This window comes from Rhodobacter sp. 4.3.4 (genome assembly GCF_058724655.1).
Window position 1 is genome coordinate 2,136,254 of the sequence record NZ_CM178967.1, and the last position, 55,687, is coordinate 2,191,940.

50 protein-coding genes, 5 pseudogenes and 2 riboswitches (1 of these 57 only partly in view) are annotated in these 55,687 nt (G+C 65.6%); of the genes and pseudogenes, 28 read left to right on the top strand and 27 right to left on the bottom strand.

All coding sequences use genetic code 11. The features are described from left to right. Positions 1-43: the 3' end of a hypothetical protein gene (locus AC4PTB_RS10350; protein WP_492189886.1), read on the top strand. Its footprint begins 107 nt before the window's first position; 43 of the gene's 150 nt are visible here — the last part of the coding sequence; its start codon lies off the left edge, out of view; its stop codon occupies positions 41-43. A gap of 359 nt (positions 44-402) precedes the next feature. On the opposite strand, the pseudogene AC4PTB_RS10355 reads toward AC4PTB_RS10350, so the two are convergent. Beyond that, positions 403-1,051: pseudogene (locus AC4PTB_RS10355) on the bottom strand (phage tail tube protein); the annotation flags it as partial. Here AC4PTB_RS10355 and AC4PTB_RS10360 point away from each other — a divergent pair. Continuing rightward, positions 1,034-1,339 (top strand): annotated as a pseudogene (locus AC4PTB_RS10360) (DNA methylase); the annotation flags it as partial. The pseudogenes AC4PTB_RS10355 and AC4PTB_RS10360 sit on opposite strands and share 18 nt — an antisense overlap. Positions 1,340-1,671: 332 nt before the next feature. Here the strand turns inward: AC4PTB_RS10360 and AC4PTB_RS10365 are convergent. Both AC4PTB_RS10365 and AC4PTB_RS10370 read right to left on the bottom strand, forming a co-directional pair. Next, positions 1,672-2,961, bottom strand: a complete 1,290-nt coding sequence (locus tag AC4PTB_RS10365) for a serine hydrolase domain-containing protein (protein ID WP_492189887.1) — start codon at positions 2,959-2,961, stop codon at positions 1,672-1,674. Positions 2,962-2,992: 31 nt separating this feature from the next. Next, the gene (locus tag AC4PTB_RS10370) at positions 2,993-4,420 is read right to left on the bottom strand and encodes an alginate export family protein (protein WP_492189888.1); all 1,428 of its coding nucleotides are present in this window, start codon (positions 4,418-4,420) and stop codon (positions 2,993-2,995) included. Positions 4,421-4,913: 493 nt separating this feature from the next. Here AC4PTB_RS10370 and AC4PTB_RS10375 point away from each other — a divergent pair, with 493 nt between their 5' ends. Both AC4PTB_RS10375 and AC4PTB_RS10380 read left to right on the top strand, forming a co-directional pair. Continuing rightward, entirely contained in the window at positions 4,914-5,087 is a 174-nt protein-coding gene (locus AC4PTB_RS10375) for a hypothetical protein (protein ID WP_492189889.1), read from the top strand. Beyond that, on the top strand, positions 5,088-5,627 hold the full coding sequence (locus AC4PTB_RS10380; RefSeq protein WP_492189890.1) for a hypothetical protein: 540 nt from the start codon (positions 5,088-5,090) through the stop codon (positions 5,625-5,627). 16 nt (positions 5,628-5,643) lie between these two features. Here AC4PTB_RS10380 and AC4PTB_RS10385 read toward each other — a convergent pair whose 3' ends face one another. From AC4PTB_RS10385 to AC4PTB_RS10415, 7 genes are read right to left on the bottom strand one after another with little or no spacing between them, the layout of a single operon-like run. Then, on the bottom strand, positions 5,644-6,843 hold the full coding sequence (locus AC4PTB_RS10385; RefSeq protein WP_492189891.1) for a GIY-YIG nuclease family protein: 1,200 nt from the start codon (positions 6,841-6,843) through the stop codon (positions 5,644-5,646). Beyond that, positions 6,836-8,884: a pseudomurein-binding repeat-containing protein gene (locus AC4PTB_RS10390; RefSeq protein ID WP_492189892.1), complete on the bottom strand. Its 2,049-nt coding sequence runs from the start codon at positions 8,882-8,884 to the stop codon at positions 6,836-6,838. The genes AC4PTB_RS10385 and AC4PTB_RS10390 overlap by 8 nt, the downstream gene beginning before the upstream one ends. Beyond that, positions 8,881-9,417: a hypothetical protein gene (locus AC4PTB_RS10395; protein WP_492189893.1), complete on the bottom strand. Its 537-nt coding sequence runs from the start codon at positions 9,415-9,417 to the stop codon at positions 8,881-8,883. The genes AC4PTB_RS10390 and AC4PTB_RS10395 overlap by 4 nt, the downstream gene beginning before the upstream one ends. Further along, positions 9,414-12,185: a class I SAM-dependent DNA methyltransferase gene (locus AC4PTB_RS10400; protein ID WP_492189894.1), complete on the bottom strand. Its 2,772-nt coding sequence runs from the start codon at positions 12,183-12,185 to the stop codon at positions 9,414-9,416. Before AC4PTB_RS10400 ends, AC4PTB_RS10395 begins: the two co-directional genes overlap by 4 nt. Further along, the gene (locus AC4PTB_RS10405; RefSeq protein ID WP_492189895.1) at positions 12,182-12,604 is read right to left on the bottom strand and encodes a type II toxin-antitoxin system VapC family toxin; all 423 of its coding nucleotides are present in this window, start codon (positions 12,602-12,604) and stop codon (positions 12,182-12,184) included. Before AC4PTB_RS10405 ends, AC4PTB_RS10400 begins: the two co-directional genes overlap by 4 nt. A 3-nt stretch (positions 12,605-12,607) precedes the next feature. Beyond that, positions 12,608-12,850, bottom strand: coding sequence for a FitA-like ribbon-helix-helix domain-containing protein (locus AC4PTB_RS10410; RefSeq protein ID WP_492189896.1), 243 nt, complete (start codon positions 12,848-12,850; stop codon positions 12,608-12,610). 60 nt (positions 12,851-12,910) lie between these two features. After that, a complete protein-coding gene (locus AC4PTB_RS10415; protein WP_492189897.1) occupies positions 12,911-14,770 on the bottom strand; it encodes a plasmid recombination protein in 1,860 nt (619 codons plus the stop codon). A 257-nt stretch (positions 14,771-15,027) separates the two neighbouring features. Between AC4PTB_RS10415 and AC4PTB_RS10420 the strand changes: the two genes are divergently transcribed. Continuing rightward, positions 15,028-16,656 (top strand): DUF6880 family protein, encoded by a 1,629-nt coding sequence (locus AC4PTB_RS10420; protein ID WP_492189898.1) that lies wholly within the window; start codon positions 15,028-15,030, stop codon positions 16,654-16,656. Between the two features lie 279 nt (positions 16,657-16,935). Here AC4PTB_RS10420 and AC4PTB_RS10425 read toward each other — a convergent pair whose 3' ends face one another. From AC4PTB_RS10425 to AC4PTB_RS10445, 5 genes are read right to left on the bottom strand one after another with little or no spacing between them, the layout of a single operon-like run. After that, the gene (locus tag AC4PTB_RS10425) at positions 16,936-18,717 is read right to left on the bottom strand and encodes an ABC transporter ATP-binding protein (RefSeq protein WP_492189899.1); all 1,782 of its coding nucleotides are present in this window, start codon (positions 18,715-18,717) and stop codon (positions 16,936-16,938) included. Continuing rightward, positions 18,714-19,802, bottom strand: a complete 1,089-nt coding sequence (locus AC4PTB_RS10430) for an ATP-binding protein (RefSeq protein WP_492189900.1) — start codon at positions 19,800-19,802, stop codon at positions 18,714-18,716. Before AC4PTB_RS10430 ends, AC4PTB_RS10425 begins: the two co-directional genes overlap by 4 nt. Further along, positions 19,792-20,490, bottom strand: coding sequence for a response regulator (locus AC4PTB_RS10435; protein WP_492189901.1), 699 nt, complete (start codon positions 20,488-20,490; stop codon positions 19,792-19,794). Before AC4PTB_RS10435 ends, AC4PTB_RS10430 begins: the two co-directional genes overlap by 11 nt. After that, positions 20,487-23,579, bottom strand: coding sequence for a multidrug efflux RND transporter permease subunit (locus tag AC4PTB_RS10440; RefSeq protein WP_492189902.1), 3,093 nt, complete (start codon positions 23,577-23,579; stop codon positions 20,487-20,489). The genes AC4PTB_RS10435 and AC4PTB_RS10440 overlap by 4 nt, the downstream gene beginning before the upstream one ends. 9 nt (positions 23,580-23,588) lie before the next feature. Next, complete coding sequence (locus AC4PTB_RS10445) at positions 23,589-24,707, bottom strand: efflux RND transporter periplasmic adaptor subunit (RefSeq protein WP_492189903.1); 1,119 nt, start codon at positions 24,705-24,707, stop codon at positions 23,589-23,591. 362 nt (positions 24,708-25,069) lie between these two features. Here AC4PTB_RS10445 and AC4PTB_RS10450 point away from each other — a divergent pair, with 362 nt between their 5' ends. From AC4PTB_RS10450 to AC4PTB_RS10465, 4 genes are all read left to right on the top strand, one after another. After that, on the top strand, positions 25,070-25,276 hold the full coding sequence (locus AC4PTB_RS10450) for a cold-shock protein (protein ID WP_110807454.1): 207 nt from the start codon (positions 25,070-25,072) through the stop codon (positions 25,274-25,276). A 147-nt stretch (positions 25,277-25,423) separates the two neighbouring features. Continuing rightward, entirely contained in the window at positions 25,424-25,681 is a 258-nt protein-coding gene (locus tag AC4PTB_RS10455) for a DUF982 domain-containing protein (protein ID WP_492189904.1), read from the top strand. A 130-nt stretch (positions 25,682-25,811) separates the two neighbouring features. After that, on the top strand, positions 25,812-26,024 hold the full coding sequence (locus AC4PTB_RS10460; protein WP_492189905.1) for a hypothetical protein: 213 nt from the start codon (positions 25,812-25,814) through the stop codon (positions 26,022-26,024). A gap of 51 nt (positions 26,025-26,075) precedes the next feature. Continuing rightward, positions 26,076-26,459: a DUF6481 family protein gene (locus AC4PTB_RS10465; protein ID WP_492189906.1), complete on the top strand. Its 384-nt coding sequence runs from the start codon at positions 26,076-26,078 to the stop codon at positions 26,457-26,459. 11 nt (positions 26,460-26,470) lie between these two features. On the opposite strand, the gene AC4PTB_RS10470 is transcribed toward AC4PTB_RS10465, so the two are convergent. Continuing rightward, a complete protein-coding gene (locus AC4PTB_RS10470; protein WP_492189907.1) occupies positions 26,471-26,680 on the bottom strand; it encodes a hypothetical protein in 210 nt (69 codons plus the stop codon). A gap of 157 nt (positions 26,681-26,837) precedes the next feature. Between AC4PTB_RS10470 and AC4PTB_RS10475 the strand changes: the two genes are divergently transcribed. The 4 genes from AC4PTB_RS10475 to AC4PTB_RS10490 all read left to right on the top strand — a co-directional run bounded on the left by AC4PTB_RS10475 (position 26,838) and on the right by AC4PTB_RS10490 (position 28,393). Further along, positions 26,838-27,209 carry a hypothetical protein gene (locus tag AC4PTB_RS10475; protein ID WP_492189908.1) on the top strand — a complete coding sequence of 124 codons (372 nt, stop codon included), beginning with the start codon at positions 26,838-26,840 and terminating at the stop codon, positions 27,207-27,209. A 110-nt stretch (positions 27,210-27,319) separates the two neighbouring features. Further along, positions 27,320-27,946, top strand: coding sequence for an RNA ligase family protein (locus AC4PTB_RS10480; protein ID WP_492189909.1), 627 nt, complete (start codon positions 27,320-27,322; stop codon positions 27,944-27,946). 106 nt (positions 27,947-28,052) lie between these two features. Continuing rightward, the gene (locus tag AC4PTB_RS10485) at positions 28,053-28,187 is read left to right on the top strand and encodes a hypothetical protein (protein ID WP_492189910.1); all 135 of its coding nucleotides are present in this window, start codon (positions 28,053-28,055) and stop codon (positions 28,185-28,187) included. A 53-nt stretch (positions 28,188-28,240) separates the two neighbouring features. Beyond that, positions 28,241-28,393 carry a hypothetical protein gene (locus AC4PTB_RS10490; RefSeq protein WP_492189911.1) on the top strand — a complete coding sequence of 51 codons (153 nt, stop codon included), beginning with the start codon at positions 28,241-28,243 and terminating at the stop codon, positions 28,391-28,393. A gap of 30 nt (positions 28,394-28,423) precedes the next feature. On the opposite strand, the gene AC4PTB_RS10495 is transcribed toward AC4PTB_RS10490, so the two are convergent. The 9 genes and pseudogenes from AC4PTB_RS10495 to AC4PTB_RS10535 all read right to left on the bottom strand — a co-directional run bounded on the left by AC4PTB_RS10495 (position 28,424) and on the right by AC4PTB_RS10535 (position 36,908). Next, positions 28,424-29,404, bottom strand: a complete 981-nt coding sequence (locus AC4PTB_RS10495) for an ATP-grasp domain-containing protein (RefSeq protein WP_492189912.1) — start codon at positions 29,402-29,404, stop codon at positions 28,424-28,426. Between the two features lie 686 nt (positions 29,405-30,090). Next, on the bottom strand, positions 30,091-30,261 hold the full coding sequence (locus tag AC4PTB_RS10500; RefSeq protein WP_377390535.1) for a ribbon-helix-helix protein, CopG family: 171 nt from the start codon (positions 30,259-30,261) through the stop codon (positions 30,091-30,093). Positions 30,262-30,589: 328 nt separating this feature from the next. Then, positions 30,590-30,763 (bottom strand): annotated as a pseudogene (locus AC4PTB_RS10505) (IS5/IS1182 family transposase); the annotation flags it as partial. Between the two features lie 7 nt (positions 30,764-30,770). Then, positions 30,771-31,292: a hypothetical protein gene (locus AC4PTB_RS10510; protein WP_492189913.1), complete on the bottom strand. Its 522-nt coding sequence runs from the start codon at positions 31,290-31,292 to the stop codon at positions 30,771-30,773. 575 nt (positions 31,293-31,867) lie between these two features. Further along, a complete protein-coding gene (locus AC4PTB_RS10515) occupies positions 31,868-32,647 on the bottom strand; it encodes an ABC transporter ATP-binding protein (protein ID WP_492189914.1) in 780 nt (259 codons plus the stop codon). Then, positions 32,641-33,654, bottom strand: coding sequence for a FecCD family ABC transporter permease (locus AC4PTB_RS10520; protein ID WP_492189915.1), 1,014 nt, complete (start codon positions 33,652-33,654; stop codon positions 32,641-32,643). The genes AC4PTB_RS10515 and AC4PTB_RS10520 overlap by 7 nt, the downstream gene beginning before the upstream one ends. Next, positions 33,651-34,529: an ABC transporter substrate-binding protein gene (locus AC4PTB_RS10525; protein WP_492189916.1), complete on the bottom strand. Its 879-nt coding sequence runs from the start codon at positions 34,527-34,529 to the stop codon at positions 33,651-33,653. The genes AC4PTB_RS10520 and AC4PTB_RS10525 overlap by 4 nt, the downstream gene beginning before the upstream one ends. Continuing rightward, positions 34,526-35,092, bottom strand: coding sequence for a DUF7676 family protein (locus tag AC4PTB_RS10530; protein WP_492189917.1), 567 nt, complete (start codon positions 35,090-35,092; stop codon positions 34,526-34,528). The genes AC4PTB_RS10525 and AC4PTB_RS10530 overlap by 4 nt, the downstream gene beginning before the upstream one ends. 1 nt (position 35,093) lies before the next feature. Beyond that, positions 35,094-36,908 carry a TonB-dependent receptor plug domain-containing protein gene (locus AC4PTB_RS10535; RefSeq protein WP_492189918.1) on the bottom strand — a complete coding sequence of 605 codons (1,815 nt, stop codon included), beginning with the start codon at positions 36,906-36,908 and terminating at the stop codon, positions 35,094-35,096. A gap of 205 nt (positions 36,909-37,113) precedes the next feature. Beyond that, a riboswitch (cobalamin riboswitch) is annotated at positions 37,114-37,307 on the bottom strand. Between the two features lie 274 nt (positions 37,308-37,581). On the opposite strand from AC4PTB_RS10535, the gene AC4PTB_RS10540 reads away from it, so the two are divergent. The 10 genes from AC4PTB_RS10540 (at position 37,582) to AC4PTB_RS10585 (ending at position 50,609) form a co-directional block, all read left to right on the top strand. Beyond that, the gene (locus AC4PTB_RS10540) at positions 37,582-38,763 is read left to right on the top strand and encodes an adenosylcobinamide amidohydrolase (protein WP_492189919.1); all 1,182 of its coding nucleotides are present in this window, start codon (positions 37,582-37,584) and stop codon (positions 38,761-38,763) included. A gap of 31 nt (positions 38,764-38,794) precedes the next feature. Beyond that, on the top strand, positions 38,795-39,772 hold the full coding sequence (locus AC4PTB_RS10545; protein ID WP_492189920.1) for a radical SAM protein: 978 nt from the start codon (positions 38,795-38,797) through the stop codon (positions 39,770-39,772). Then, positions 39,765-41,822, top strand: a complete 2,058-nt coding sequence (locus AC4PTB_RS10550; protein ID WP_492189921.1) for a VWA domain-containing protein — start codon at positions 39,765-39,767, stop codon at positions 41,820-41,822. Before AC4PTB_RS10545 ends, AC4PTB_RS10550 begins: the two co-directional genes overlap by 8 nt. Further along, on the top strand, positions 41,819-42,850 hold the full coding sequence (locus tag AC4PTB_RS10555) for a magnesium chelatase ATPase subunit I (protein ID WP_492189922.1): 1,032 nt from the start codon (positions 41,819-41,821) through the stop codon (positions 42,848-42,850). Before AC4PTB_RS10550 ends, AC4PTB_RS10555 begins: the two co-directional genes overlap by 4 nt. A 44-nt stretch (positions 42,851-42,894) precedes the next feature. Then, positions 42,895-46,713, top strand: coding sequence for a cobaltochelatase subunit CobN (cobN, locus tag AC4PTB_RS10560; RefSeq protein ID WP_492189923.1), 3,819 nt, complete (start codon positions 42,895-42,897; stop codon positions 46,711-46,713). 72 nt (positions 46,714-46,785) lie between these two features. Further along, positions 46,786-46,974, top strand: a riboswitch (cobalamin riboswitch). Between the two features lie 85 nt (positions 46,975-47,059). Next, on the top strand, positions 47,060-47,281 hold the full coding sequence (nrdH, locus tag AC4PTB_RS10565; RefSeq protein WP_492189924.1) for a glutaredoxin-like protein NrdH: 222 nt from the start codon (positions 47,060-47,062) through the stop codon (positions 47,279-47,281). A 3-nt stretch (positions 47,282-47,284) separates the two neighbouring features. Continuing rightward, the gene (gene nrdI, locus AC4PTB_RS10570; protein WP_492189925.1) at positions 47,285-47,698 is read left to right on the top strand and encodes a class Ib ribonucleoside-diphosphate reductase assembly flavoprotein NrdI; all 414 of its coding nucleotides are present in this window, start codon (positions 47,285-47,287) and stop codon (positions 47,696-47,698) included. Then, complete coding sequence (gene nrdE, locus AC4PTB_RS10575; RefSeq protein ID WP_492189926.1) at positions 47,683-49,854, top strand: class 1b ribonucleoside-diphosphate reductase subunit alpha; 2,172 nt, start codon at positions 47,683-47,685, stop codon at positions 49,852-49,854. Before nrdI ends, nrdE begins: the two co-directional genes overlap by 16 nt. A 171-nt stretch (positions 49,855-50,025) precedes the next feature. Next, positions 50,026-50,379, top strand: a complete 354-nt coding sequence (locus AC4PTB_RS10580; RefSeq protein WP_492189927.1) for a phage-derived protein YdaY family protein — start codon at positions 50,026-50,028, stop codon at positions 50,377-50,379. Positions 50,380-50,420: 41 nt separating this feature from the next. Beyond that, positions 50,421-50,609, top strand: a complete 189-nt coding sequence (locus AC4PTB_RS10585; RefSeq protein WP_492189928.1) for a DUF7697 family protein — start codon at positions 50,421-50,423, stop codon at positions 50,607-50,609. Positions 50,610-50,623: 14 nt separating this feature from the next. On the opposite strand, the gene AC4PTB_RS10590 is transcribed toward AC4PTB_RS10585, so the two are convergent. Next, complete coding sequence (locus tag AC4PTB_RS10590; protein WP_076367822.1) at positions 50,624-50,914, bottom strand: helix-turn-helix domain-containing protein; 291 nt, start codon at positions 50,912-50,914, stop codon at positions 50,624-50,626. Beyond that, the gene (locus AC4PTB_RS10595; RefSeq protein ID WP_492189929.1) at positions 50,911-51,252 is read right to left on the bottom strand and encodes a type II toxin-antitoxin system RelE/ParE family toxin; all 342 of its coding nucleotides are present in this window, start codon (positions 51,250-51,252) and stop codon (positions 50,911-50,913) included. Before AC4PTB_RS10595 ends, AC4PTB_RS10590 begins: the two co-directional genes overlap by 4 nt. 61 nt (positions 51,253-51,313) lie before the next feature. On the opposite strand from AC4PTB_RS10595, the pseudogene AC4PTB_RS10600 reads away from it, so the two are divergent. From AC4PTB_RS10600 to AC4PTB_RS10620, 5 genes and pseudogenes are all read left to right on the top strand, one after another. After that, positions 51,314-52,111 (top strand): annotated as a pseudogene (locus AC4PTB_RS10600) (phage tail tape measure protein); the annotation flags it as partial. After that, positions 52,102-52,518 (top strand): annotated as a pseudogene (locus tag AC4PTB_RS10605) (terminase gpA endonuclease subunit); the annotation flags it as partial. The pseudogenes AC4PTB_RS10600 and AC4PTB_RS10605, both read left to right, overlap by 10 nt. Next, entirely contained in the window at positions 52,518-52,733 is a 216-nt protein-coding gene (locus tag AC4PTB_RS10610; protein WP_492189930.1) for a phage head-tail joining protein, read from the top strand. The pseudogene AC4PTB_RS10605 and the gene AC4PTB_RS10610, both read left to right, overlap by 1 nt. 2 nt (positions 52,734-52,735) lie before the next feature. After that, complete coding sequence (locus tag AC4PTB_RS10615; RefSeq protein WP_492189931.1) at positions 52,736-54,247, top strand: phage portal protein; 1,512 nt, start codon at positions 52,736-52,738, stop codon at positions 54,245-54,247. Next, entirely contained in the window at positions 54,244-55,431 is a 1,188-nt protein-coding gene (locus tag AC4PTB_RS10620) for a hypothetical protein (RefSeq protein ID WP_492189932.1), read from the top strand. The genes AC4PTB_RS10615 and AC4PTB_RS10620 overlap by 4 nt, the downstream gene beginning before the upstream one ends. Positions 55,432-55,687: the final 256 nt, after the last annotated feature.

Sequence of the window (55,687 nt, forward strand, 5' to 3'; positions counted from 1 at the left end):
CAACACGCGCGCGCTTGAGCCCGCAACACGGCATAGTCGCTGAGCATCCGGACGACGACCGCGCCTTCCGGTAAAGCCTCCACCTCGTCAGCTGCGCGGGCTTGATCGGCGGCGCTGTAGTCGACCACGGACGGGCAAGGCGAGCGGGCGTCAGAACCGCCCTTCGCGCAGCCAGTCAGCCAGAGCATTGCGATCAGGAGGGCGGCGGGCGCCGACGTCGAGCATCCTGCGGTGGATGGCATCGTTTCTCTCTCGGGCGTCAAGCCGTTCGGCCGCGCGCCCAGCGCGTTCACCGGCACGGCGCAAGTTGAACAGAAACAGCAGGATCGCTGCGGCGACGAGGATCAGGCCTAGCGCCTTTCGCGTCGGGCCATGGATCAGGAGCCAATGGGGCACCGCCAGCCCCGTTTCCAGTCGTCTAACGAGGGCGCTATCCGCGAAGCGCACCTCGATCCGGCCGGTCAGCGCCGCCATGCCGGGATCGGCGCCCTCGATCTTGCCGTCGTTGCGGATGATCTCGATCCGGTCGAGGCCGTCGGAATGGGTGATCTCGGTCGAGACGACGTTGCCGAGCGCGGTGCCGTTGCGCTGCACCACTCCGTTGAAATGGCCGAAGCGCTGCAGGCCCAGCGCGGTTGGGGTTCCTGCGGCCGTGGTGGTGGCTATGGCCGCACCCTACGCGAACAGCCGGGCGGTGGCGATCAGCATGCCCGACCGATTCATTTGCCAGGACAGCTGGTCCATGACGCAGCCCGCACACATCGCGAACCGTTGCACCTCGGGCATCGCCACCTCTATGGCCATCGAGGGAAGGGTCCAGTTCCCCGACTGGAAGGTGTGGATCATGGGCCTGGTCCCCGTCGTGGTCGGGGCGCCGAAGGCGGCCTTCAGCCAGTAGCCGAAAGCCTCCAAATCGGTCGGCGCCACCACCTCGCCATCGGCTGTGACGGCATCCTTGATCGGGGCCGGGGGGGCGGCCCTCGCCCAGCAATTCGGAATTCAGCAGCGGTTGTTCCGCGCCGAGCGTGGTGCGGGCGAAGGGCATCAGCCGACCGTGGCCGACAACCTAGTGGCCGCGGGTTTCGCCATCCGGTCGCAGATCATCTGGGCGAAGAATAGGCTGGTCCTCAGCCGCGGCGATTACCACTGGCAGCACGAACCCTGCTGGTATGCAGTGCGTGCCAAGGGCAAGGGTCACTGGGCCGGGGACCACAAGCAGACCACGCTATGGCAGATCGCAAACCGGGATCAGGACGCCGATACGGTCCACGGCACGCAGAAGCCGGTCGAATGCATGCGGCGGCCGATCCTGAACAACTCGTCCTCCGGTCAGGCGGTCTAGGAGCCCTTCATGGGATCCGGCACCACGCTGAACCCACGCCACGCTCAGCGAAAGCATCCATGACGGCGCCTCGCGCATGATCGACCTGCCCGGCAGCGATCTCCGAACCGGTCATTCGAGCGATGCGCGGCAAGAGGCGTGCGCAGCTCAGAGCCGACATCCCCCCGAGGCACAGCGCAGGGCTTGGCACAGACATAAGGTGCAATTCGTGGACGTTTGCATATCGAGGAACGAAGGGCCGTAGCGCCTCAAGCGCGAAGCTTTCGATCCACCCTGCGCCATTCCCTGTCAGGTCTCCCCAAAACCCGAAGCGGCTCCTTTGCCGCGCGTCAGTCCTGACGCATCAGGAACTCTGCCACCGCCTGAAAGGCCGGCAGCGAGGTCGGGTCGATCCGGCTGTTGGACGCGGTGGGATGAGAGGCGAAACGCACCAGCACCATCTCGGCGGTGGGGTCGACATAGATCGTCTGGCCATGCACCCCGCGCGCGGCAAAGGCGCCATGCGCATTGTGAAGGACCCACCACTGGCTGGTGTAGCTGCCACCCGGCAGCGTCGGATAGCCGCTGAACCTGCTCCGATCCCCCCCCTTCGCGATCTTTTCGACGACTTGCGCCGGAAACACCTGTTCGCCGTTGATCCTGCCCTTGTTCAGCATCAGCAAACCCAGACGTGCCGCATCGCGCAGACCAAGGCTGATCCCGCCCCCGGCAAAAGGTACGCCCTTGCCGTCCACGGTCTGATAGGCGTCCTGCTCGGCCCCCATGGGACGCCAAAGCCGCTCCGAGGCCAGATCCGTCACCGCCTTGCCCGTGGTGCGGCTGAGGATCCAGCCCAGCATGTCGGAATTGATGGTCTTGTAATGGAACGCCTCGCCATGGCTCCCCTCGGGCTGGACCTGCGCCAGATACTCCCAATAGCCATCCGGCCCCTTGTAACCGGCAGGTTTCGGCAACGGGCTGGCGGCGGCGGAATAGACCCAGATATCGGCCTTCGGATCGGCGTAATCTTCCGAATATCTGACCCCCGTCGTCATATCCATCACCTGACGGACGGTCGCAGTGCCAAAGGCGCTTTCGGCAACCTCGGGGATGATCTCTCCGACCCGGCGCGTGTCGTCGAGCGCCCCCTCCGCGATCAGGATCTCGGCCAGAAGGCCCGTCACCGATTTCGTCATCGACATCGCCGCATGTTTCCCGGCCGCGTCCAGGCAGCCAAAGTAGCGCTCATAGACGACCCGCCCCCGGTGCAGGATCAGAATGCCGTCGGTGTAATTGGCATCGAGCGACTCTTCCCAGGTCATCGGTGTGCTCGCCCCGATCGGCAGGAAGGTCAACGCATCGATCCGGGCGCGCAGATCGGCGAAATCCGCCGCCGGGGGATAGCTCAGCGGGACCGGGGCGCCCAATCCGCGGCTGATGGCCTCGGTCGGCAGAAACTCTCGCAGGTGGCAGACCGACCAGCGCAGTTTCGGAAAGCTGAAATAGACCCTGTCCGGCTGGGTGATGATCTTGTCCGCGGGCGGCGGGAAGCCCTGCATCCAGCCCATCACCTGCGGGTCGGACTCCCGTGCCGAGAGCGGCGCCGCCTGGGCGTTGGCGGAGGTCGCGGTGGCAAGCATCAGGACGAGCGCGGCGATCCACCGGAGCCCCTCAGTAGGCGATGACGACATTGACAAATCCTCCTGTCCAAAGCGATGCGTCCCGGCCGACGACCCGGTCAATTCCGGCCCCGGGGAAGGAGGCCGAGACACCGGCGGTCAGAAACGTGTTGCGGGTGATGACCCGGCTGTATTCAAGGAAAAAATCGTCCGCGAGATCGGCCGTCGTCACCCCTGCCACGACCTCGAAATCGGGATCAAGGCGGGTTCCCTGTCCGAACTGGATCGGGCTTCTCAGCTCATTGGCCCGGATATGGGCATAGCGCAGGGTCAGGCTCTCCTGGGGCGAGGGGCTGAGCTGCAGCGCAAGGGACAGGGCGTTCACGTTCGAATTGATGAAGGTCGCGGCGGATTTCGACCCCGTCGCCCAGGCGCTCGGGCTGCCCTGATAATAAAGCGGATCGAAGCGTTCGAGGGTCGCGGTGTCCGGATCATCGCCCGAGAAGGTCTGATAGCCGAGCGTCAGCACCGGCGACCATGGCCTGTCCGCAAACGCGTAGCCGATGGTCACCCGACCGGCCCAGGCTTCCATGTCGATGCGGTCATTCCACTGCCAGGCCAGATCGCCGGTGAAGACCCAATTGGCCAGCCCGGTGTCGAAGGGATTTGTCTTCGCGTAAATGTTCAGCGTCCTCGTCGCCGCGCGCCCGCCCGCCAGGATCGAGGGCGCCCCGATGCCCCCCGGCGCGGCGACGGGATAGGGCGAGCCGGAGCGGATCACGTCGATATAAGTCGCACCGATATAGCCCCCTTTCGGGTCGTCACGGCGCAGATCAAGGCCCGCAAGCGCAGTCCGGCCATTCTGGTCCGGCAATTCGTTCGGGTCCAGATAGAAAGCCGATCCGGTGACAGGCCCGCGCGACAGCTTGCCGAGGGCGGCCATTTCCCAGGCCTTGCGCGGACCGAACTTGAGCGCGCCGCGTTCAAAGCCGTTCGTCGCGCCATTCGCCACCAGCATCCCGGTCCCGAAAGACACCTCGCGCGGCCCCAGCGACAGATCATAGGAGAGGCCCTCGCTCTCCCCGCCCCGGAGGGCGAGATAGGCCTCTTCAAGCGTCGTCGCCCCGCTGTCCTGCGCGGCGAAAGCATCGGTGCCGAAGGTATGGGACAGAACCGCCGAGGCCCCGCCATAAAGCACGGCGCCACCGTCCAGCTGCGCTTCAAAGCTGAGCCCGGGCTTGAGGTAGCTTTCGAGCCATTGCGTATCGGGATCAAACCCGCTTGCGGGCGCGGTTGTCGCCGCCAGATCCCAAAAGAGAGCGCTTTCGCTGACCGCGTTCAGCCCGCCCTGAAGATGCCAGCGCAGGGTGAAGCCGTCACGCGCAAAAAGGGTCGTTTCTTGCGCCAGCGCGGGCTGCACGACGGAGGGCAGCGCCAAAGCGAGGAGAACGACCGCGCCGGGGAGACAGAACCTTTGCATCGACCACCGCGCCCCGCGATCAGCTGCTCCCCCATCCACGCTCCCGCTCAATGACGAGCCCGCCCAAGCGTGGCATGATGACGAACATTTAACGTTCGGATATTTTCACAGTATTCCGGTGAAATATGCCGATGCCGATCAGTTTAATCAACAACTTTTAGTTGCGACCGCGAGCCAAGAATGAGGATCCAGGCAAAGCTCAACCCGATCAGCAGATACAAAAGATGAGTCCAATTTGCAAAAGCGCCCCGGTTCTGTATCCAACCCATCCAAAGCCATCAGTTAAATGATATTCGTGAATATCGGCAATGGGCGGACCGCATCGGTCCCCAACGCCCAGTTCCGGGGAGCAAGGGCCGTTTCCTGCGCGTTTCTGTCGCCTCCGGGGCGCGACGCGAACGGCGGCTGTCGCGGATTTGCTGCGCCAGCAATGCCGCAAACTCACCGACAGCGCACCGCCCTCTGCGACGGAGCTACGTCAGTCTGCACGAACATGACGGTGATCAAGAAGGACGACATCGAGGGACGGGTGCTGCATGCGCTGGAGCATCATCTGATGGACGACGAGGCGGTGCGGGTCTTCTGCGAGGAATATGCGGCGGAGCGGAACCGGCTGGAGAAGGCGGCGGGCACCTTTCGGGCGACGAGAGAGGCGGAGCTGCACTAGGTGCAGCGCGACCACGACAAGCTGGTCGATGCTCTTCTGGAAGGCGTCCCCGCCGCACGGGTGAAGTCGAAGATGGATGCGCTTGCGGCGCGTCAGGCGGAGCTTGAGGCGTTGCTTGCGGCCTCCCCTGCCCCGTCAGTGGTGCGGTTTCACCCGTCGATGGCAGGGACGTATCGGAAGCGGATCCGGGAACTGATCGCGGCGCTGACGGAGCCTGCGCATGCGAGCGAGGCGACGGATGCGATCCGCGGCCTGATTGAGAAGATCGTTCTGCATCCTGTGCCATCAGCGACGGCGACGGGGGGCGTGGAACTGGTGGCAGATCTTCACGGCTCGCTTGCGGCGCTGTTGCGTCTGGCGACGGGTCAGCCTGTGCATGTGGTGACGCGCGTTGCCGCGGGAACTGCGGCTACGGAGATGCGACTCGTGTCGAACGGGACCGCGTCGCGCCCGCAAGCTATTGATATCATGGAGGAATTAGTGTTTGTTGCAGAGGCAGGCAACCGCCGTCAATTGCCCTCCCTCAAATGCGCCGTCTGATTTTTCCAGACAAGCGTCATCTTTGGGCCTCCGCCCGCTCGACCAGCTTAGCAGCCTTGGGATCATAGGTGAAATTCACGATCGATCGGTCCCGGATGCGTTCCACAGCCTCGTCGATCACGAAAAGCGGCACCATGAACCATTCCCGCGGCACGACCGGCTTGCCGAACCTGTCGCGGATTTCCACGTCGAACCGGGCAGGCTCAAAGATGCGGTGGATCAGGTTTTCGAGCTTTGCGCGGTTGATGTTGAAGAGTTCGTAGGTCGCAACAACCTCGACATCGGCCATCAGGAACGTCGGCTGCAATCGTGCGCCGGCGATGCGTTTGCTGACATCGAGGCTCGTCACGCCGATCTTGTGAATCAGGTCGCGATGACTGGCCACCATCGGGTGATCCGATTTGCTGCGCAAAACATAAATCGTCCCGCTGGCCTCGTCGCCCTCTTCCGGCTTATCGGCGAACAGCGGGCCCGCCACGGGTTCGGTGATACGGCGCCCCGCCTCATCCTTGTTGAGCGCCCGCTGCAAGGAACGCATCAGCATGTTGCTCTCGGTTCCGTTGTCGAAAATTACCCGCAGGCGGGCATCAGTCCGACCATGCGCCGTCGTCTCGATCTCACCCATTTCGGCGACATAAGCTTTCTGGCCTCCGACGATGAAGAAGCGCCCCGGTTCGATCTCCGCTTTCATCTCGAACGGGCGCGACAGCCGAATGCAGTCGTCCAGATCGCGCTGGACCTGCTCGAAAAGCGGCTTGAAGGTTGCGAAGTCTTCGCAGCGGGACCGGCTTGCAACCTCTTCTGCGGCCTGTTTTTCGGCGCTTGAGCGGACATGACGCAATTCCGTGATGTCTGACCCACCCACCTCCACGCCCAACTCGGCCAAGAGCGCATCGTCATCAAGCTCGACCTCATCCGCTTCGTCATTGCCTGACGCGGCCCCGAGGAGCCCCTGATGATCAAGCGGTGCGACGAGAGCACGGCATTCGGGAAGCGAGCGGATTCGATCGAGCCGCACAGCGTAAAGGCGTTCGAAGATATCATGCCCCTCGCCATGACGCGGCGCATGCCCATGCTCAGCAAAAAACCGCTGAATGTCCTCGAACCCGGCAATGATCCGTTCTTCTTGTGGCGTCCGGCTGCCGGTCTTCTTTTGCTCGACCTCGACCCCCAGCTCGGCCAGCAGGGCGTCATCCTCATCGGTGAAATCAGCCATCACTTGCCTTGGCCTTCATCTGCTTCAAAAACTCGACCCCTTCCGCCATCCGCCGTTCCCACGGATCCTGCGCGGTGATCGAGGGCAAACGCCCCCGCTCCTGTTTGAACTTCAGCGCCCGTTTGGCAAGATCCCGTGCCTCTTCGAGGGTCAGTTTCACCTTTTTTGCGGCGATGACAGCCGCAACCTGCTTCAGGCTTTCCTCGCTCATCGTCTTGGCAAGGATCGAATAGGCCTCTCCGAACGGGTTGATGCGGTCGATCAGGTCGATGTCCAGATCGCGGACGTTCATGAATTTGCGCACCCCGTCGATCAGCGCTGTGTTCGCGGTCTTTTCCCCTTCTCCGCCGGTTGCCAGTCGCTTGGCCTCCTGCGTCAGGTTCAAAGCGGCGATCGCATGCTGGCGCACCGCTTCCTGATCATGTTCGTCAAGTTCGGGATATTTCTCTTTCACGATCTTGCCCATACGGATCTGGGTCAGCTCCTCGGGCACGAGTTCCTCGCGGTCGAAAAGCCCCCTCTCGATCGCGGGCTTGTCCTGCACGAAGGCGGTGATCACCTCGTTCAGATCCTGCGTGCAAATCCGGGTGGCTTCCTTGCTTTTCGGCTCGACCAGCCCCTTGATCTCGATCTGGAAGGTACCGCTTTGCTCGTTGAAGCCGACGTTGCATTTCATCGGATCATAGCCGCTCTCGCCATAATCGAAGCCGGGCTGGGCCGTGTTCGTCGCCATTTTCGGCTTGAATTCGAAGCGCGGCGCCAGAACCTGCTCCATCAGCAAAGAGGCCGCAATGGCCTTCAACGTGTCGTTGACGGCTTCGGTCACCAGCCCCTGCGAGGCATCCGGCTCGGCGATCAGGTTGGTGAACCGCGCACGGGTCTTGCCCGGTGCATCGCGGGTGGCGCGGCCGATGATCTGCACCACTTCAGTCAGGCTCGCACGGTACCCCACGGTCAGCGCATGCTCGCACCAGATCCAGTCGAAGCCTTCCTTGGCCATGCCCAGCGCGATGATGATGTCGACATGATCGCGGTTCGTCTTTTGCGCCGGATCCTTCAGCGCCGTGGAAACCTTGTCGCGCCGCGGCCCCTCGTCATCGACCAGATCGGCGATGCGCAGCACCCTGCCCGCTGCCGTCTTCACCAATTGGAACCCGGTTGCCTCATCGACGCCCATCCATTCGCCAAGGCTCTCGATGATTTCCTCGACTTCCTTGTGCTTGTCCTTCGTGCTTTCGCGCGAATTCACGTTTGGAATGTGCAGGATCGTTTTTTCCGCCGGATCGAGTACCTTCAGGATGTCATCCACATAGGGGCCGTTGTAAAAGAAATAGCCGATGTTCAGGCTTTTCAGCCATTGGTAGCCGTTGAGTTGCTCGTAATAGGTGTAGGTCACCGTTTCGAACTTCGCCTCGTCGGCGGGCATCAGTACGGCCTCGGCATCGCCGCGGAAATAGCTGCCGGTCATCGCCACCAGATGCACCCGATCGCGGGCAATGAAGGCGCCCAGATGCATGCCCAGCCGGTTGTCGGGGTTGGCAGAAACATGGTGGAACTCATCGACGGCGATCAGCCGATCGTCGAAGGCCTCGACCCCGAACCGCTCCACCGCAAAGCGAAACGTGGCATGGGTGCAAACCAGAACCTTGTCGTTGCTCTCCAGAAAGGCGCCGACCGAGTTCACCTTGCCACCATCGGTACCGGGCGAGTTGCAGAGGTTCCACTTCGGTTCCACCTTCCAATCCGCCCAGAACCCGAATTGCGACAAGGGTTCGTCGGCGAAGCTGGACCCAATCGACTTTTCCGGCACCACGATGATCGCCTGCTTCACGCCCTGATGCGCCAGCTTGTCGAGCGCAATGAACATCAGCGCCCGGCTCTTGCCCGAGGCTGGCGGGGATTTGATCAGCAGATATTGCTCACCCCGCTTCTCATAGGCGCGCTCCTGCATGACCCGCATGCCAAGCTCATTGGCCTTGGTAGAACTGCCGTTACGGGCGTAGTTGACCGAGACGGAGGGGACGGACTTAATTTTGCTCATGTGAACAACTTCCTAATTTCATCAAATACCGATGGTCCAACAGAGGGCTGCCCAAAAACATCGACTTCCTTAACCCTGCGGCGCTCTAGGTTCACCAGCTCTGAAGGGTCCATCTGACCCGAATATTGGCCAATTGACTGCGTCTTTTCCGGCCAAATGCTGGGCGCAATATTCTTCATATAAGCTTTCCTGGCCGGATCTGCGACCCAAGCGCGTTTCGCCCTGATGGCGAAGCTGAAATCACTGCCCGACGAGCTTGCAAGAGCCATACCCGACGCGCTGCTGAAGTCCTTTGCCGTGCCCTTTGTCTTTTCCAGTTGCAAGATCCCACGGAACTTTCCGACCCAGCCGGGCTCACCTTCAGTTTGGCGCGTCCAGATGACAACCAGCGCGCCATCCACAATCTGGTCAAAAAAACGATCCCGAACCTCCGGGCTCGCAAAGCCCATGTAGCCTTGGTGCTCCGGATTGAAATGACCAAAGGGGCGCAGCCAGACCTGCCCGGCTTGAATGGCTTCACGAGGGGTAATCATGCGCGTTTTCCCGGTTTGGCTGTCATCTTGGTATACATCTCGAACAGCTTTTCCAGCCGTTCGGTGTCGTTCCTGAAGCGGCGGCCGATGTAGATGCGTTCAAGCACCTCGTCGTTGCGGTCATGCGCCTGCCGCAGGTTTTCGGGCATCTTTTCGGGGTCGTAAAGATCGGCGATGGTGGCGGGGAAATGCGCCTCGCGCGCCAGAAGGATGTCTTGGGCGCAGGCGGTCAGGTCGGCCTTGTTCTTTTCGGTGAGGGGAGGAACGGGGAAGGTGTTCCAGCCGAGGGTGTTGGAATAGCGGTAGCGGGTTTCCAGCTTACCGCAGACGGTGCCAATCCAGACAAGGTGCAAACGTGAGGCAATCAGCGCCATGTTCCAGAGAGCGGCGTCGTAGAGGGCGAAAGCCTGATCCTGCACAACACACTCACCGCGTAACAGCCCGACAGGGAGGAATTGACGGTTTTCGGAACTGACCCGCGGAACGATCAGAATGTGCCTCTCGGCGACAAAGGCATCCCGAAACCGGTATGGCGTGTTGGCAAGCTTTTGCGCGGCCTTGTCTTGTTTCGCCTTCAACCGCGCAGCCCGCACCTCTGCCAGCTTCGGCGCGATCGCCGGGATTTTCACCGCGCTGTCGGCTTGAGTGTCATCAATCCAAAGGCAAGCCCTTGGTGCGGCGGAGATGAACTCCTGTGAGCCATACAGAGGCCGAATAAATTCTTTTGCCTCGGGAGCGGCAGAGCAGATCGCCCTTCCTTCATCGACGGAAAAGATAAGGGCGCCTCCGTAGTAGGGGTGGTTGCCAAACTGCATCGTGGCCCGCTGAGAGACAGGTTGCGTCCGGGCAGCAACCTCGACGTTCGGAGCGGCGACAAGGTAAGCGTTGATGTTGGCCGCCTCACGCGAGAGCGTCTCGTTTGAATCGGAAATTGAAAACAAGCGCCGAACCGGGCCTGCTTCTTTGGTGATCCCGACAATCACCACCGTTACGCCCGCATTGTGACTGGCAAGGTTTGCCCATTTGAATGAGGTTTGCGCAAATGAAATTTGATGCCCAGTCTGAAAGATCAGAGGCCAAAGGATGGGCACTTGTTGCCCCTGACAAATCGAATTCGTAGAGACGAACGCTGCAACGGATTTGGTGTGCATGCCGTAATCGGCAGCCTTCATGAACCAACCCGCAACATAATCGAGCGACTTCCAGCCTGTCACGCGCCCATCAAAGATAGTGGCCAGTTCTGATTTTTGTTCGGCGCTCTGCCACTTGCTCCCCAAATACGGCGGGTTCCCGCAGATATACGTCTCCCCACCCTCGTTCTCGAAATCGATCTGCGCCTGATCGAGCGGGGTGTGGAACAGATCCTCGGCGACGAACTTCACCCCGGTCCCGGTCGGCGGGCAGATTGACAGCCAGTCGAGCCGCAGGGCGTTGCCTTGGGTGATCCAGTTCTGCGCGTTCAGCGGCAGGAACTCGGCCCGGGCCGGTTCCTCGCCCCGGTGCAGCACGTCACATTGATATTCGGCAATGATCAGCGCCAGCCGGGCGATTTCGGCGGCGAAGTCGCGCAGCTCGATGCCGCGAAAATTGGTCAGCGGAATGTCGGACTTGCGCCCCGCCTCGCCCCGCCGCCGGTTGATCTCGGCCTCGATCGCGCGCATTTCCTTGTACGCGATGACCAGAAAGTTGCCCGAGCCGCAGGCGGGGTCAAAGACGCGGATCTTGGCCATGCGGGCGCGCAGGGCGGCCAGCTTGCGGGGGGCGTCGCCTGCCTCCTCCAGTGCCGCGCGCAGGTCATCGAGGAAGAGCGGGTTCAGCACCTTGAGGATGTTCGGCACCGAGGTGTAATGCATGCCCAGCGCCGCGCGTTCGCCCTCGTCCGCCACCGCCTGGATCATGCTGCCGAAGATGTCGGGGTTGATCCGCGTCCAATCGAGGCTGCCGATGTGCAACAGGTAGCTGCGGGCGATTTTGGAAAACCGGGGCACCTCGATCGAGCCGGCAAAAAGGCCGCCGTTGACATAGGGAAAGACATTGGCCCAGTTGCGCAGGTCGGCCGCCGCGCGGGCCTCGATGTTCGTGTTCATCGCGCGAAAGATTTCGCTGATCACCCAGTGTGTGTTGGCGCTGTCGCGTTCGCTCATCTGGTCGATGGTGGCGGTGAAGAGGCCGGTGGAGCGGAAGATGCCGGTGTCTTCGGCGAAGAAGCAAAAGATCAGCCGCGCCATGAAGTGGTTCATGTCATGGCGGCGGGCATCGGTGCCCCAGTCGGGGTTGTCCTTGAGCAGTTCGATGTAAAGCCGGTTCAGGCGGCCCGTCGCCTTGATGTCAAAGGCGCTTTCGCGGATCTGTTTGACGGTGGTGATGCCCGCAAGCGGCAGGAAGAAGCCGAAGTGGTCGGGGAAGTCGGCATAGGCGCAGGCGATGGCCGGATCGTCCGAGGCGAGGTCTTCGGCCTCGAGCGTTTCGCCATCGGTGGCAAGGATGAAGCGGGCCTTGGCGCGGGTGGTGGCGGGGCTTTCACGCAGCGCGCGCAGGCCATGGGCCACCTGCCCCGGCTCGCAGGTCAGGATATGGATGTGGTTGACCTGCAAGACGCCGCCCCAAGGACCGGGGATGTCGGATTTGTTCGACACCCCGGTGCGCAGGCGCTTGAGCGTGGTTTCCTTGTTGCCGAAGGCCTCAAGGAACTGAAAGGGGAATTCGGCTCGGTCAAAGGGCTGTTCGGCCAGTTCGGAAACGGCCTGTTCGATTTCGACGGCGTTCATCGGTCGGTCCAGGGGTTGATGAGGGTGGGGCCGCAGCCCTCGAAATCCTTGGTGTTGCGCGTCGCTACGGCGGCACCGGTCGCCGCCGCGATGGCAGCGATCTGGCAATCGGCCTCGGCGATCGGGCGACCTGCCGCACGTCGGCTGGCGGCGATGCGCGCATAGGCGCGGGCGGCGGGGCTGTCGAAGGGCAGCACCCGCCCCGCGAAATCCTCGGCGATCATCGCGTCCAGCGCGGCCTGTAGCCGGTCACGACGCTGACCTTCCGGCAAGATGGCGATGCCCGTGCGCAATTCCGCCTCGGTCACAGAGGTCAGGAACAGATCCGCCGCATCGCGGGCCGCGAACCATGCGAGCACCTCGGGCGAAGGTTCCGCCCGCATCAGTTCAGAGATGACATTGGTGTCGAGCAAGATCATCGGTCAGCCGAAATCCGGCAGGTCGCGCATCGGGCCACGCGAGGGCGGCTCCAGATCGACCCCACCCAGTGCCGCGAAACGGGCGTGGACGGCCTGCCCAAGGTTCCGAGGCGTCTCGGGCGCGGAGACGCTCAGGCGCAGGATGTCACGCACCTCTTCCTCCATCGAACGGCCATGTTCGGCGGCGCGCACCCGCAGGCGGCGCTTCACGTCGTCATCAAGATTGCGGATCGTAATGCTGGCCATCGGACCCTCCGGTTACGCTGCAAAGGTAAGAGATGATTGCACTGCAATCAAGATCAAGCCTCACCTGATGCCTTTGTCAAAGCCATGCCGATCATCGATTCCGGACAGTCTTTCCGCCTGCGCCTCGCTCAATTGCGCCCGCAGCCCCGAGACAAACGCGAGATCCTCCCGCAGTCGCTCCCGCTCCACCGCCAGAAGTTTTTTCACCACCCGCGCGACCATGGCCGCGATCTTGGTGATCAGTTGCAGACCCGGTTTCAGCCGCAAGCCCACTTGCTTACGCTCTTCGACGTCGTGAGGCGCGTTTTCACCCCATTTCACCCTGTTCTCCGACGACGAGAAAACCAGAGCCCCAGAGCACACCGCCTCGATGCCCTCTTCAACCGCGGCAACCACGACCTTGGTCGCCTCCACCTGGCGCCGCGCCTCTGCCAGCCGCCTTTCTGCTTCCTCCCGGTCGTTCACGACCGCCCGAAGCGTGTTTTTTGCTTCCGTCATCCGGTCGGTGATGACACCGACCTCCCTCCGGACCATCGCCAGATTTTTTTCTTCCTGCACCACAAGCACCTGGACCAACCCCAGTTTTTCTTCCTCCAACGCCCGTTCTTGGACCAACCTCAGTTTTTCGCGCAACTCCCGTGCCATTCCCTTCTGCTTCACGGAATCACCCTCAGCCACCAGCGCCTCGGCCCGGGCCTTGTCTCGCGCCCTCTCCGCCTCCTCTTTCTCTTTCCGGAATCGTTCCCGGTATTCCCTCTCTTCCGCAATCTCCGACCGCACCAGCCGCAATTCCGCAGTCGTCCCCTGGATTTCTTCGGTCACCTCCGCAGCCCTGTCCCGCAGCGCCGCCACTTCTCCCCAAGTCTGTTGACACGCGTCCCAGGCCGCATCGGCCTCGTCGCGCAGATGCGCCACCGTTTCGGTCAACGCCACTTTGACCCGCTCCAGCCGCTTCACGTCACGATCCGCCGCTTCTTTCCGGAGCCTCGCCTCCTTGATCGCCCGTTTGCGCGACTTCCGGATCACCTTTCCCCCAAGATCCCGCGCCTCACCGACCGCTTCTCGCGCCCCCTCTTGCGCGACAGAAAGCACCTGCACGGCCTCCGCCTGCGCATCCGCCAGAAGCTTCGCCCGCCATTGCGACGGGGGAACATGCGCCCGCTTCTCCGGCAGCTGTTGTCCCGCCGCTTTCGCCGCACGGGCAGCCTCGGCGCGGCGCTCCCCTCGCGTGATGCCAAGAGCCGCAAAGGCCTCGCCCGCCAGATCCTGCGCCGTCTCGTACCGCGCGATCAGAGGATTGGCCGATGCCTGCAACAAGAGCTGCCGCCCGCTGTGTTTCGAGACCTTTTCGCGCCAGACTGCCACAACGAAATGAATGTGAAACGCCTCTTCATCGGCGTGACCCGAGGCATAGCGCAGCTGCCCATTCGGAAAACTCTCCTGCAGAAAATCCATGGCCCTGGCTTTGAATTCCGCAACCTTGCCCTTGTCCCATTTCGCAATCCCGGCGCCACCGAACCAATCCTTGTTGACCGTGATAATCCCTTCCCGGAGCGGCCCCTCGCTGCAATAATTCCACGGATCGGACAGGCCCAGCACTTTGATTTTTTCGGCTTCTTTTTTCCGAGATTTCGCCTCCAGAGCGCGGATTTTTTCCGCGAAATTTCCTTCCTGAGCCGCTCTGATTTCAGATTTTAGTTTCAGGTCCCAATCCGGCTCTCCCAAAAGTCTCTCGTTGAAAGGCGTTGCCGCGGGATCGACATGTGACAGATCTCCGCCGCGTCGCCGATCATGCATCAAAATACGCCAGATATCCTTCGGATGCAGCCCCTCAAGCCGAAAGACGATCGGAAACCTGTTTTCCGTAACCGGAAATACATTTTCAAATTTTGGCTGGACGGACATGATTTCCTCGTGCATCGTGCTGTGAGGAAACTGTCCAACCTTCCCCCGAAAATCAGCGCACCTTTTTCAATCACAAGCCCGTGAATATTTCACGAGCTTTACTCACTAGGCATTTTGCAATCCGCTGACGCAGATTTCAAAATACCTGTTCGCTCAGGGGATACCCCCGAGACCCCTTCTCGCACTCCCGGACAGGCCGGAAGTGCTGCGACCAGCATGCTGCTGGACCCGGACTCACTTTCCTGAATCAGGTTTTCCTGTTTTCTTCGGATGTGCCTTTTTCGGATTTTGGGACGCCAATCTTTTCACTGAGACGGCCTTGTTCCCGCCCTTGCCGCCCGCCCTGGCCTCGGGCAAAGTCGCCTGACCCGTTTTTCCGGACGCTCGACATCGCCCGCAAACCGACCCTTTCCCCCGATGCCCTCGAGGCGCTTGGCGCCGCGAAGCTCGCCGCGCTCGTCTTCGATGAGGCGACCACGAACGCCGCCTTCAAGCGGCGCGTCGCGGCGGCGCTGGCCGGTCAATCCGGCCCCGAGGCCATCGCCAAGCTGATCGACCGCCGGCTTGCCGGCCTCGAACGCGCCCGTGCCTTTGTCGATTGGGAAAAGGCCCGGGCGTTTCGCGACGATCTCGCCGCCCTTCTGGCCAGCATTCGCAATGAGCTTGCCCCCGCCGATCCCGACCTCGGCGCCGACCGGCTGTTGCGATTTCTCGCCACGCACAAATCCGTCTTCGAACGGATCGACGATTCCTCGGGCAAGCTTCAGGACGTTTACGAAGACGGCATCGGCGCCCTTGGCCCGATGGCGGTCCGGCTTTCGCCCGAGGCGGCCCGCCATTTGCCCGACCGGATCATGGACCGGCTGGGCGAGCTTGAGCATGGCTATCTGCCGCGCGTCGCCGATCAGGTGATCCCGCATCTGGCCTCCGACGTGCTTTCCGCCTGGGAGGAGGATCTGGCCCGCCGCTCGGCCGACCGCCACGCCGAGGAGGCGCCGCAACGCGCAACCGGCCGGTGGTTTTATTCTATGACCGATCAGTGGCGGCAGATCCGGCAGTCGATCGCGCGGGCCCAAGGCGATCTCGACCACCTCATCGCGCTGGAAGGCGAAAAATCGGAACGCGGGCAAGACACTCTCGGCCTGGCAGAGACCTTGCGCGATGCCGGTCGGCTTTCCGAGGCGCTGGATTGGGTGCGCAAGGGCGGGCCGCGCGCACAGTCCACCCTGCTCGATTTTCTCGACGACGCGGACGACAGCGACAGCCCCGCGGTGCGGCAGGCCCTGCTCGAAGCCGACATCCTGAAACGGCTCGACCGGCGCGAGGAAGCCTGCGGGATCCTTTGGGATCGGTTTCGTGACACGCTCGCGCCGCCGATCCTGCGCGCCCATCTTGGGGCACTGCCGGATTTCGAGGATGTCGCGGCCGAGGAAAAGGCGATGGCGGTGGCGCTTGACCACCCCGTGCCGCTCGTGGCGCTGCAGTTCTTCCTCGACTGGAAGCGGCCCGATCTGGCCGCCCGGGTGGTGATCGCGCATCGGGCCGCGTGGTCGGGGTCGGACTGGCACATCCTGCCCGCCATCGCCGAGACGCTGGAGGCAGAGCAACCGCTGGCGGCGACATTGCTCTATCGCGTGCTTCTTGATGACATCCTCGCCCGTGCCCGGTCGAAAGCCTATCCGCATGGCGCGAAATATCTGCAAATCCTCGACCGCCTTGGCCCGGCCAGCGATGCCGACCCCGCGCGGCCGCAGGATATGGAGATGCATGCGACCTATCGGGCGGGGCTGAAGGCAAACCATGGTCGGAAATCCGGGTTCTGGGGTCTGGTCGAGGGACGCGTCATCCGCGAACCGGAGGTGACCTTCATTGGCCGACGTCCTTTGTGGCGGGAGAGTTGAGGGGGGCAGGTCAAGACAGGCAGGCCAATTGAAGCAAATGGCCACTCGCAAGGCGCGCAGGGAGCAGACGCTACGGTCGGGCCGTCGCGCCTCGCGCGGAAGACGTGATCGGCCCCTTGCGGACATTCGACCCTCCTGACGCAGGCCGCCGAAGCGGTCATTCGAGCGATGCGCAGCATTTCGATGCCGCCGGGACTTTCTTCGGCAGCAGTCGGCGTATCTCAGGCGAACAAACCATCGCGCAATGCCGATCACCCCGGTCCCGCCTGCCTCCTGCGCTCAAGCGCCGCGCAGCAGTTTGGCATAAAGCCCGCCTTGCGCGAGCAATGTGTCATGCGTGCCCTGTTCGACCACCTGTCCGGCCTGCATAACCACGATCAGGTCGGCGTGCCGCACCGTCGAGAGCCGATGCGCGATGGTGATGGTGGTGCGCCCCTTTGCCAGCCCCTCAAGCGCCTGCGACATCGCCCTTTCGGTGCGGGTATCGAGCGCGCTGGTCGCCTCGTCCAGAAGCAGGATCGGCGGATCGCGCAGGATCGTGCGGGCCAGCGCCAGCCGCTGTTTTTCGCCGCCCGAGAACCGGAAACCGCCTTCGCCCACCCGGGTCTCGTAGCCCTCGGGCAGGGCGGCGATGACCTCATGGATCTGTGCCACTTTCGCCGCGGCGATCAGCTCGGCCTCGGTCGCCTCGGGGCGGGCAAAGCGCAGGTTTTCCGCCACCGAGGCATGCAGCAGATAGGGCTCCTGCGACACCACGCCCAGCATCTGTGACAGCGTCTCGAAGCTCAGATCGCGCAGGTCGATCCCGTCAAAGCGGATCGCTCCGTGATCGACATCGTAAAGCCGCGCCAGCAGATAGCCGAGCGTGGTCTTGCCCGAGCCGGTCGGCCCGACGATGGCGACATGGCTGCCTGCCGGAATGCTCAGGGTCAGGTCGACGATGGCCGGGCGGGCGGTGCCGGCATAGGAAAAGCCGACATGGTCCAGCTCGATCGCACCGCGCATCCGGGCGCGCTCCAGCGTGACCGGCGCCGGGCGCTCGGTGATTTCGACCGGCGTGTCGAGATATTCGAAGATGCGGGCGAAAAGCGCCCGGGTCTTGCGCATGTCGCGGCCGATTTCCAGCAATTGCCCGAAGGGCCACAGCAGCTGTTCCTGCAGAGCGATCATCGCAACCAGCGTGCCGATGCTGGCCGGATCGTCGCTGCGCATCAACAGCCCGCCCGCCAGCAACGTCAGCGCGGGCAGAACGGCCAGCGCAAAGCCGATCAGCATCCACTGGCCTTCGCCCGCCGTCTGTGCCCGCGCATCGAGCTGCGCCAGATCGTCCGAGAGCCGGGCAAAGCGGCGCGTCAAATGCGGGCCGCGCCCCATCGTGCGGGCCAGGATGATCCCCGGCGCCGAGAGCGTCTCCTGCACCGCGGCCGACAGATCGGCGGCCCGGGCCTGGCGCTGCCAGGTCAGCGCCTCGCGCAGTCTGGCGACGCGGTGGCTGATCAGCACCGTGCCCGGCACGATGACCAGAACGAACAGCGCCAGCCGCCAATCCAGGATCACGATGGCGATGGCGGTCATCACCACCGCGGACAGCGCCCGGCCCAGCTCCGAGGCGGTCTCGGTCATCATCGCCTGCAGGCCCGAAATGTCGCCCGCGATGCGCGATTGCACCTCGCCCGTCCGGGTGCCGGTGAAAAAGCGCAGCGACAGGCTTTGCAGATGCGCGTAAAGCCGGACCCGCAGGTCGTGCAGGAGCGTCTGGCCGATGCGCGCGGTCAGCACCACCTGCCAGGCCCCCACCGCCGCGGCGGCCAGCGCCACCGTCACCATGCCGCCGACCAGAAGCAGGAGCAGCCCCAGATCCTGCCGGGGCAGCGCCAGGTCGATGACGGCGCGCAGCAGGAACGGCCCGGCCAGACCGATCGCGGCGGCGAGCAGCATCAGCGCGACCACCCCGGCGATCCTGCGCCGATAGGGGGCGAAAAGGGCGAGCACCCGGGCAAGCGAAACGTGCCGCGCAGCGAGATCGTCGTAGCCCTCGGCGGTGTCGGGATCATCGGTCATGAAAGGTCTTGCTCCGAAAGGGAAACTTTGCGGCAGGGCAGACGGATTTCCACCGCCAGCCCGGGGCTGTCGGGCAGGATCAGCGCCTCGCCGCCATGGGCGCGGGCGATGGCGCGCACGATCGGCAGGCCCAGCCCCGAGCCGCCCAGGCTGCGCCCGCGCGAGGCCTCCGCGCGCCAGAACCGCTCGAAAGCGCGGGCGCGGCCCTCGGGCGAAAGGCCCGGGCCGCTGTCGGTGCAGCGGAAAAACACCATCTCCCCCGCAACCCCGGTTTCAACGCGCAGCCGGGCTTGGGGCGCATAGCGGCAGGCGTTTTCCAGGACTGCGACAAAGGCCTGGCGCAGCCGCGCCCGGTCGGCCCGGGTCACGGCGGGGGCAAGGCGGCGCGTCACCACCAGCCCGGCCCCGGCCAGCTGTGCGTCGAGCGCGTCGAGCGCCGCCTCGGCCTCCGCGGCCAGATCGACCGGGGCGCAGATCAGATCAAGCTGCCCGGCCGTGCCAAGGGCGAGCGTGCGCAACTCCTCGACAAGCGCCGAGAGGTCATCGACATGGGCGATCAGCCGGGCATAAAGCTGCGGCCCCGGATCGAAGACGCCATCTTGCAAGCCCTGCAAGCGTCCGCGCAGGATCGTCAGCGGCGTGCGCAACTCATGCGCGATGGCGGAATTCGAATAGGCCAGTTCCGCCTCGGCCTGTTGCAGCCGCTCGGCCATGCGGTTGAAATCGGCCACCAGATCGCCCGCCTCGCCGAAGCTGCCGCGGGGCAGACCAGCGCGGGCGGAAAAATCGCCGCTGGCGATCTGGCGGGCCGCGACGGCCACGGTTTCCAGCGGCGCGAGGATCCGCCGCCCCAGCCGCCAGCCGATCAGTGCTGCGGTGGCAAGGCCAAAGCCCAGCACCAGACCGACCATCACCGTATCGCCCAGCCGCCAGCTTTCGTCTGCCGTGGCATCGGGGTAAAGCCATTCGTAGATCACGAAGAAATAGGCCATCATGCCGAGATAGACGACGGCAAAGGCCGTCAGCGTCAGCCCGATCATCGCGCGGGTGATCTGCGAGCGGAGATTGGCGCCCTTAGCGGACATGCGGCGCCTCCAGCCGGTAGCCCACGCCGCGCACGCCGGTCAAAAGCCCCTCGGCCCCGGCGACGGAAAGCTTGCGGCGCAGGTTGCTGACATGGCTGTCCACAGTGCGGTCCAGCGCCTCGCCCTCGGGCAGGCAGGCATCGACAAGATCAGCGCGGGCAAAGGCCCGGCCCGGCGCGGCGGCCATATGGGCAAGGATGCGAAATTCCGTGGGCGTCAGATCGAGCGGCACAGGCCCCGCGGCGGTCTCGACCACGGCGCGGATCGCCTGCGGATCGACGCTCAGCGGACCCAGCCGCAGCACCGTCTCGGGCGCGCGCCCCAAAGTGCGGCGCAGCACGGCGCGGGCGCGGGCCACGACCTCGAGCGGGTTGAAGGGCTTGACCACATAATCATCGGCGCCGATGCGCAGGGCCTGCAGCTTGTCCAGATCCTCGGCGAGCGCCGTGACCATGATCACCGGCGTCTCGCCCCGGCGCCGGATCGCCGCCAGCACCTCGTAGCCGTCCAGCCCCGGCAGCTTGATGTCGAGCACCACAAGATCGGGACGCAGCCGCTGGTGATGCGCAAGCCCCAGCGGCCCGTCGCCCGCACAGATCACCCGGAAGCCTTCGCGGGCGAAATAGCTTTCCAGAATCTCGGCAATCTCGGGTTCGTCCTCGATGATCAGGATCAGCGCGTTCATCATGACTGGCTCCGACGGAAAGGGGCAGCGCGCAGGCTGACAAGGATATAGAGCACGGGAATGAAGAAAACCGCCAGCACCGTGGCCGAGATCATGCCGCCGAACACCCCGGTGCCGATGGCGTTCTGGATCTCGGAGCCCGCACCATGGGCCAGCATCAAGGGCACCACCCCAAGGATGAAGGCAAGCGAGGTCATCAAGATCGGCCGCAGCCGCAGCCGCGCCGCCTGCAGGATCGCGCGACAGGGGCCAAGGCCCTGCTCGCGCAGATGGCGGGCAAATTCGATCATCAGGATCGCGTTCTTGGCGGAAAGCCCGATGATCGTGATCAGACCGACCTTGAAGAAGACGTCATTCTCGCCGCCACGGATCAGCACCGCCAGCACGGCGCCAAGCACGCCCAATGGCACCACCAGCAGCACCGCTACCGGAATCGACCAGCTTTCGTAAAGCGCCGCCAGCACCAGAAACACCACCAGCATCGAGGCTGCGAGCAGGAGGGGCGCTTGCCCCGCGGCCTGCTTTTCCTGCGCCGATTGCCCCACCCAGTCGACCGCGAAGCCTTTGGGCAAGGCCTGCGCCAGCCGCTCCATCTCCGCCATCGCGGCACCGCTGGACACCCCCGGCGCGGCGGCGCCAGAAATCCCGGTGGCGGGATAGCCGTTGAAGCGGCTCAGCGCCATTGGCGCAAAGGTCCAGACCGGCCGGACCACCTCGGCCAGCGGCACCATGCCCCCCTCGGCATTGCGGGTCTCAAGGCGCAGCACGTCTTCGACATGCATCCGCGCCGGGGCATCGGCCTGCACGATCACCTGCTGCATCCTTCCCTGGTTCGGGAAATCGCTGACATGACCCGAGCCGATCGCGGTCGAGATCGTGTCATTGATCGCGGCAAAGGACAGGCCGAGCGCCTGCGCCTTGGGCCGGTCGATCTGCAGTGCGATACTGGGGCCGTCGGGCAGACCCTCGGACATCACATTACGAAGCAGCGGGCTTTCGGTGGCCAGCGCGATCAGCTGATCCACTGCAGCCTTCAGCGCGACAGGCCCCGCGTTGGCGCGATCCTCCAGCCGCAGCGAAAAGCCCGAGGTGGTGCCCAGAGATTCAATCGCGGGCGGTTTCATCACGCTCACCGTGCCCTCGGGCACCTCGGCCATCGCCGCCTCGGCCGCGGCGATTTCGTCATCGACGCTGACGTCGCGATCCGACCAGTCCTTGAGGCTGGTGAAGGCCTGCGCCGCGTTCGGGCCCGATCCGGTGAAACCGAAACCCAGGATCACCGTCGTCTCGTCGATGGCGGGACGGGTGGCGGTATGGGCCTCCAAGGCGGCGACGACGGCGCGGGTGCGCTCGGCCGTGGCGCCGGCGGGCAGTTCGACCATGGTGATGAAATTGCCCTGATCCTCCTCGGGGACGAAGGCGGTGGGCAGGCGGGTGTAGCCGATGGCCAACACGGCAAGCAGCGCCGCATAAAGCACCGCCATCCGCCCGCCACGGCGCAGCACAAGGCCAACCCAGCCGGTATAGCGCGCAGAGAGCGCCGCAAAGCCGCGGTTGAAGGCGCCGAAAAATCCCGTGCTGGCATGGGCCGTTGCGGGTTTGAGCAGCGTCGCGCAAAGCGCAGGCGTCAGCGTCAGGGCCAGAAAGGCCGAGAACAGGATCGAGACCGCCATCGACAGGGTGAACTGCCGGTAGATCGCCCCCACCGATCCGCCCGCCAGCCCCATCGGGATGAAAACGGCGGCCAGAACCAGCGTGATGCCGATGATGGCGCCGGAAATCTCATCCATCGCCTGCCGCGTCGCGGCCTTGGGCGAGAGGCCTTGCCGGGTCATGATCCGCTCGACAGTCTCGACCACGACGATGGCGTCATCGACGATGATGCCGATCGCCAGCACCATGCCGAACATGCTCAGCACGTTGATGGAATAGCCCGCGAGGGCCATCACCGCGAAAGTGCCCAGAAGCGCGATCGGCGCGACAATGGTCGGGATCAGCGTGTAGCGCAGGTTTTGCAGGAAGAGCAGCATGACCAGGAAGACCAGCGCCATCGCCTCGAAAAGCGTGCTGATCACCTTGGCGATCGAGACCTTCACGAAAGGCGCGGTGTTGTAGGAGATCGTCACCTCCATGTCACCGGGCAGGCTTGGGCGCAATTCGTCAAGCCGCGCTTCGATCGCGGCGGCGGTGCGCAGGGCATTGGCGCCGGGCGCCATCTGCACGGCGGCGGCGGCGGCGGGCTTGCCATTCGCGCTGACACTGAAGGCCAGCGTCTGCGCGCCAATCTCCACCCGCGCGACATCGCCGAGCGTAAGCCGCGATCCGTCCGCATTCGCGCGCAGGGGAATGGCGGCAAAGGCCTCGGGCGTGGTCAGCTGGCCTTGCACGATCAGCGGCGTTGAAACCCGCGTCCCGGGCACCGTCGGCGCATCGCCCACCCGGCCCGGCGTCGCGCGGATGTTTTCGCGCGCAATCGCCTCGGTTACGTCGGACAGGCCCAGCCCGTAAGCCGCAAGCTTCGCCGGATCGACCCAGATCCGCAGCGCGCGTTCCGAGCCGAAGGGCTGCACCCGCCCGACCCCGGGCAGGCGTTTCAACTCCTCGGACAGGGTGCGGCTGAGGTAATCGCCAAGGCTCAGCTCATCCATCGCACCGCTGCGGGATTTCAGCGTCAGCACCATCAAAAACCCCGCCTCGGCCGCCTCGACGCCGATCCCGGCACGGCGGACCTCTTCGGGCAGCAGCGCCTCGGCGTTCTTCAGCCGGTTCTGCACATCGACCTGCGCCATTTCCGGGTTGGTGCCCGGCTTGAAGGTCACGAGGACAGAGGCGCCGCCGGTCGCATCGACGCTCGATTCGACCGAAATCACGTTCTTGACGCTGGCCAGTTCCCGCTCGATCGGGCGCACGACACTGTCATTCACCGTCTGCGCATCCGCCCCGGCATAAGTGGCAAAGATGCTGATCGAGGGCGGCGCTACCTCGGGGAAACGCGCGACGGGCAGCTGCGGGATGGCCACAAGCCCTGCCAGCGCAATGAAAATTGCAATGACGGTGGCGAAGATCGGGTGGTCGATGAAGAAACGCGGCATTGGTTCGGCTTACCTGATCTGGGCGGGGGTGGTGGCGACGGCAACGGCGGGGCCCTCGGCCACGCGGTCCTGGCCCAGAACGGCGACGGTCTCGCCCGGGTGCAGCCCCGTGGTGACGATCACCCGCCCGCCAAGGCGCTCGCCCAGCGTGACGGGGCGGCGTTCGGCACGGCTGCCGCCCGAGACGACGACGATCTGCGCGCCGCCCGCGCTGTCGCGCAGCACCGCTTCTTCGGGCACCAGAAGCGCCGCGGGCACCTGGCCGCGCGGCAGTCGCGCCCGGACATATTGGCCCGGCAAAAGCGCAAGGCCGGGGTTTGCGACCGTGACGCGCAGCGTAACGGTGCCGGTGCCCGGATCGATGACGGTATCGGCAAAGTCGAGCCGCCCCCGCGCCGGATGGGGCCGGTCGGCGTCGCCCAGAATCTCGACATCGCCCAACCCCGCCGCTGCGGCGGCCCGGATCGCCGCCAGCTGCGTCGCAGGCAGCCGCAGATCGATGTGAACCCGGTCGAGATCCTGAACCACCGCCAGAGCCCGCTCGCCCCCCGGCGCGGCCAGCGCGCCGATCTCTGCCGCACCTGCCGCGACATAGCCGGTGATCGGGGCCTTCAGCGTGGCCTGTTGCAGATCAAGCCTGCGGCGCTCGACACTGGCCTGCGCCTCGGCAAGGCTGGCCTCGGCCAGAACCAGATCGTTACGGGCGGCCTCGGTCTTTTCGGCGCTGGTGACATCGCGCGCCAGCAGGGTTTCGGAACGACCCAGCGCGCGGCGGGCCTGCTCCCTTGCCGCCATGGCCCGGGTCAGCACCGCCTCGGCACTGACCAGCTCGACCTGCAGCGGCGCGGGATCGAGGCGGAAAAGCACGTCGCCCGCCGCGACCCGGCCCCCCTCTGCAGGGCGTTCAAGGATCAGCCCGCCGACCTGCGGCCGGATCTCGACCCGCCGCGACGCCGCCACCCGCCCCGGAACGGTTTCCGACAGCACGACCGGCTCGGCGGTCACGGTGGCAATGCCAAGGCGCAGCGGTGGGCTCTCGTCCTCGGGCACCCCTGCCACGAGACGGACACTCGGCGCCACGATCAGCGCGCAGACAAGAAGAAGGTTCCAGACGGGCGGGCAGGTCATGGCAATCGGTCCCAGATCGGTTCGGCCAAGCCCATGACAGCCTCGCGTCGATGATTTGCGCAGGGTTTGTGGAGATTTGGTGGAGGCCGCGTCTTCTTGACCTCTCAAGCGCCACCGACGGGACCTTTCCCCTTGATCGGGATGCAGCTTCCGGCTGCGCCCCGATCAGACCCTTCGCAAAGGGATTGTTTTGAAAACTCCGAAAGACTCGTTGCAAAATCTGCAAATCCAGCTATACAGGTTTCAGCGAAGTTTTTCCCGACCGCACCCTGTCTCCTTCATCGGCTTCAGTCTGCTTTCTCGTCTGACCCAGCCGGGCTGTCGCATTCTGCGGGCAGCAATCCCTTGAAGGAGTGAACACGATGGCCAATGGCACCGTGAAATGGTTCAACGCAACCAAAGGTTTTGGCTTTATCGCCCCGGCGAGCGGCACGAAGGACGTTTTCGTTCATGTGACCGCCTTGGAGCGTGCCGGCATCCGCGGCCTGAATGATGGCCAGGCGGTCTCGTTCGATCTTGAGCGCGACCGCAATGGCCGCGAGTCGGCGACGAATCTCGTCCTCGCCTGAGGTTCAGGCAAATAGAAAGCGGGATCGGCCAGACGCTGGACCCGCTTTCCCGGTAACGTTGGAGATGCAATCCGCATCTCCCGTTTGCCGTTCAAGAAAGACCTACGGTTGATTGAAATTATCTGGGGGAAACCCCTGTCCTTCGTCATGTCTCCTGAGGGGGATGTGCAGCAGTTCAGCACGATCGAACAAGTGAAATACTGGTTGCTGAAAAGATGGCCGATTGCCGACGACGCGCGTTTGACGGCCCTGAAGCAGGTCGAAGCCGCCATGGACTGTCTGGTTCCCGTGGGGGTGGCGCGGCGGGCCTTTACCGCTGCGGCGAAATCGGCGGGTTTCGTGCCGGAAGACCTTGTCGGCTACACGGCCCGGCGCGCGGTCGAACACCCTGTCGGCTGCGCGTAACCTTTGCGCCGAGCGGGCCAGAAATCCCGCGCCGCACAGGGTCGTTTTTCAGCGCTCGAATACTGTGGGGCCGGTGGGAGAAATACTCCTGCCAGGCCGGGTTGAAGCTTTATCGACATCGGAGGTCCTCATGTCTGGTCAAATGAGCAAGGCGCGGCAGATTGCGGAAATCGCCTTCAGCAAGACGCAATCGCAATTTCTGGAGCGCACACGCGCGCTTCAGGAACAGGATACCGAGATATCCGAACGCGCCGCCAAAACCCTCCGGCTCAGAACGGCGCGTCTTGAAAGAGAACAGGCCGGAAAGGCAAGTGCCGTTCTGCACACCAAAAACACCGCATGACCCCGACCGGATTGATCCGGATCGGCGTCATCCCCCGCCAAAGGAAATCGAATGTTGAGACCCAAAGACTACGCGGATCGCAGAAGCGACGCGATCACGGCCAAAGCGGCGCTGCTGGCGAAATTCAAATGCGCGACGACCGCGCCTGATCTGGCCGAAAAGCTGGCGGCACGCGCCGACGTGGCACGGTTGCGCGACGCACGGCACGCGGCGCGCGACGCGGAGAAGCTGAAAGCGCAAGAGAGTGCCGCCGCCGAAGCCGCCGCAATTGCCGAGGCAGAGGCGCAGCGCAAAGCCGCCGAAGCCGCAACCCTCGCGGCGGGAAAACTGGCGCAAGCGCGCCGCATTGCGCTGGTGCTGTCCGATGACGCTGCCCGCAAGGCCGCCCGTGACCTGCGCTATGCAAAGCGCAAGGCGGCACAACGGGTCGCCTGATCCCACGGCTTTTAACCGGGATACAGTTCCACGCAGTTGAGATTGTAAGAAAGCGCCCCAAATAACGCCCCGATGACGGCCCCGGAAAGAACCGCGACAAGCGCAAGGGGCCGTCTGCCGCGCCTTGCCAATCCGGCACCCAGGGTCAAGCCGATCAGGAAAGACACCCAGCCATAGGGGGCGAACAGCGTCGAGAGCAGGCATTCGGCGTAGGGTGTCATTGCAGGGCTCCTCCGCAAATTGGCCTGTGAAACTTCCCGGCGGTTCGACCCCGCGCAGGGTCTGGCAGTCAGCCCAGCCGCGATCGCATCGGTCGCATTGCACCTTGTCGCGGGGCGTGGAAGGGTTCAAGGGCCACAGCCGAGAGGAAGTTGCGCGATGTTCGTCACGGCCCTGATGTTCGGGATGATGGTCCTGATCCTTTCCCTCCTGCTCCTGGGCGGATTTCCCCCCCTTTACCGGCCCTTCGGCAAACTATCCGAAGCGGACCTCCGGCGCCTGATCCCGCATCTCTTCCTGATCTTCCCGGCGATGGCCGCCTTCGTGGTGTTCCATCGCCCGGTGCTTCTCATCCTGACCGCGGCGGTCGGGCTCTGGTGCGGTTGGCGCATCCGCCGCCTCATCGCCGCCGAGGGCGCCACGCTTCGCTTCGGACCGGCTTGGCCGATTTTCGCCCTCTCTCCGATGTTTGCCTTTGATCTTTGGACGCTGGGCGGCGCAACCGCCTTTGCCGCGCTCCGGATGTTGTGACCGCCCCGGCGCTGCCTGTCGCTTTGCACGCCCGAACCCGGCTTCCTGGCCAGGCTTGCGCCGGTCTGACGCCTCTTTCCGCCCTTGCGGTATCCGGGTAATCTGGCCGCATGACGAAGAAATACCCCCGCACCTTTCATTTGCCGATCTCGCCCGGCGCTAGCAACGACGACAAGATCATGACCTCGCTCGAGGGGCTTGCCGTCGACGATCTGGTGATCACCGAAAAGATGGACGGCGAGAATCCCACGCTGCACCGCGGCGGGTGCCATGCCCGCAGCCCCGACAGCCGGGGCAACCCCTCGCGCGATTGGCTCAAGGCCTTTGCCGCGGGTATCACGCCGCAGCTGGCCGAGGGCGAGCGGATCGTCGGCGAGAACCTTTATGCCCGCCATTCGGTGGGTTACGATGCGCTGCCCGCGTGGTTTCTGGGCTTTGCCTGGATCCGGGGCGACGAGGTTCAGCCCTGGGATCTGACGCTCTTGCGGTTCGAGGAGCTGGGCATCACCCCGGTGCCGGTGCTCTGGCGCGGACCGTTCCGCCCGGGGCTCTTCGAGACCATCGCGGCGGGGCTTGACCCCGACCGGCAGGAGGGCTTCGTCGCGCGCGTGGCCGCGGCCTTCCCGGAGGCCGAGATGCCGCGCCGGATGGGCAAATATGTCCGCGCGGGCCATGTGCAAAGCGAAACGCACTGGATGCACGCCCCCCTTGTGCCGAACGGGCTGAAAGGCGCATGAGCCTCGGACGGGCCGCCCTGCATCTGGCGCTGGCCGCCGTGCTGACGGTGCTGACGCAACTGGGCGGGCTGGCGTGCTTTACGCCGGGCTTTGGCGGGGGGCGGTGATGATCGCGCCGCTCTTCGGGTGGGTGCCGATCGCCTGTCACGGCGACGGCCCGCTCGCCGCTCGGTTATTTCGCCTTCGAGCCGGTGCCAAGCGCCTGCCCGCCGCGCTTTCCGACCCTGAGCTGGGATCTTGACTGGCTGCAACCGCTTTGGCCTGCTTATCCCCCCGAGCCTGCGCGGATGCGCCTTGTGCTGCGGCTTTTGGCGCGCCGATCCCCGGATCGGCAAGATCTTCCTTGAACCGCATCTGGCGGCGCAATTCGGGTCCGGCGCCGCAAAGATCCGCTTTCAGGGCTGCGCCGCCGCCCGGCATGACGATCACATCCACATCCAGTTGTGACGCCCGTTTGCCGCCCGACGCCCTGCGTGCTCAGCTGACGGGTTTAGCCAGCGAAGTCAGCCGCCGGTTCAGACCCACAATCGCAAGACAGAGCCCGGTGATCAGGCAAAGGCCCAGGTCAGCCCAGTCCAGTTCGGCAAAACCGCCATTGAGTTTCGCAAAGCCAAAGCCGACGCAGAGCGTGGTCAGAAAATTGACGGCGCTTTGTGACGAGGCCGATTTCGGGATCAGCAGCGAAAATCCCGTGAACGCGATCACCACGGCCGCGCGCAGGCCCCAGTCGAGCCCCTCCGACAGGCTGATGCCGCCCTGGCCCACATTCTCCAGCGTGGTCCGAACAAGGTCCGGGTCGTCGGAGAAAAGATCGCGCAGAAACACGCCCGATTGCCGATGAAGTTCCCTCCGCAGCGGTGCCGTGGCAAGGTGAAGCCCAATCGCCAGCACGATCGGCAGGAAGAACAACAGCAGATGTCGAAAGACAAAACCCATCTTGCCCCCCGGGCGGCTCAGCCAGGCGCGTCGATCACCGCCGCCAGCTTCCTCACATCTGCACCATAGAACCCGGCGGCATTGATGCAATTCGTTTCCAGGAGTTTCAAGCCGGTCTCGATGCGGCAGATATCCATGACATAGGCCGTCGCATCGCCCGGGTCCGCCGCGCAAGATCTTGGCAAAGGCCAAGGCCTCCGCGTCGATCTCGGGCCGACAGGTCACCCGGTCGCCTTCCCTGTAAAGCGAAAAGGTAACGACCTCATCCCGCAGGACCCAGATCCGCCATTCCTTCAAAATGCGCACCGGCGGCGTCAGCATCATCCGCGTCTCGGAGCGTAGCGCGTCCGGCGGGATCTCCTCGCGGTCAAGCGTCATCACCTTGCGGGCAATCTCGAGGATCTCGGACGCGCGGCGGACCTTGCCCGCCTGTTCCTTGCCATCCGCGACAGGGCGGAGGAACCAGAGCCGCCCTTCATCGCCCAGTGCCCCGTCGTCCAACCCCTCCGCGATCTCGCGCACAGTACAGAACTTCGTCCCCGGCCCGTTGAGCAGACATGCGGCCCAGGGAGCTTCTTCGACGAACGGGGGATTGTGAACACACCCGGCGAGAGCCCCTTGGCCCGGTCATACCGCCAAAGCGTATAAGCGCCGAAAAGCACCACCGCGTTCGGGTCGCGCACCTCGGGTTCGGGGATCATATCACCGTCGAAGGGCACGACCTTGTGCCAGGAATGCCCTGGCGGTGCGACGTCGCCGAAGATCGAGGACAACGACAAGCATATTGACGTCCACTGCATCCGTTGCGCATCGCCCCAATCCCAACGGCCAAAGCCTGCGTATCTTGCCGTCTCGGGGCACGACGCGAATGGTGGCTATCGCAGATTGCCGCAGGTGCAATGCCGCGACCTCACCGACGGCAATCCGCCCGTCGCGTCGGCGCCCGGCGTCACGGAGCGCAATACACGAATGGCAGAAAGGGGCATGAGCCCCTCGCTGCGGCGCGCTCGAAAAGTCGCTTTTGAGGGCGAGTTCAGGGTTTTTGACGAGCGGATAATGGGGTGGATTCGTAGATTAAACCTTCGACGTCACAGCAGTTGAGATGAGGGCCCCCGTTGAACTGAGGCACCCGCTCTACGGTTAGGGGCAAACGCATCGGCATCAACCGTCTTTCAAGAGGCCATATCGTCAGAAATGCCGGTACACGGTCATTGCCTATCCGCCTCAAGGTACTTTGCAACAATTCGCCGGATTAGCTCCTGCCTCGTTGGTAGCCCATCTTCCCGCTTACGCAGCTCATCAAGCTGCGCAAGCATATCGAGCGGCAGGCGCAGCATTATGTTCTCACCATCGACCTTCGGCCGACCAGTTCGAGCCATTACGATTCTCCTCTTGACAAGGATTGTATATTTATATATTTAAGTCGGGCAGGCAAGAGCTGGAACCTCTCGCCCGCCCACCACAACTGATCTTACGAGGAGATCATTCATGGCTACCCATTGCACTACCACGGCGCGCGCCGTGATGAAACCCGCAGCGGATCCGTCGCCGATCGCGCGGATGTTCCCCCGCTTCATCGTCGCTCTCGCGGCTTACATCGAGGCGGAGCGCGACGCCGAGAGCGATTGGGCCACCGACCCCGCCTGCGTTGAATGGCTGCGAGATGCCGAACGGGCGCGCAGCACCGTTCTGCGCCAGATCCGGCGGCGCCTTCGGCTGAAAGCTTTTCATCGACGCCCAAGCCTTCACCAGCGTGCCATCGACCGAGAAATGCTCGTCCGACAGGAGCGGCGCCACCTCGCGATGCGCCAGGATCGCGGCCATGATCTTGCGCGACATCTTGGTGCTCATCAGCCGGTCGCGGTTCAGGCGATGCGCGGTGTCGGGTTCATCGTTGCGGTGACGGTGGTGGCCGAGGTCGGCGATCTCGGCCGGTTCGACAAACCGAGCCGCCGCTTTCCGAGATCACGCTGCCCAGAAGGCCTTCCAGAATGGCCTCGATATCGCCAGGATCGCCCGCAAGGGGCACATCGGCGCCCCCCCCCTGGCCCCGGGCCAGACAGTCGGGCGGCGCTAGCCCGGCGCGCACCCAGGTGCCCGACAAAACGAGGCTGTCGGTCAGGCCCGGAGCTTTCGTGAAAATCTTCTCGAGCTGCGCTTCGAGCCCTGCGATGAAGTCGCCCCCCCTGCCCTGCCCATTCTCGCGCGCAATCCGGGCATCATCAAGCGCGGCGGCAAGCAGGCGGCTCATGTGCTCAGCCTCGATCCCGGCGCGGTCAACCTCTGCAAGCGCCTCAAGCAGAGCCGCAGCGTCCTTCGGTGCCGTGAACAACTTGCGCCCGAAACGCGCGATGTGTTCGCCCCGCACGGAGGCATCGCGGGCCGCGGCAATGACGGCGAGCATGTTCATGACGGTTTCAGAGCGCATCGGAGATCCCGGGTTGGAAGACGCTGAGCGAGACCCTGCTATGGCAGTAGATCAAGCGCAAGCCGTTGGCGTGAGGCCGCGAACTTCTGCGCACCAAGCCCGCCCGCGGCCAGCAGGCCGACGACAGAGCGCCGCGCACAGAAACGGTCACTTATTCCTCGAAGCAAGACGCGTCTGCGCCCCATTCCGGCCCCTTGTGGGAGGCGCATCGCGAATCCTAGCCCCGTCGAAGAGGGCGGATTGCCGTCGGTGAGGTCGCGGCATTGCGGGCGCAGCAATCAACGGAAGCCGCCCTTCGCGGGTTCCATGGGGCGCGACGCGTTGCGCAGTGAGCGGTCATTGGGCGCAGGAAACACGCCTTGCACCCAAGATAGGATGGCGGGGCCGGAACCCGCGTTCGCGCCAAGATCTGAAAGGCCCACGCCGATCAGATCCGTGCCTATGCCGGGGCGCCAGCGGCGGGCACGGCCAGCTTTGAGACGTTGCCGCTCACGTCCTCCGGCTTGCCTTGAGTGAACCTGCGGAGGCTTGCTGGCGCGCCACCGGCCCCGGGGCCGCTATGCCAGAACGTCCCAGGGCAAGATCACCGGCTGTCCTTCATGGCGCGCCAGATAGGGCTCGATCCCGTAGGTGCGGCGCAGAACCTCGGGCGAGAGCGCGGTCTCGGGCGGGCCTGCCGCAGTCAGACGCCCGTCATCCAGCACTGCGACTTCATCGCAAAACCGCGCCGCCAGCCCCAGATCATGCAGGACGCAGATGACCGCCGTGCCCGCGTCGGCGATCCCGCGCAACAGGGTCATGACCTGCAATTGATGCCGCGGATCCAGCGCCGCCACCGGTTCGTCGGCCAGAAGGATCCCCGCCTCGACGGCCAAGGCCCGGGCCAGCATCACACGGGCCCGCTCGCCACCCGACAAGTCGCAGACCGCGCGCGCGGCGAAATCGGTGATCTCGGCCCGCGCCATCGCCAGCGCGACGGCGGCCGCGTCCTGCGCGCTGGCCGGGGCAAAGGCCGCCCGGTGCGGCAGCCGCCCGAGCGCGACGATCCGGGCCACGGGCACCGGCCAGATCGCCTGATGACCTTGCGGCAGATAGGCAATCCGGCGCGCACGCGCGCGCGCTTCAAGCCGGGAAACCGGGGTGCCATCCAGCGTGATCTGTCCCGCGGCAAGCGGCAAAAGCCCCAGGGCCGCCCGCAGCAAGGTCGATTTTCCCGCGCCGTTCGGCCCGACAAGTGCCATCATCCGACCCGGCCTCAGGCTCAGGGTGACGCCATCGATCACGCGGCGGCGGTTCAGATCGACGCTGACCCCGCAGAAGTCCAGTTGATTCACCATGATTGATCCCGCAGTCGGAAAATCAGCGTCAGGAAAAAGGGCGTGCCGATCATCGAGGTGACGATGCCAAGTTGCAGCTCCGGCCCGACCGTGACCACCCGCACGACGATATCCGCCGCCAGCAGCAGCGCGGCCCCGCCCAGCGCCGCGGGCAGCAGAAGCCGCGCGGGCGCATGGCCGACAAGCGGGCGCAACAGATGCGGCACCACCAGTCCGACAAAGCCCACCGTGCCTGCCACGGAAACACCGGCCCCGACGCAGAGGCTGACGCCGATCACGATCTGTGCGCGCACCCGGTTCAGCGACACGCCGAGCGAGCGCGCGGCCTCTTCGCCCAGCGTCAGCGCCTCGAGCCCGCGGCCGGACGAGGCCAGAAGCAGCGTCCCCAGGGCAATAAAAGGCGCGGCGAGGCCAAGATCGGCCAGCGTGCGATCCTTCAGCGATCCCATCAGCCAGAACGCGATCTCGCTGATCGCCCAGGGGTTGGTGGACAGGTTCATGGTGAGCGAAATCAGCGAAATCGACAGCCCGCCGATCGCCACGCCGACCAGCAGCAGCGTGAGCCGGCCGGTGCCGCGCGCGGCCAGAAACCACAAGATCAGCGTCGCGGCCATGGCCCCGCCCAGCCCCCCCGCCGGAAGCGCCCAGGGCAGAACCGCCGCCCAGCCGCTGAAGATGGTGATGACAGCCCCCAAGGCGGCGGCGGAACTGACCCCGGTCACCCCCGGTTCGGCCAGCGGATTGAGGAACAGCCCCTGCAGCGCCGCCCCGGCCAGTCCGAGCGATCCGCCCAGCAAAAGCGCCAGAGCCGCGCGCGGCAGGCGCAGGTCCTGCACGATGCTGGCGATCTTCGGATCGGAATAGCCGAACAGTCCGGCGATGGCCTGACTTGGGGAAATGTCGACATAGCCCAGCGTCAGTGACAGCACGAACAGCGCCAGACAGAGCGCCGTCAGCGCCACAGACAGGGGCACGGCAAGATCGCGATGGGGCGGGGTCGGGATCATCGGGTCTCCTTGGCAAGTTCGGGCCGGGCAAATTCGGGCTGGGCAAATCCGGATCGCGCGGCGGCGAGGGTCTCGATGGCCTTGACCACCACCGGGTGATCGCAGGGCCAGTATTTGCCCGGGACGGCCAGAACCTTGCCTTGTGCGCTGGCCCGGGCAAGCACCGGGTTGCGGCCAAGCACGGCGCGGGCCGAGGGCCGGTCATCGTCGTAATAGGTGACGACATAGCCTTCAGGCGGGGTCATGATCACCTGTTCCAGCGGAATGCCGCCCCAGCCGGGCGGACCGATGCGCGCCTGCAGGTTCTCGTATCCCGCCGCCGACAGCACGGCGTCGACGATCGTGCCCGCGCCCGCGCCGCCGCCATCGGCCCGATAATAGACCACCCGCGGCCGGGGCGTGCCCGGAGGAGGCGCAAGCGCCGCAAACCGCGCGGTCGTCGCGGCGGCCAGATCCTCGCCGCGGTCACGATGGCCGAAGGCCGCGCCGATCCCGGGCGCCTTGGCGGCCAGCCCCGGCAGATCGGTGGCCATTTCGAGCGGCAGTTCGGCCAGACCGAAGCGACCGAGCACACGCCGCGTCTGGGTCGGCGTGCCATGCCCGGTCACCACCAGATCGGCGCCGGAGATCAACAGTTCCTCGATGCTGCCCCGGTTCTGCGGCAGGCCCTGCGCCTCTTCAGCCAGTGCGGAATAGGGCCCCGTGGCCAGGTCCGACAGGCTGAGGATCTGGTCGCGGTCGGCCAGCGACAGCGCCCAAAGATCGCCGCAGAGCGAGGTCGAGGCGATGCGCGGCCGCGTCTCGTCGGCGCCGAAGGCCGCCGCGGCACAGGCAAGGCACAGCCCCGCCGCGGCAAGGGCGATCGCGGGCCTCATGACCGATAGCCCTTGCCAAGCCGGTCGGGCGCCCCGTCGGCCAGACCGATATAGGTACTGCGGACATGATCCCAGGTGGCCAGCCGCGTCCAGTCGGGGATCTCGGCCAGACGGTCATCGGGGGTGATGAACGGGTTCGGAAAGAACAGATGCAAGGCCGGTTCGCCCGCGCCGTTTTCCATCCGGAAGCCCCAGCTGCGCGGGTGGCCTTCGGGATCGAGACTGCGGAAGAACTCGGCCTTGCCGGGACGGCGGCGGGCGACCAGAGCCTCGCCGCCCTGCTTCACCGCGCCTTCATTGCGGCCGATGCACAGGTGAAAATGCCCGAGCCGCCCGTAAAAGACGGTCAGATAGCCGTCGCGCACCGTGATCTTCTCGGGCTTGCCGGGCGGATGCAGCTCATAGGCCGCGCCTTCGATAATCGGGCCGAAGCACAGCCCCTGCCAATGGCTCTCGAAGATGTCGGTCAGGAACCTTTCCAGCCAGTCCTGATCGCGCGGCGCCGGCCACCGATCCTCGGTGGCCAGCCCCTCTGCATTCCGTATCCGCTCCTGCGCGAGCATCTCACTGCCCGTCAAAAGCGATGCGGACGCCCGCATAAAGGCTGCGTTCGGGGGTGTTGTAGCCCTTGTAGGTCTCGTAATCGCGGTCGAAGACATTCTCGATCCGGGCATAAAGATCGGCCCGCTCGTTCAGGTGGTAACTGCCGAACAGATCCACCACGCCATAGCCCGGCACCGGCCCCGAATAGGCGCCGCGGTTCTTGCTGGCATAGCGCAGACGCGCGGTCAGCGACCACGGCTCGGGATCATAGGTCAGGCTGAGGCTGCCCGTGTTCCGGGGTTGCCCGCGCCAGGCCCCGGTCAGCGCATCTTCCGACTGCACATAGGTATGGCTGCCCGAGACCTTCCAGCTTGCCGCCAGATCGGCCGTCATGCCCAGTTCCAGCCCGCGTTCCAGCGTCTCGCCCTCGTTGTAGAAACCCGGACCCGAGGCCCATGCGATCTTGTTCTCGACATGGTTGCGGAACAGCGTCGCGTTGATCTCGCCCCAGGGCAGATAGACATCGGTGCCAAGGTCGAAGCCGCGGCTTTCCTGGGCCGTCAGGTTGACATTGCCATAGGTCGGGTCGAAGAGCTGATACAGGCTCGGGGCCTTGGCGCCCGTCCCCAGGCTGGCGCGCAGCTTGACATCGGTCGTCCCGAACTGCAGCAGATGCGAGCCGGTCAGGCGTCCGGTGTCGAAGGTGCCGAAGCGGTCGTTGTCATCGCGCCGCAGCGCCAGGGTGAAGGTGTCGACAGCGGTGGGCGAAAAGGCCGCCTCGCCAAAGATCGCGTTGGTGCCGTTCGACGCGATGAAATCGCCGCTGAAATTGGTGGTCTGGACGGTTTCATCCTTTTCGCGCGCCACCCCGCCGACAAAAGACCATGTGTCGCTGGGCTTCCAGGTCACGTCATAGCCGTAGCTGGTCATCCGCCCGTCATAGATATCGCCCGAAGGTTCGCGCGAATAGCTGGTGTGATAGGTCCGCACCGCCGCATAGCGCCCGCCATGCAGCGTATGCCGCAGCCGCCCGTCGGCCGCTTCATGCGTCAGCTTGAACCCGAGACGCCATTCGTCCTTGTCCACCGTGTCGTTCTTGTTGCCGCGGGTGTCGTAAAGCGACCAGGTGTCACTGTTCATCCCCGAAAACTCGAGCCGGGTCTGGGACGAGACCTGCCAGCCCAGCACCGTGCTCAGCCCGTTGCCGCGATAGGGGTTGTCGCGCGTCGCATCGGAATGGATCGGCGGTCCGTCGTAATGCGTGGTGAAGGTCGTCACCCGCGCGTCAAAGGCGCCTTTCTTCCACATCAGCGTGGCACTGCCGTTCTTCCAGCCATCGGGACCAAGCGCGGTATCGGTGCTCAGCTTCCAGCCGTCGGTCTCGGCGCGACGGGTGATGATGTTGATCACGCCACCGATCGCATCCGAGCCGTAAAGCGACGACTGGTTGCCGCGCAGAACCTCGATCCGCTCGATGTCGGCGGCGCTCAGATGGTCGAACTGGAACGCGGTCGAACTTGCCGACGGGTCTCCGACGCGGACACCGTCAACCAGGACCAGAACCTGATCGTTGTCCGAACCGCGGATGCTGACCGAGGTCCAGACCCCGGGCCGCTCTTGCGAGACCTGCACCCCGGGAATGCCGCGCAGCGCATCGGTCACCCGGCGGTTCTGTTCGCGCACGATCTTGTCGTGATCGACCACGGTGACCGCGCTGCCGATGGCGCGTGCGGGCAGTTCGGTCCGCGAGGCGGTGATGACGATGGTCCCCAGTTCGGTCGCCGCCTCCTGCGCGAGGGCGGGGGCAGTCAGCGCGGTGGCGCCCAGCAAAAGCAAGGCAAGCGGGGAAAGGCGTAGGTGCATTGGGTTGGGCCCTGAACGTATCGGAGGTGGAAACCGGATACGAGGGCGCCGCGGCAGTCTGATGCTGCCCGGAGATATGTCTGTTCTTTCAGCCACGAACGCATGGTTCTGCCGCCCTCGATCCACTCAAACGAGTCACCGCAGCGGAAAACCGCTCCCTTGGCTGATCCCGGCCGCGGGTTGGGCGACGTTGACGGCAGGTCTCCTGGCTTCCGGGTCTGTGCGGTGGTGCCCCTTCCCCCGGATTTCTCCGGAGTGGTTTTGGCAAACCGCTCGCCGGTTACAGTTGCGGGTACAGCTGCGGAATTGGCCAAAGGCCGCACCGCATTCCCTTTTCACCCCTTGCGGGGCACCGTCACGGGTTGGCATTTCACACAGCCGTCGTCTCGACAAGGGGCATTTTGACGCGACGATCCGGCGGGCATGCAGATCCCGCACCGCGCCGATACGCCCGGAAAATGGCCTTCCCGAGCCGCATTTGCAGGACAGGATGGCGCCGCCGAAGCGGCTTCCGGCGGGATCGCAGATGAGCAGGACAGAGTGTCGCAGGGCGTTTTTCCGGCGGTTTTGACCGGGTTGCCTTTCTCGCGGGACCTGTGCAACGAAATGCAACGTTCGATTGATTCGCCCGAAAATGGAGCCGGCCATGCTGATCAGAACGTTCTTCGACAAGGTCGAGCTTCATCGCGACGACAAGTTCGTAAGTCTTCGTTTTCGCGAGACTTTTCGGGTCATTTCGACCTCTTCGGCGCATGGCGGGCTGGTCGAACATCTCGATGCCGTCTACAACCATCAGGGGTGCGAACCCTCTGGCGCCCATTCCGCCGATGTGCATGCCGCCTATCGCAACCCCACGCTTTACGATGCCATGCTGCTGGCCGAGCACGGCCTTGCCGGGGCTGCCGCGGCGGGCCTTGGCACGGCGGCGAACATGAACAATCTGGCGATCGTCGAAGAACGCTTTCGCGATCTGTGCGTCGTGGCGCTGGCGACCGGCGGGGTCGAGGGAAACGCAGCGCGCGCAGGCGATCCGGCCGGGCTTTACGAATTCGACGGCCGCTATGAACCCGCCGGTGCCGCCGAGCCGCATGGCACGATAAATGTGATGATCGCGGTCAACGTGCCGATGACCGAAGGCGCGCTGGTGCGGGCGGTGATGACCGCGACCGAGGCCAAGGCGGCGGTGCTGCAGGAGCTTTCGGTGCCCTCGCGGCAGTCGCAGAAGATTGCAACCGGAACGGGAACCGACCAGATCGCCGTCGCCGCGCCGACGCAAGGCTGCCGGCCGCTGGTCGGCGCCGGTCACCACACCACGCTGGGCGAGCTGATCGGACGCACGGTGCATGGGGCGATTGCGGAAACGCTGCGGCGCCAGAACGGGCTGACGCCGGTCCGGCAGGGTTCCTGTGCGGTGCAGCTCGCCCGATTCGGGGTGACGCCGGAAAGCCTGCGGGAAGCGGTGGCCGCGCGGCTTTCCGATCCTTTGGCGGGGCTGATGCGCCCGGTTTTTGGCGTTCTGGACCGTGATCCGCCGACCGTGGCGGCGGTCATCGGCCTGGCGCATGTGCATGACCAGACCAGCTGGGGGGTCCTGCCCGCGAGTTGCTGGCAGGAGATGGCAACCCAGCACGGCGCGCTGATCGCGATGGCGGTCTCGGGCCGATCCGATCTGTTTGCCAGCTATCGCACGGCGCTTGCCGGACAGCCGCAGGACCCGACGCCCGGCGGCCTTGTCGGGGTCGTGGCGGCCGCGCTTGCGCTTGGCTTTGCCGACAAATGGCTGCGCACGACAGAGCGGTTGAAACGGGTGATCGAGGCGGCCGACTGAGATGATCGGTGCCGTTCATCCCATTGATCTCATGGTGCTTTGGCCAACCACCGGGTGCCAGTTGCGCTGCCGGTACTGCTACATGCGCGGCGGCGATGCAGCGCGGGAGGACCTCGATCCCGCGGTCTTTGCGCAGGCGCTTGCAACCCTGCCGATCCGCCCCGGCGCGGTGCTGCAGATCGCCGGGGGCGAACCGACGCTGGTGCCCGATCTGCTGGACGAGATCGTGGCCCTTGCCCGCCGCGCGGGCTTTGGCCGGATCCTCGTGCAGACCAACGGGATCGCCATCGATGCGCGGTTTCTGGCGCTGGTCCGGGACAACCGGCTGGGGGTCGGGGTCAGTCTTGACGGCCCCGCCGAGATCAACGACGCGCTTCGGGGACGGACGGCCGAGGTTCTGGCGGGCCTGCGACACCTGGACGCAGCCGGGATCGGCTTTGGCATCACCACGGTGCTGACCCGCGACTCGGTCGCCTCCCTGCCGCGGCTGGCGATGCTGCTGGCCGGGTTTTCGGGGGTGCGCAGCATCGGCCTTGATATCCTGCGGCCGGTCGGGCGCGGTGGCCTCGACGATCTGCCCCGGGCAGCCGAGGTGGCCAAGGCGCATGCGGCCCTGCGCGAGGCCCTTGGCTGGATCAATGCGCGGCGGGCGCAGCCGATCAAGCTGCGCGAAGACAGCATGGTGGGATGCGGCGGGGACAGGACCGGGGCCTATTGCCCGGCCGAACGCGGTGCGGCCGTGGTGCTGGTGCCCTCGGGGGCGCTTTATCCCTGCGCCAGCGTCGCGGGCGATCCAGACTACGCTTGCGGCTCTGCCGGGCGTCCCGATTTCGCCGCTTTGGCGCGGGGGCTGCGGGTGCCGGATGACAGCTGCGCGGGATGCACGCTGGCCGGATGCCGCGGGCGCTGCCCGGCGCGGGCGCTGCTGTCGCCGCGCGCCGCCGGGCTGGATTGCGTCTTGCGGCGGGGCACGGACCGCCAAGCCGCGGAAAGCGCCCGCCATGGCTGACGTTTGCCCCGAAATCGGCGGGCAAGGCCGCGCCACCGCCCGGTTGCGGCGGGATTTCCCGTTCCCGGCCATTCTGGCGCAGGAAGAGATGAAGCTTGCGCTGCTTTTGAACGCGGTGAACCCGGCGATTGGCGGCGTGCTGATCCGCGGCCAGAAGGGCACCGCGAAATCGACCGCCGCGCGCGGGCTGCATGCCTTGCTGCCGCCGTTGCCCGGGGGCGGGCCGCCGCCCTTTGTCGATTTCCCGCTGGGGGCGACCGAGGACATGGTCGTGGGCACGATCGACTTCGAGGCGGCGATCCGCGAAGGCCGCGTGGCGTTCCAGCCCGGCCTTCTGGCCCGCGCGCATCAGGGCGTGCTTTACATCGACGAGGTCAATCTGCTTGACGATCATCTTGTCGACAGCATCCTCGGCGCCGCCGAGACCGGCGAAAACATCGTCGAGCGCGAGGGCCAGAGCCTGCGCCATGCCAGCCGCTTCGTGCTGATCGGCACGATGAACCCCGAAGAGGGCGAGTTGCGGCCGCAATTGCTGGACCGGTTCGGGCTGGCCGTCGCGGTCGAGGGGGAAAGCGATCCGCGCGCCCGCGTCGATCTGATGCTGCGCCGAGAGGCCTTCGACACCGATCCGGCGGCCTTCATCGCGCGCTATCAGGGCGCCGAGGCCGCGCTTGCACAGCGCATCGCCGAGGCCCGGCTGCGGCTGCGCGATCTGGGATTTCCGTCGCATCTGGCCCGCTTCGTCACCGAAATCTGCCAGCGCAATCACGTCGCGGGGCATCGCGCCGATATCGTCATGGAACGCGCCGCCCGCGCCCATGCCGCCTGGGCGGGCCGAAACGAAGTCAGCGCCGATGACATTCTGGCCGTGGCGCCGATGGTTCTGTTGCACCGGATGCGCGCGGGCACGCCCGACATTCCGCCACCGCCCCCCCCTCCTGCAGCGCCGCCGCCGCAATCCGAGGACAGCCCCGAGGAAGAAACCCGCGGCCCTTCGGGGGAAAACGACCAAAACGCGCCCTCGGACGGCAGTTCGGAGGCGGGGTCCGGGGACGAGGCCGATGGCCCGCCGACCGATGCGGGCGCCCCGCCCCCCGATCAGGGCGGCGACGGCGGTGCGGATCGCCCCGCGCCGCCCCCCTCGGCCGAGCCGTCGCAAGAGAGCGAAGACCCGGAGGGAGAGGCGCCGCCCGGCCAGCTTCAGGAGATCGGGGCGAGCTATGCGGTGCGCAAGCTTGAGCCCCAGGGCAGCGATGACGCCTTGCGGGCGGGCTCGGGTCGGCGCAGCCGGTCGCGGTCGGCCACCAAACAGGGGCGCTATGTCAGCAGCACGCTGCGCCGCGGTCGCAACGATCTGGCGCTTGATGCCACGATCCGCGCCGCCGCCCCCTATCAGAGCCTGCGCAAGGCGAGGGCCGAAACCGGCCTTGCGCTGCACATCGCGCCCGCCGACATCCGCGAAAAGGTCCGCGAACGGCGCGTCGGCAGCTTCCTTCTGTTCGTCGTGGACGGCTCCGGCTCGATGGGGGCGCATCGGCGGATGGTCGAGACCAAGGCGGCGATCATGAGCCTGCTGCTCGACGCCTATCAAAAGCGCGACAAGGTGGCGATGGTGGTGTTTCGGCACCGCAGCGCCGAAGTGGTGCTGCCGCCGACCGGCTCGGTCGATCGCGCGGCACGGCTGCTGGCCGAGCTCGAGGTGGGCGGCCGCACGCCGCTGACCCAGGGGCTTGGCGAAGCGGCCAATGTGCTGCGTCAGGTTCAGCGCAGGGATCCGACCGTGCTTCCGCTGGTCATCGTGATGACCGACGGCCGCGCCAATGCCGGGCTTGGCACCGCCCCCCCGCATGAAGAGGCGCTGCAGGCCGCGGCGGGGCTGCGCGAGCGCTATCCCGCGGCCCGGTTCATCGTCGTCGATACCGAGCCGCAGGGCGTCGTCCGGCTGGAGCTGGCGCGCAAGCTGGCCCGGGCGCTGGGGGGCCTTTACTTCAAGACTGATGAATTGCGGGCCGAGGATCTGGTCGGTCTCGCCAGGGAGTTCCGGGAATGACAAACACGACCACGGCGGCGGCGCCGATCTACCCCTTCGTCGCGATCGTCGGGCAGGAGACGTTGAAAACGAGCCTGATCCTGAACGTTATCAACCCCGCGCTGTCCGGGGTGCTAGTGCGCGGCGAAAAGGGCACGGCGAAATCGACGGCGGTGCGGGCGCTGGCCGAGCTGCTGCCAGAGATCGACGTGGTGGCCGACGACCCGTTCCAGAGCGATCCGGCCGATCCGAAGGCGATGGCCCCCGATGTCCGCGCCCGGTTCGAGGCGGGCGAGACGCTGCCGGTGCGGCAGCGCAAGGTGCGCGTGGTCGAACTGCCGATCTCGGCCACCGAGGATCGGGTGGTCGGCACGCTCGATCTGGAACTGGCGATCCGCGAAGGCCGCAAGGTCATCGAACCCGGTCTTCTGGCCTCCGCGCATCGCGGCATCCTTTACGTCGACGAGGTCAACCTGCTTGACGATCACGTCGTTGACGTGCTGCTCGATTCCGCGGCGATGGGCGTCAACACGATCGAACGCGAGGGGATCAGCTTCTCGCATCCGGCCCGGTTCACCCTTGTCGGCACGATGAACCCCGAAGAGGGCGAATTGCGGCCCCAGCTTCTGGACCGTTTCGGCCTGTGCGTTCAGGTCGAGGGGCTGAAAAACCCCGGGCAGCGCGTCGAAGTGGTCAAGCGCCGGGCCGCCTTCGAACAGGACCCGGCCGCCTTCGTGGCGCGCTGGGGCGAAGAGACCGAGGCCTTGCGGGCGGCGATCGCGGTGGCCATTGCCCGCTGTCCGCAGGTGACGGTTTCGGAGGCGCTGTTGTTCGAGATCGCCGAGCGGTCGCTGAAAATGGGCGTCGATGGCCATCGCAGCGATATCGTGATGCTCAAGGCGGCGAAGGCGCTGGCGGCATGGGCCGGGCGCGACGCGGTGACGCCGGCCGATCTTGACGACGCGGCAAAGCTTGCGCTGGCGCATCGCATGCGGCGCCGTCCGTTCGAAGAGATCATGGGCCGACCGACCGCCGATCTGTCGTCCTGAGCCGCCGTTCCAGCCGATCCTGCCCGCCATCGAAGGGAAATCCCGTGCCTGCTTCCCCCCGCACCATCGTGATCATCGATGCCACCTCCGGTTCCTTGCCGATCCTCGCCCGCGCGGTCGCGGACCTTGCGCCTGCGGAGGCGGCGCAGATCAAGGTGATCGCCCGCGCCTCGAGCGATCTTTTCGACGAGAAGCGGATCGCCGCGATCGCGGATCTGGTGCGGGGCGCGGATGCGCTGATCCTGCTGCCGCATGGCGGCCCCGAGTCGATCCCCGGTGCCGACCGGCTGGCGGCGGCGGCGGCGGGGCGGCTGATCCATGTGCAGGCGGGCGCGATGTCGCCCGACGAGGTCGACATGGCGCGCAGGCTTGGCACGGATGTCGGCTCTGACGCCCATGCGCTGCGCTCGGATTACCTGTCGCGCGGCGGCGCGGCCAATCTGCGCGGGCTGCTGTTGACGGTCGCGCGGCAGACCGGGGCGGAACTTCCCGCGCCGCCGCCGCCCGAGACCCTGCCGATCGAGGGCATCCATCACCCGCAATGGACGGGCGGGCTGCGCGACCGCGACGGCTATCTGGACTGGGCGCGGGCGCGCGCGGCCCCGGGGGCGCCGGTGATCGGGATGTGGTTTGCCAACTATTCCTGGGTCAACGGCGATCTGGCCGTCTTCGACGCGCTGATCGCCGAGATCGAGGCGCAGGGCGGCGTGCCGCTTGCGGTCTTTCACAACCGCTTCCGCGATGCCGACCTTGGCAACATGTCGGTGGCAGAGGTGGCCGAGACCTTCTTTCGCAAGGACGGACAGACGCTGATCGAGGTGCTGTTGTCGCCGCAAAGCTTTTCGCTGGCCGTGGGCGGCCCCGGCTCCGAGACCGTCCTGCCGGGGCTTGACGTGCCGGTGCTGCAGCTGATCCAGACCTACAGCCCGCGGGCCGACTGGGAGGACACGCTGCAGGCGGTGTCGCCGATGGATGTCTCGACCAGCGTGGCGCAGCCCGAATTCGACGGCGTGATCATCGGCACCGTCGTCGGCACCCGCGACGAAACCGGCATCGACCCCGCCACCGGCGCCCGTCTGATGCTGCGCACGCCGGTTCCCGAGCGTTGCGCCCATGTGGTGCGATGGGCAATGATGTGGGCGCGGTTGCGCCGCACGCCCCCGGCCGAGCGCAAGGTGGCGATCATCTTCCATCAGTATCCGCCGCGCAACGACCGGCTTGGCTGCGCCTCGGGCCTTGATTCCTTCGAAAGCATCAAGATCCTGCTGGAGCGCATGGCGCAGGAGGGATACCGCATCGACCGCAGCTTCGACAGCGGCGAGGCCATGGCCTTCGAGATGCTCGACCGTCTGACCAGCGACCGGCGCTACCTCACGCCGAAACAGATGGCGGCGCGGGCCGTTGGCGGGATCGCGGATGCCACCGCCGCCCGCTGGCATGCCGAGCGCGGACCGAAGATGCAGGCCGAGATGGACACGAAATGGGGCCCCTGCCCCGGCGTCACCTTCCACCATGACGGCAAGCTTCTGGTCGGGGGCATCGTGAACGGCAACGTCTTTCTGGGCGTGCAGCCGCCGCGCGCCCGGATGGAGGAGGAAGACCAGCCGACGCTGCAGCCCGACGGCCAGCAGATCCACGATCCCTATCTGCCCGCCACGCACCATTACCTGGGCTATTACCGCTGGCTGCGCGAGGAGTTCGGCGCCCATGCGGTGATCCATGTCGGCACCCATGGCACGCTGGAATGGCTGCCCGGCAAAAGCCTTGGCCTGTCGCGCGAATGCTACCCGGACGCAGCCATCTCCGACATTCCCCATCTTTACCCCTATATCATCAACAACCCGGGCGAGGGCACGCAGGCAAAGCGGCGGTCCTATTGCGTGATCCTCGACCACATGATCCCGCCGCAGACCAACGCCGGAAAGACCGAGACCTTCCAGCAGATCGAGGATCTTCTCGAAGCGGCCTATCATGCCCGGCAGGAAGATCCGGGCAAGGTTGCGGTGATTGTCGACAAGCTCTGGGGGCTGACCGCGCAGGCGCATCTGGACGCCGATATCGGCATGACGCGCGATGCGGCCGAGGCCGATCCGGTCGCCTACATGAACAAGCTGCACGGCTATATCGAGACGGTCGATGTGACCAGCATCAACGACGGGCTGCACATCCTGGGGCAGGTGCCGCCGGCCGGGCGGTTCAACGAAACCATGGTGCATCTGACGCGGCTTCCGAACGGCGATGCGGGATCGCTGTGGGATGCAGTGGCCGCCGCACGCGGCTTTGACGGCGAGGATCTGCGCGATCATCCGGGCGATCTGGTGGCGGCGCTGGGCAAGACCAAGGGACAGGTGCTGTCACAGATCCTGACCGATTGCCGCGCCGCCTTCGACGCGCTCGACGCGACCGGCTGGGAGGATGCCGCGATCGCGGCCGAGGTCGAAAGCCGCTTTGGCGGTTCGCCGCGCGTGGCCGAGGCGATGCGCTTCGTGCGCGACGGCGTCCGCCCGAAGCTGCGCCTGATCACCGACGAGATCGACAACACATTGCACGGTCTTGCGGGCGGTTTCGTGCCGCCCGGCGGCTCTGGCAGCCCGACGCGCGGCCGCATCGACATCCTGCCCACGGGGCGCAATTTCTATTCCGTCGATCCCTTCAAGATCCCGACGCCCGAGGCCTGGGAGGTCGGCGTGCGGCAGGCCGAGGCGCTGGTCGCGCGCTACCTTGCCGACGAGGGCCGGGTGCCACGTCAGGTCGGCATCGTGCTGTGGGGCATGCCGACGATGAGCACGCGCGGCGATGACGTGGCGCAGATCCTTTACATGATGGGCGTCCGCCCGGTCTGGGATGCGCGCAGCGGCCGGGTCCGCGGCCTTGAGGTGATCGCGCAGTCCGACCGCAGCTGGCCGCGCATCGACGTGACCGTGCGCACCTCGGGCTTTTTCCGCGACGCCTTCCCCAACCTGATGGAGACCCTCGATCAGGCGGCGCGCATGGTCGCGGCGCTGGACGAACCGGCCGACCTCAACCCGCTGGCCCATAACGTCGCCATCGACCGGGCCGAGCTGATCGCCGCGGGCCTGACGCCGGAAGAGGCCGACAAGCGTGCCGCCTTCCGCATCTATTCGGACAAGCCGGGCACCTATGGCAGCGGGGTCGACGAGCTGATCGACAGCGGCAAGTGGCAGACCCCCGACGACCTGGGCGAGATGTACATGTCCTGGGGCGGCTATGCCTATGGCGCGGGCACCTACGGCGAGGCACGGCAGGACATGTTCCGCAAGCGCATGACCGGGCTTGATCTGACGGTGAAGAACGAGGGCACGCGCGAATATGACATCTTCAGCTGCACCGATTTCAACGCCTATCAGGGCGGCATGAACGCGGCGGTGAAGGCGGTGACCGGCCGACATGTCCGCAGCTACACCGGCGATTCCAACGACCCGCGGCAGCCCCGCATCCGCGCGACCGACGAGGAGGGGCGCTTCATCTTTCGCACCCGCGTGCTCAATCCGAAATGGATCGAGGGCATGAAGCGGCACGGCTACAAGGGCGCGGGCGACCTCTCGCGGCTGGTCGACATCGTCTATCACTGGGACGCCTCGAGCGGCATTCTGGACGATTGGCAATATGAGGAGCTGGCAAAGACCTATGCCTTCGATCCGGCGATGCAGGCGTTTTTCAAGCGCCACAATCCCTATGCGCTGCAAAACATTGCCGAACGGCTGCTCGAGGCGATTTCCCGCGGCCTTTGGGAGAACCCCGGTGCGGCCAAGGATAGTCTGGAGGCGCTGCTGCTTGATGTCGAAGGCTCGGTCGAGGATTGCCTTCTGACGGGGATGACGACGGGCACGGCCCAGGACTAGCGCCCCCCGCGCCGCGGCCGCGCCCTGCGACATTCGGTCAATCCATATATTGACAGCCGTCACATAATGCCCGCAATATGATGTTGCTTCGGTTCTTTCGATTCCGGTCGAAAGCTAAGAGGGAAGTCGGTGCAATGCCGACGCTGCCCCCGCAACTGTAAGCGGCGAGCCAGACCGATCATGCCACTGGGGCGATCCCCGGGAAGGCCGGCGAGGTGTTGACCCGTGAGCCAGGAGACCTGCCGCAGCCACAAGGACACCACGAACGGAGGGTTCGCGGGCTGTGGTCAGGGCGGGTCTTCCCGTCCGGTTCTGCCCGTGCCTTCCGACATGCGAAAGGGCAGACATGAGCATCGTCGTCTATTCGAAACCGGCCTGCGTGCAATGCACGGCGACCACCCGTGCCCTTGACGCGCAGGGGATCGCCTATGACCTGATCGACCTCACCGCGGATGCGGCCGCGCTCATGCGGGTGCAGGAAATGGGCTATCGGCAGGCGCCGGTGGTGGTGGCGGGCGATCTGCACTGGGCGGGTTTTCGCCCGGACATGATCGGCCGTCTGGCCTGATCCATGGCGGGGCTCGTCTATTATTCTTCGGCCTCGGGCAATACTGCACGCTTCATCGAAAAGCTCGGCCTGCCCGCGTGGCGCATCCCCCGTGATCGCAGCGCGCCGATGCCCGACCCGAAGCGGCCCTATGTGCTGATCGCCCCGACCTATGCCGACGGGGAGGGCCGGGGCAGCGTGGCGCCGCAGGTGATCCGCTTTCTCAACGATCCGCAGCGTCGCGGCCTGATCCGCGGCGTGATCGGCGCGGGCAATCGCAACTTCGGCACCTATTATGCCCATGCTGCAGATGTCATTTCCGCCAAATGCAACGTCCCGGTGCTTTATCGTTTCGAGCTTGCCGGAACCGCAACCGATATCGAACGCACCCGCGCGGGGCTGGAAAAATTCTGGAGCACCGAATGCTTGACGCCGTGAAACCCGATCTCGATTACCACGCGCTGAACGCGATGCTGAACCTTTACGACGCCGAGGGACGCATCCGCTTCGAGGCCGACCGGATGGCCGCGCGCGCCTATTTCCTTCAGCATGTGAACCAGAACACCGTGTTCTTTCATAGCCTTGACGAAAAGCTGGGCTATCTGCTCGACGAAGGCTATTACGAGCCTGCGGTGCTGTCCCGGTATTCGAAGGACTTCCTGCACCGGATCTGGGACACGGCCTATGCGCACAAGTTCCGTTTCCCGACCTTTCTGGGCGCGTTCAAATACTACACCTCCTATACGCTCAAGACCCGCGACGGGCAGCGCTATCTTGAGCGGTTCGAGGACCGCGTGGTGATGGTGGCGCTGACGCTTGCGCGCGGCGACGAGGCGCTGGCGCTGGCGCTGATGGAAGAGATGATCTCGGGCCGCTTTCAGCCCGCCACCCCCACCTTCCTCAACGCGGGCAAGGCGCAGCGGGGCGAGCTGATCTCGTGCTTTCTTCTGCGCATCGAAGACAACATGGAGAGCATCGGCCGGTCGATCAACTCTGCCTTGCAGCTCTCCAAGCGCGGCGGCGGGGTGGCGCTTTTGCTCAGCAACCTGCGCGAGGCGGGCGCGCCGATCAAGGGGATCGAGAACCAGTCCTCGGGCGTCATCCCCGTGATGAAGCTGCTCGAGGATTCCTTTTCCTATGCCAATCAGCTCGGCGCGCGTCAGGGCGCGGGGGCGGTCTATCTGCACGCCCATCATCCCGATATCCTGCGCTTTCTGGATACCAAGCGCGAGAATGCCGACGAGAAGACCCGCATCAAGACGCTCAGCCTTGGCGTGGTGATCCCCGACATCACCTTCGAGCTCGCCAAGCGCAACGAGGAGATGTATCTCTTTTCGCCGCATGACATCGCGCGGGTTCATGGCGTGCCGTTCTCGGAGATCTCGATCACCGAGAAATATGCCGAACTGGTGGACGACAAGCGCATCCGCAAGCGCAAGATCAATGCGCGCGCGTTCTTCCAGACGCTGGCGGAAATCCAGTTCGAGAGCGGCTATCCCTATATCCTGTTCGAAGACACGGTGAACCGCGCCCATCCGGTGGCCGGGCGGGTCAACATGTCGAACCTCTGCTCGGAAATCCTGCAGGTCAACGAAGCCTCCGCCTATACCGAGGATCTTGGCTATGCCCATGTCGGCATGGATATTTCCTGCAATCTGGGCAGCCTGAACATCGCCGCGACGCTGGATGGCGCATCCTTCGGCGCCACGGTGGAAACGGCGATCCGCGCGCTCACCGCGGTCAGCGAGATGTCGGCGATCGAGGCCGTGCCCTCGATCCGGCGCGGCAATGACGCCGCTCATGCGGTCGGGCTCGGACAGATGAACCTGCACGGGTTCCTGGCGCGCGAGCGCATCCCCTATGGCAGCCCCGAAGCGATCGAATTCACCTCGGTCTATTTCGCCGCCGTGGCCTATCATTGCCTGCGCGCCTCGAACGCGCTGGCCCGCGAACGCGGCCAGAGGTTTGCCGGCTTCGAGGATTCATCCTATGCCGATGGCACCTTTTTCGAGAAATATACCAGCCGCGACTGGCTGCCCCGAAGCCCGCGGGTGCAGGCGCTTTTCGCCAACCATCCGCTGCCCGGCCGCGCCGACTGGGAGGCGCTGCGCGAGGCGGTGCGCATCGACGGGCTTTACAACCGCTATCTGCAGGCGGTCCCCCCGACCGGCTCGATCAGCTACATCAACCATGCCACCGCCTCGATCCATCCGATCGTCTCGAAGATCGAGATCCGCAAGGAGGGCAAGATCGGTCGCGTCTACTACCCCGCCCCCTACATGACGAACGACAATCTGGACTTCTATCGTGATGCCTACGAGATCGGCCCGCAGGCGATCATCGACACCTATGCGGCGGCCACCCTATGGCGTGGAGTACGATCCCTCCTGGCGCAATCAGGCGGGCGCGGCCAAAACGAAACGAACTGGCAAGGTGCTGAACGACGACCGGGCCGACTGGCGCGAGGCATGGGCGCTGTTCCCCGGCGACGTCGCCTACGTCTGGCACGGTGCCCTGCATGCCGCGACCGTGGCGGACAGCCTGACTGCCGCGGCCTTTGCGATCCGGTCGCAGATCATCTGGGCGAAGAATAGGCTGGTCCTCAGCCGCGGCGATTACCACTGGCAGCACGAACCCTGCTGGTATGCGGTGCGTGCGAAGGGCAAGGGTCACTGGGCCGGGGATCGCAAGCAGACGACGCTGTGGCAGATCGCCAACCGGGATCAAGACGCCGACACCGTCCACGGCACGCAAAAGCCGGTCGAGTGCATGCGGCGGCCGCCCGCGCCGATCCCGACCTTGCGGCGCTGCCCGAGGGTGCGACGCAGGAAGAACTGGCGCTGGCCATGGCGAAAGCAGTGGCGCGTCTGGCCATTCTCGACTGGGAAGGCGTCGGCGACGAAACAGGCACTCCGATGCCGGTGACGCCCGAGGGCATCGACGCCCTTATCGACATCTGGCCGGTTTTCGAAGCGTTTCAGACCCGCTACGTTGCCCGCGGCCTGATGCTGGATGCGGAAAAAAACGCCTCTGCGCCCTCGCCGACTGGTCCTTCGGCGGGGGCGAAAGTTATTGCGCCGCCTGCCACGGCCCCTGCCCCGACTGCCCCGCAAGACTGAACCGGCCGCAGACGGTCGAGGGCGCACAGGTCTGGGATCTGGTGCAACGACTTGGCGGACAGCTGCGCCTCGTCCCCGATGCGGTGCTCGGCTGGGACATGGGCGCGGCACTCGCCCTCGCCGAAGCCCTGGGCGTGAACAGGCTCATGACCGCCGAAACCCTGCCCGAGATCAAGGCGGTGATGGTGCGCAGGCTCAATGAACAGATCGCCGCTCAGGCGGGCCCCTGAACGCCCCGCAGGGTTCAGGGCGCCAGCGTCCGCTGGACGATGTCGGGGTCCTTGTCGATCAGCGCAAGCAGCACCCGCGCCGGGCCTTCCGGGCTGCGGCGGCGCTGCTCCCAGTTCAGGAGCGTGCCCTTCTTCACCCCGATGCTGCGCGCGAAATCGGTTTGCGACAGCCCCGTGCGCGACCGGATCGATTGCACATCAGGCTCGGGCAGATCGATCTCATGCACCCGTCCCCGCCCTTCGCCGCGGGCCTGCGCAAGCGCCTCCTTCAAGCCCTGTTCGATGCTCGCAAATGCCTCGGTCATCTCGTCCTCCTGTAACTCGCCGCCAGCGCAGCCCCGAGTTCGCGCACCATCGCCGTTTCCGCAGCCGTCAGGTTTGCCTTCTCGTTCTTGGCAAAGACGGTGATCAGGAAAATCGGCGTCCCGTCATCGGGGCTGTAGAAATGGATCACGCGATAGCCGCCGCTCTTGCCACCGCCGGGCCGGGCGAAGCGGAATTTCCGCACCCCGCCGCCAATCGCAACGCCGGTCATCGGGTTGCGGGCGACGAAATCGATCACCTCAAGCCGCTCCGCCTCCGACATGAGGCTGCGGGCGCGACGCTCGAATTCCGGGGTTTCGACGACTGTAACGATGGCCATGGCGCAATATGTGCGCCAATGGCGCATAAGTCAATGACGCATCACTTCAAGGAGCCTCGCGATGGCAGAGAAGCGTGTTTCCGTCCGCCTTGTGGCGGAGGGAGGACGGCAGGTGCGCGCCGAGCTGGAAGGGATCGGCGAGGCCGGAGCCCGTGGCTTCGGGCGGCTCTCGTCGGAGATGGAGCTGGCCAACACGCGGCTCGCCGGGTTCGCGCGCAAGGCCGGGGTGGCACTCGCGGCGGTGACGGCTGCGGCCGCGGCGGCGGGCGTGGCGATGGTGCGCTCGGGGCTTGAGACGATCGGCGCGCAGGCGGACATGGCGGCTTCGCTCAAGACCACGGTCGAGAGCCTGCAGGTGCTGACCTGGGCGGGCGAGCTTGCCGGGGTCTCGTTGGGCGAGATCGAACAGGCGACGAAGAAGCTGACGACGCGGCTTTCCGAAGCGGCGGCGGGATCGGGCACGGCCGTCGGCGCGCTGGCGCGGCTGAACCTGACGGCGGCCGAGTTACAGGCCCTGCCGCTCGATCAGCGCATCATCGCCATTCAGGACGCGCTCAATCGCTTCGTGCCCGAGGCCGAGCGCGCGGCGGTGGCCTCCGACCTTTTCGGCGACCGGGCGGCGATTGCCTTTCTACGGATCGGCAGCGCGACGCTGCGCGATGCCGCGAAAGACGTGCGCGAGTTCGGGGTGGCGGTGAGCGCGGCCGATGCGGCGCAGATCGAACGCACGGGCGATGCGCTGGATCGGCTGAGCCTGATCTGGCTTGGCCTGACGAACCGCTTGACCGCCGCCGTCGCCCCCGCGCTTGAGACCGTGGCGAAAGCACTCGCCGATGCCGCGCGCGCAAGCGGCCCGCTCGTCCGAGTGATGAAGACCGGGCGCTGGGCGTCCTCGATGCGCCGGGGACCGTGCACATCCCAAGCTGGGCCAACACCGAATGGCTGAAGCAGCTGGTGGCCGAGCAGCTGGTCACCATCGGCAACAAGCGCGGCTATGCCCACCAGGAATGGCAGAAGATGCGCGAGCGGAACGAGGCGTTGGACTGCCGGGTCTATGCCCGCGCCGCGGCGTGGATCCTCGGCGCCGACCGCTGGGACGAGGCCACTTGGCGGCGGCTGGAGGCACAGGCTGGTGTCGAAACCAGGATGCCAGCTGCCACCGCACCTGATCCTACGCCGCCCGATCCGGCCCAGCCCAAGGCCGGAACCCTGACCACGCCACGCCGGAAACGGCGGGCCTACACCCCGAACTTCATGAGGGACTGATGGACCTGGAACGCATGCAGGCCCTGCTCACGGCGCTGCAGGAAGCCCGCTTCGCCGGGCTGCGCAGTGTCAGCTACGACGGGAAGACCGTGACCTATGGATCGGACGCAGAACTTGCCGCCGCGATCCGCGATCTGGAAGCCCGCATTGCCAGCGCCAGCGGCACGTCTGCCCGCCGCCGTCGCTGGGGCACTGTCGCGACGAAGGGTCTCTGACCATGGTGCTCGAAGCCTTCCGCGCCCGCCTCGGCTCGATCATCGGTGGCTTCGACGCCGCGCAGTCCCATCGTCGCATGCGCGGGTTCCGTGCCACCCGCGCCCATGTGAACACGCTGATCGCCGCCTCGGGTGAGACCATCACCGCCCGGGCGCGCTGGCTCGTGCGCAACAACGGTTATGCCGCGAATGCCGTCGATGCCTTTGCGAACCACGTCGTCGGTGACGGCATCAAGCCCTCATCGAAGATCGCCGATGCCGCGAAGAAGGAGGAGTTGCAGAAGCTCTGGCTCGCCTGGACCGACGAGGCGGATGCGGAGGGGCTGACGGACTTCTTCGGCCTGCAACGCCGGGCGGCGCGGGAAGTCTTTCTTGCAGGCGAGGTCTTCCTGCGCATCCGCACGCGGCGGCCCGAAGACGGTCTGACCGTGCCGATGCAGCTGCAGATGCTGCCGTCAGAAATGCTGCCCCAGGACATGACCCGCGTCCTTCCTGGCGCGGGATCGATTCGGCAGGGGATCGAATTCGACGGGATCGGCCGCCGCGTGGCCTACCACTTCCTGCGCCGCCATCCGGGCGACATGACTGATCCGGGGCTGGCGGGAGAGACGGTGCGCGTGCCCGCGTCCGAGGTCATCCACATCCTCGACCCGGTCGAGGCGGGCCAGCTGCGCGGGGTCTCGCGCTTCGCCGCGGCCGTGGTGAAGCTCTTCACCCTCGACCTCTACGACGACGCAGAACTGGAGCGGAAGAAGACGGCAGCGATGTTCGCGATGTTCATCACCTCCCCCGCCCCGGAAACCGCCCTTGATCCGGCCGAGGACGATCTCGAGGTGGAACCCGGCCAGGTGGTGCGGCTCGATCCCGGCGAGGACGTGACCACGCCCTCGACGCCGGATTCCGGGTCAACTTATGAGCCGTTCCAGTACCGCACGCTGTTGCAGATCGGCGCCGCGCTGGGCGTACCTTACGGCTATCTGACCGGCGACACCGCCAAGGGCAACTTCTCGAACACCCGGATCGCCTTGGTCGATTTCCGCCGCCGCATCTCGGCCTTCCAGCATTCGGTCATGGTCTACCAGCCATGCCGTTCCGTCTGGACGCGCTGGATGGACATGGCCGTGCTAGCGGGCGCCATCGACCTGCCGGGCTATGCGACGGAGCGGCGTGCCTGGCTCGCCTGCGACTGGCTTCCGACCAAGTGGGACTGGATCGACCCGGCCAAGGACGCCTCGGCAGAAATCCTGCAGATCGAGGCGGGCCTGAAATCCCGCACGCAGGCAATTGCCGAGCGCGGCTATGACGCTGAACGGGTCGACCGCGAAATCGCCGCGGAACGGAAGCGTGAGGCAGACCTCGGGCTCGACTTCCGTCGGCCGGGATCGCCCGCACAAGCGGCGGGTGGCGGCGCTGGGCCGGGTGACACCGAGGGCCAGCAACAGGACCAGCAGGTGGTCGGCAACCAGGACGACGACGGCGAGGACCGGGAACCACGGCCCGCGGAGGACGCATGATGCACCACACCCAGATCGCCCAGCGCGTCTTCAACACGCCTCTCATGGTCGATCCTGCCAAGGCGCTGGCCTTCCTGACCGGGCTTGGCCCTCGGATCACCGGCCGGGAAATCAGTGTCGATGGTCTGCAGATCACGGCCGAAGACCAAGCCAGCGCCAGCCTGCCCGCCCGGGCGTCTTTGTTCGGTGATGACCTGACCAACCGCCAGGCACGGAACGGCGGCCAGCACTTCGCCGTTGTCGACGGGATTGCGGTCATCGAAATCTCGGGCATGCTCGTGCATCGCGGGGCCTGGATCGGACACTCCTCCGGCCTGACCTCCTACGAGGGCATCGCCGCCCAGTTGCAGGCAGCGCTGAACAAGGCGGCACCGGCGAATGATGCGGCCTTTGCCTTCAAGACCGGGTTCTCGGCGCGGGCGCTGATCGGCCTCCTCGGCAACGATGATTTCAGCTTCAAGGTCAGCCCGGACGGGTCGGCCTTCTACGACGCCATCCGCATCGACCGCACCAGCGGCCGTTTGGAACTGGCCGAGCCGGTGGTCCTGCCTGCCCATGACGCCGTCCCCTCGCCGCCGCCCCCAGGAAAGCTCGCGCTCTATGCCCGCGACCGGGCGGGGATGGGCTGGCTCGATGTCGAGCGCCCCTCGGGCCGCCACTTTCCGCTCCAGCCGCATTTCGGGGTCAACCGGATCGCGACTTGGGCGCCCTCGACCAGCACGACGATCAACACCAACGGCATGCCGCGCACGGCGGTGGGGACCGCGGCCACGCCGACGCTGGCCACGACCAACCTCTCCACTTCCATGCGCCGCTGGCGGATGACCTCGGCCGCGACATCCGGGGCGGCGGCCGAGGAACGCTCGGCGGGCTGGGTCTGCTGGCGCGGCAACACCGAGGGTCTGGGCGGCTTCACCTATGTGAACCGGCTGTCGATGGTGACGCTGCAGGCCACCGGCATGGGGTTCTTCGGCCTGATCGGATCGGTCGCGGCGCTATCGACCACCCGCTTCAACCGCGCCTGCTCGTCGCTGGGGCCAATCCGCCGGAACATCGGCATCAGCTCGGCGATCGGCACCTGTACCATTCCCGCGACCGTTTCCTCGCCGCAACTGACCGGAGGGATCCCCGCCAGCACCTGCAGGTGCCCCGCCGCAGCCCATCCCGCCACGTCGGCCGGATGACATCCCCAGCGCACCGCAATCTCGTAGATCGAATAGAAGGCAACGGGCGGCAAGGGCATCAGATTACTCCTTCAGACAAACCGTATCCCGCGGCAAAAGCCGCGAGAGGGCAGGTTACAAATGACCCGACGTGCGAAGGCACGTGGGCGGGACAGGGTGCGGAGCGAGTCGTTCTGTGAAACCGCCTGTAATCCAGAGCCATACCGGTTGCGGCACTGGCGTCTGGTTATGTTCGTTTTTCGATTCTTGTGGACTG

What these genes read in the sequence shown, in the direction of transcription:
- AC4PTB_RS10365 (WP_492189887.1), bottom strand. Translation starts at nt 2,961, where the DNA reads ATGCTTGCCACCGCGACCTCCGCCAACGCCCAGGCGGCGCCGCTCTCG.
- AC4PTB_RS10370 (WP_492189888.1), bottom strand. Translation starts at nt 4,420, where the DNA reads ATGCAAAGGTTCTGTCTCCCCGGCGCGGTCGTTCTCCTCGCTTTGGCG.
- AC4PTB_RS10375 (WP_492189889.1), top strand. Translation starts at nt 4,914, where the DNA reads ATGACGGTGATCAAGAAGGACGACATCGAGGGACGGGTGCTGCATGCG.
- AC4PTB_RS10385 (WP_492189891.1), bottom strand. Translation starts at nt 6,843, where the DNA reads ATGGCTGATTTCACCGATGAGGATGACGCCCTGCTGGCCGAGCTGGGG.
- AC4PTB_RS10390 (WP_492189892.1), bottom strand. Translation starts at nt 8,884, where the DNA reads ATGAGCAAAATTAAGTCCGTCCCCTCCGTCTCGGTCAACTACGCCCGT.
- AC4PTB_RS10395 (WP_492189893.1), bottom strand. Translation starts at nt 9,417, where the DNA reads ATGATTACCCCTCGTGAAGCCATTCAAGCCGGGCAGGTCTGGCTGCGC.
- AC4PTB_RS10400 (WP_492189894.1), bottom strand. Translation starts at nt 12,185, where the DNA reads ATGAACGCCGTCGAAATCGAACAGGCCGTTTCCGAACTGGCCGAACAG.
- AC4PTB_RS10405 (WP_492189895.1), bottom strand. Translation starts at nt 12,604, where the DNA reads ATGATCTTGCTCGACACCAATGTCATCTCTGAACTGATGCGGGCGGAA.
- AC4PTB_RS10410 (WP_492189896.1), bottom strand. Translation starts at nt 12,850, where the DNA reads ATGGCCAGCATTACGATCCGCAATCTTGATGACGACGTGAAGCGCCGC.
- AC4PTB_RS10415 (WP_492189897.1), bottom strand. Translation starts at nt 14,770, where the DNA reads ATGCACGAGGAAATCATGTCCGTCCAGCCAAAATTTGAAAATGTATTT.
- AC4PTB_RS10425 (WP_492189899.1), bottom strand. Translation starts at nt 18,717, where the DNA reads ATGACCGATGATCCCGACACCGCCGAGGGCTACGACGATCTCGCTGCG.
- AC4PTB_RS10430 (WP_492189900.1), bottom strand. Translation starts at nt 19,802, where the DNA reads ATGTCCGCTAAGGGCGCCAATCTCCGCTCGCAGATCACCCGCGCGATG.
- AC4PTB_RS10435 (WP_492189901.1), bottom strand. Translation starts at nt 20,490, where the DNA reads ATGATGAACGCGCTGATCCTGATCATCGAGGACGAACCCGAGATTGCC.
- AC4PTB_RS10440 (WP_492189902.1), bottom strand. Translation starts at nt 23,579, where the DNA reads ATGCCGCGTTTCTTCATCGACCACCCGATCTTCGCCACCGTCATTGCA.
- AC4PTB_RS10445 (WP_492189903.1), bottom strand. Translation starts at nt 24,707, where the DNA reads ATGACCTGCCCGCCCGTCTGGAACCTTCTTCTTGTCTGCGCGCTGATC.
- AC4PTB_RS10450 (WP_110807454.1), top strand. Translation starts at nt 25,070, where the DNA reads ATGGCCAATGGCACCGTGAAATGGTTCAACGCAACCAAAGGTTTTGGC.
- AC4PTB_RS10455 (WP_492189904.1), top strand. Translation starts at nt 25,424, where the DNA reads ATGTCTCCTGAGGGGGATGTGCAGCAGTTCAGCACGATCGAACAAGTG.
- AC4PTB_RS10460 (WP_492189905.1), top strand. Translation starts at nt 25,812, where the DNA reads ATGTCTGGTCAAATGAGCAAGGCGCGGCAGATTGCGGAAATCGCCTTC.
- AC4PTB_RS10465 (WP_492189906.1), top strand. Translation starts at nt 26,076, where the DNA reads ATGTTGAGACCCAAAGACTACGCGGATCGCAGAAGCGACGCGATCACG.
- AC4PTB_RS10470 (WP_492189907.1), bottom strand. Translation starts at nt 26,680, where the DNA reads ATGACACCCTACGCCGAATGCCTGCTCTCGACGCTGTTCGCCCCCTAT.
- AC4PTB_RS10475 (WP_492189908.1), top strand. Translation starts at nt 26,838, where the DNA reads ATGTTCGTCACGGCCCTGATGTTCGGGATGATGGTCCTGATCCTTTCC.
- AC4PTB_RS10480 (WP_492189909.1), top strand. Translation starts at nt 27,320, where the DNA reads ATGACGAAGAAATACCCCCGCACCTTTCATTTGCCGATCTCGCCCGGC.
- AC4PTB_RS10485 (WP_492189910.1), top strand. Translation starts at nt 28,053, where the DNA reads ATGATCGCGCCGCTCTTCGGGTGGGTGCCGATCGCCTGTCACGGCGAC.
- AC4PTB_RS10500 (WP_377390535.1), bottom strand. Translation starts at nt 30,261, where the DNA reads ATGGCTCGAACTGGTCGGCCGAAGGTCGATGGTGAGAACATAATGCTG.
- AC4PTB_RS10510 (WP_492189913.1), bottom strand. Translation starts at nt 31,292, where the DNA reads ATGAACATGCTCGCCGTCATTGCCGCGGCCCGCGATGCCTCCGTGCGG.
- AC4PTB_RS10515 (WP_492189914.1), bottom strand. Translation starts at nt 32,647, where the DNA reads ATGGTGAATCAACTGGACTTCTGCGGGGTCAGCGTCGATCTGAACCGC.
- AC4PTB_RS10520 (WP_492189915.1), bottom strand. Translation starts at nt 33,654, where the DNA reads ATGATCCCGACCCCGCCCCATCGCGATCTTGCCGTGCCCCTGTCTGTG.
- AC4PTB_RS10525 (WP_492189916.1), bottom strand. Translation starts at nt 34,529, where the DNA reads ATGAGGCCCGCGATCGCCCTTGCCGCGGCGGGGCTGTGCCTTGCCTGT.
- AC4PTB_RS10530 (WP_492189917.1), bottom strand. Translation starts at nt 35,092, where the DNA reads ATGCTCGCGCAGGAGCGGATACGGAATGCAGAGGGGCTGGCCACCGAG.
- AC4PTB_RS10540 (WP_492189919.1), top strand. Translation starts at nt 37,582, where the DNA reads ATGCTGATCAGAACGTTCTTCGACAAGGTCGAGCTTCATCGCGACGAC.
- AC4PTB_RS10545 (WP_492189920.1), top strand. Translation starts at nt 38,795, where the DNA reads ATGGTGCTTTGGCCAACCACCGGGTGCCAGTTGCGCTGCCGGTACTGC.
- AC4PTB_RS10550 (WP_492189921.1), top strand. Translation starts at nt 39,765, where the DNA reads ATGGCTGACGTTTGCCCCGAAATCGGCGGGCAAGGCCGCGCCACCGCC.
- AC4PTB_RS10555 (WP_492189922.1), top strand. Translation starts at nt 41,819, where the DNA reads ATGACAAACACGACCACGGCGGCGGCGCCGATCTACCCCTTCGTCGCG.
- nrdH (WP_492189924.1), top strand. Translation starts at nt 47,060, where the DNA reads ATGAGCATCGTCGTCTATTCGAAACCGGCCTGCGTGCAATGCACGGCG.
- nrdI (WP_492189925.1), top strand. Translation starts at nt 47,285, where the DNA reads ATGGCGGGGCTCGTCTATTATTCTTCGGCCTCGGGCAATACTGCACGC.
- nrdE (WP_492189926.1), top strand. Translation starts at nt 47,683, where the DNA reads ATGCTTGACGCCGTGAAACCCGATCTCGATTACCACGCGCTGAACGCG.
- AC4PTB_RS10590 (WP_076367822.1), bottom strand. Translation starts at nt 50,914, where the DNA reads ATGACCGAGGCATTTGCGAGCATCGAACAGGGCTTGAAGGAGGCGCTT.
- AC4PTB_RS10595 (WP_492189929.1), bottom strand. Translation starts at nt 51,252, where the DNA reads ATGGCCATCGTTACAGTCGTCGAAACCCCGGAATTCGAGCGTCGCGCC.
- AC4PTB_RS10610 (WP_492189930.1), top strand. Translation starts at nt 52,518, where the DNA reads ATGGACCTGGAACGCATGCAGGCCCTGCTCACGGCGCTGCAGGAAGCC.
- AC4PTB_RS10615 (WP_492189931.1), top strand. Translation starts at nt 52,736, where the DNA reads ATGGTGCTCGAAGCCTTCCGCGCCCGCCTCGGCTCGATCATCGGTGGC.
- AC4PTB_RS10620 (WP_492189932.1), top strand. Translation starts at nt 54,244, where the DNA reads ATGATGCACCACACCCAGATCGCCCAGCGCGTCTTCAACACGCCTCTC.